The organism is Micromonospora sp. CNZ280 (assembly GCF_011759515.1).
The window spans coordinates 2,260,775-2,317,800 of sequence record NZ_JAAOYP010000001.1; the positions used below are offsets into that span (position 1 = coordinate 2,260,775).

At 73.3% G+C, this 57,026-nt stretch carries 50 protein-coding genes, 1 tRNA gene and 2 pseudogenes (2 of these 53 running past the window's edge); 27 read left to right on the plus strand and 26 right to left on the minus strand.

Annotation, left to right across the window (positions count from 1 at the left end):
- Window positions 1–2,480, plus strand: the 3' portion of a protein-coding gene (locus tag FHX32_RS10790) for a S8 family serine peptidase (RefSeq protein WP_167180668.1). It extends 856 nt beyond the left edge of the window; the window shows 2,480 of its 3,336 coding nt (coding positions 857–3,336); its start codon lies off the left edge, out of view; the stop codon is at window positions 2,478–2,480.
- A gap of 41 nt (window positions 2,481–2,521) precedes the next feature.
- Here the strand turns inward: FHX32_RS10790 and FHX32_RS10795 are convergent, their stop codons facing one another.
- The 3 genes from FHX32_RS10795 to FHX32_RS10805 form a co-directional block, all read right to left on the minus strand.
- Complete coding sequence (locus tag FHX32_RS10795) at window positions 2,522–5,383, minus strand: BTAD domain-containing putative transcriptional regulator (RefSeq protein ID WP_167180670.1); 2,862 nt, start codon at window positions 5,381–5,383, stop codon at window positions 2,522–2,524.
- 133 nt (window positions 5,384–5,516) lie between these two features.
- Window positions 5,517–6,041, minus strand: a complete 525-nt coding sequence (locus FHX32_RS10800) for a sigma-70 family RNA polymerase sigma factor (RefSeq protein WP_208418042.1) — start codon at window positions 6,039–6,041, stop codon at window positions 5,517–5,519.
- A 114-nt stretch (window positions 6,042–6,155) separates the two neighbouring features.
- A complete protein-coding gene (locus FHX32_RS10805) occupies window positions 6,156–8,969 on the minus strand; it encodes a BTAD domain-containing putative transcriptional regulator (RefSeq protein ID WP_167180672.1) in 2,814 nt (937 codons plus the stop codon).
- Between the two features lie 319 nt (window positions 8,970–9,288).
- On the opposite strand from FHX32_RS10805, the gene FHX32_RS10810 reads away from it, so the two are divergent.
- Window positions 9,289–9,780, plus strand: a complete 492-nt coding sequence (locus FHX32_RS10810; RefSeq protein ID WP_167180674.1) for a GNAT family N-acetyltransferase — start codon at window positions 9,289–9,291, stop codon at window positions 9,778–9,780.
- Between the two features lie 14 nt (window positions 9,781–9,794).
- Here FHX32_RS10810 and FHX32_RS10815 read toward each other — a convergent pair whose 3' ends face one another.
- Window positions 9,795–10,259, minus strand: a complete 465-nt coding sequence (locus FHX32_RS10815) for a hypothetical protein (protein WP_088998054.1) — start codon at window positions 10,257–10,259, stop codon at window positions 9,795–9,797.
- Window positions 10,260–10,458: 199 nt separating this feature from the next.
- Here FHX32_RS10815 and FHX32_RS10820 point away from each other — a divergent pair, with 199 nt between their 5' ends.
- The gene (locus FHX32_RS10820; protein ID WP_167180676.1) at window positions 10,459–11,622 is read left to right on the plus strand and encodes a low temperature requirement protein A; all 1,164 of its coding nucleotides are present in this window, start codon (window positions 10,459–10,461) and stop codon (window positions 11,620–11,622) included.
- Between the two features lie 96 nt (window positions 11,623–11,718).
- Here FHX32_RS10820 and FHX32_RS10825 read toward each other — a convergent pair whose 3' ends face one another.
- Window positions 11,719–12,297 (minus strand): TetR/AcrR family transcriptional regulator, encoded by a 579-nt coding sequence (locus tag FHX32_RS10825; protein WP_167180678.1) that lies wholly within the window; start codon window positions 12,295–12,297, stop codon window positions 11,719–11,721.
- A gap of 137 nt (window positions 12,298–12,434) precedes the next feature.
- Here FHX32_RS10825 and FHX32_RS10830 point away from each other — a divergent pair, with 137 nt between their 5' ends.
- Together FHX32_RS10830 and FHX32_RS10835 are read left to right on the plus strand one after the other, a co-directional pair.
- The gene (locus FHX32_RS10830; RefSeq protein WP_167180680.1) at window positions 12,435–14,012 is read left to right on the plus strand and encodes a carboxylesterase family protein; all 1,578 of its coding nucleotides are present in this window, start codon (window positions 12,435–12,437) and stop codon (window positions 14,010–14,012) included.
- Between the two features lie 139 nt (window positions 14,013–14,151).
- Window positions 14,152–14,976 (plus strand): DinB family protein, encoded by an 825-nt coding sequence (locus FHX32_RS10835; RefSeq protein WP_167180682.1) that lies wholly within the window; start codon window positions 14,152–14,154, stop codon window positions 14,974–14,976.
- Window positions 14,977–14,988: 12 nt separating this feature from the next.
- Here the strand turns inward: FHX32_RS10835 and FHX32_RS10840 are convergent, their stop codons facing one another.
- On the minus strand, window positions 14,989–15,276 hold the full coding sequence (locus tag FHX32_RS10840; protein WP_167180683.1) for a DUF1905 domain-containing protein: 288 nt from the start codon (window positions 15,274–15,276) through the stop codon (window positions 14,989–14,991).
- A 135-nt stretch (window positions 15,277–15,411) separates the two neighbouring features.
- Here FHX32_RS10840 and FHX32_RS10845 point away from each other — a divergent pair, with 135 nt between their 5' ends.
- Window positions 15,412–16,245: an SCO4651 family lipoprotein gene (locus tag FHX32_RS10845; RefSeq protein WP_167180686.1), complete on the plus strand. Its 834-nt coding sequence runs from the start codon at window positions 15,412–15,414 to the stop codon at window positions 16,243–16,245.
- A 94-nt stretch (window positions 16,246–16,339) separates the two neighbouring features.
- Here the strand turns inward: FHX32_RS10845 and FHX32_RS10850 are convergent, their stop codons facing one another.
- Window positions 16,340–17,086 (minus strand): class I SAM-dependent methyltransferase, encoded by a 747-nt coding sequence (locus tag FHX32_RS10850; RefSeq protein WP_167180688.1) that lies wholly within the window; start codon window positions 17,084–17,086, stop codon window positions 16,340–16,342.
- 201 nt (window positions 17,087–17,287) lie between these two features.
- Between FHX32_RS10850 and FHX32_RS10855 the strand changes: the two genes are divergently transcribed.
- Complete coding sequence (locus FHX32_RS10855) at window positions 17,288–17,689, plus strand: DoxX family protein (RefSeq protein WP_167180690.1); 402 nt, start codon at window positions 17,288–17,290, stop codon at window positions 17,687–17,689.
- Window positions 17,690–17,889: 200 nt separating this feature from the next.
- Here FHX32_RS10855 and FHX32_RS10860 read toward each other — a convergent pair whose 3' ends face one another.
- Window positions 17,890–18,204: a hypothetical protein gene (locus FHX32_RS10860; RefSeq protein WP_167180691.1), complete on the minus strand. Its 315-nt coding sequence runs from the start codon at window positions 18,202–18,204 to the stop codon at window positions 17,890–17,892.
- Window positions 18,205–18,391: 187 nt separating this feature from the next.
- Entirely contained in the window at window positions 18,392–19,099 is a 708-nt protein-coding gene (locus FHX32_RS10865; protein WP_167180693.1) for a hypothetical protein, read from the minus strand.
- Window positions 19,100–19,474: 375 nt separating this feature from the next.
- Here FHX32_RS10865 and FHX32_RS10870 point away from each other — a divergent pair, with 375 nt between their 5' ends.
- Window positions 19,475–19,909, plus strand: a complete 435-nt coding sequence (locus tag FHX32_RS10870; RefSeq protein WP_167180695.1) for an ester cyclase — start codon at window positions 19,475–19,477, stop codon at window positions 19,907–19,909.
- A 15-nt stretch (window positions 19,910–19,924) separates the two neighbouring features.
- Window positions 19,925–20,190, plus strand: a pseudogene (locus FHX32_RS34985) (GNAT family N-acetyltransferase); the annotation flags it as partial.
- A 30-nt stretch (window positions 20,191–20,220) separates the two neighbouring features.
- On the opposite strand, the gene FHX32_RS10875 reads toward FHX32_RS34985, so the two are convergent.
- Window positions 20,221–21,210 (minus strand): winged helix-turn-helix domain-containing protein, encoded by a 990-nt coding sequence (locus FHX32_RS10875; protein ID WP_167180697.1) that lies wholly within the window; start codon window positions 21,208–21,210, stop codon window positions 20,221–20,223.
- A gap of 57 nt (window positions 21,211–21,267) precedes the next feature.
- Between FHX32_RS10875 and FHX32_RS10880 the strand changes: the two genes are divergently transcribed.
- Window positions 21,268–22,050, plus strand: a complete 783-nt coding sequence (locus FHX32_RS10880) for an SDR family NAD(P)-dependent oxidoreductase (protein ID WP_486480997.1) — start codon at window positions 21,268–21,270, stop codon at window positions 22,048–22,050.
- 302 nt (window positions 22,051–22,352) lie between these two features.
- Entirely contained in the window at window positions 22,353–23,216 is an 864-nt protein-coding gene (locus FHX32_RS10885; protein ID WP_486480998.1) for an aminoglycoside phosphotransferase family protein, read from the plus strand.
- A gap of 143 nt (window positions 23,217–23,359) precedes the next feature.
- Here the strand turns inward: FHX32_RS10885 and FHX32_RS10890 are convergent.
- A tRNA-Lys gene (locus tag FHX32_RS10890) sits at window positions 23,360–23,431 on the minus strand.
- A gap of 159 nt (window positions 23,432–23,590) precedes the next feature.
- Between FHX32_RS10890 and FHX32_RS10895 the strand changes: the two genes are divergently transcribed.
- Together FHX32_RS10895 and FHX32_RS10900 are read left to right on the plus strand one after the other, a co-directional pair.
- The gene (locus tag FHX32_RS10895) at window positions 23,591–23,893 is read left to right on the plus strand and encodes a hypothetical protein (RefSeq protein WP_167180701.1); all 303 of its coding nucleotides are present in this window, start codon (window positions 23,591–23,593) and stop codon (window positions 23,891–23,893) included.
- Between the two features lie 249 nt (window positions 23,894–24,142).
- Window positions 24,143–25,225, plus strand: coding sequence for an NAD-dependent epimerase/dehydratase family protein (locus FHX32_RS10900; RefSeq protein WP_167180703.1), 1,083 nt, complete (start codon window positions 24,143–24,145; stop codon window positions 25,223–25,225).
- A 93-nt stretch (window positions 25,226–25,318) separates the two neighbouring features.
- Here FHX32_RS10900 and FHX32_RS10905 read toward each other — a convergent pair whose 3' ends face one another.
- From FHX32_RS10905 to FHX32_RS10920, 4 genes are all read right to left on the minus strand, one after another.
- Entirely contained in the window at window positions 25,319–26,500 is a 1,182-nt protein-coding gene (locus FHX32_RS10905) for a hypothetical protein (RefSeq protein WP_167180705.1), read from the minus strand.
- A 62-nt stretch (window positions 26,501–26,562) separates the two neighbouring features.
- Complete coding sequence (locus FHX32_RS10910) at window positions 26,563–27,312, minus strand: ZIP family metal transporter (RefSeq protein WP_167180707.1); 750 nt, start codon at window positions 27,310–27,312, stop codon at window positions 26,563–26,565.
- 107 nt (window positions 27,313–27,419) lie between these two features.
- Window positions 27,420–28,613, minus strand: a complete 1,194-nt coding sequence (locus tag FHX32_RS10915) for a GNAT family N-acetyltransferase (RefSeq protein ID WP_167180709.1) — start codon at window positions 28,611–28,613, stop codon at window positions 27,420–27,422.
- 63 nt (window positions 28,614–28,676) lie between these two features.
- Window positions 28,677–29,396 (minus strand): protein phosphatase 2C domain-containing protein, encoded by a 720-nt coding sequence (locus FHX32_RS10920; RefSeq protein ID WP_167180711.1) that lies wholly within the window; start codon window positions 29,394–29,396, stop codon window positions 28,677–28,679.
- 62 nt (window positions 29,397–29,458) lie between these two features.
- Between FHX32_RS10920 and FHX32_RS10925 the strand changes: the two genes are divergently transcribed.
- On the plus strand, window positions 29,459–30,484 hold the full coding sequence (locus FHX32_RS10925) for a LuxR C-terminal-related transcriptional regulator (protein WP_167180713.1): 1,026 nt from the start codon (window positions 29,459–29,461) through the stop codon (window positions 30,482–30,484).
- Window positions 30,485–30,532: 48 nt separating this feature from the next.
- Here FHX32_RS10925 and FHX32_RS10930 read toward each other — a convergent pair whose 3' ends face one another.
- Window positions 30,533–31,054 carry an XRE family transcriptional regulator gene (locus FHX32_RS10930; protein WP_167180715.1) on the minus strand — a complete coding sequence of 174 codons (522 nt, stop codon included), beginning with the start codon at window positions 31,052–31,054 and terminating at the stop codon, window positions 30,533–30,535.
- Between the two features lie 245 nt (window positions 31,055–31,299).
- Between FHX32_RS10930 and FHX32_RS10935 the strand changes: the two genes are divergently transcribed.
- Entirely contained in the window at window positions 31,300–32,544 is a 1,245-nt protein-coding gene (locus tag FHX32_RS10935) for a benzoate/H(+) symporter BenE family transporter (RefSeq protein WP_167180717.1), read from the plus strand.
- A gap of 107 nt (window positions 32,545–32,651) precedes the next feature.
- Here the strand turns inward: FHX32_RS10935 and FHX32_RS10940 are convergent, their stop codons facing one another.
- The 4 genes from FHX32_RS10940 to FHX32_RS10955 all read right to left on the minus strand — a co-directional run bounded on the left by FHX32_RS10940 (window position 32,652) and on the right by FHX32_RS10955 (window position 34,697).
- Window positions 32,652–33,026, minus strand: coding sequence for a hypothetical protein (locus tag FHX32_RS10940; RefSeq protein ID WP_167180719.1), 375 nt, complete (start codon window positions 33,024–33,026; stop codon window positions 32,652–32,654).
- Window positions 33,027–33,170: 144 nt separating this feature from the next.
- Window positions 33,171–33,419 (minus strand): hypothetical protein, encoded by a 249-nt coding sequence (locus tag FHX32_RS10945; RefSeq protein WP_167180721.1) that lies wholly within the window; start codon window positions 33,417–33,419, stop codon window positions 33,171–33,173.
- Between the two features lie 81 nt (window positions 33,420–33,500).
- Window positions 33,501–33,974, minus strand: a complete 474-nt coding sequence (mscL, locus tag FHX32_RS10950) for a large conductance mechanosensitive channel protein MscL (protein WP_167180722.1) — start codon at window positions 33,972–33,974, stop codon at window positions 33,501–33,503.
- A gap of 39 nt (window positions 33,975–34,013) precedes the next feature.
- Window positions 34,014–34,697 (minus strand): FCD domain-containing protein, encoded by a 684-nt coding sequence (locus tag FHX32_RS10955; RefSeq protein WP_167180724.1) that lies wholly within the window; start codon window positions 34,695–34,697, stop codon window positions 34,014–34,016.
- 50 nt (window positions 34,698–34,747) lie between these two features.
- On the opposite strand from FHX32_RS10955, the gene FHX32_RS10960 reads away from it, so the two are divergent.
- Entirely contained in the window at window positions 34,748–36,097 is a 1,350-nt protein-coding gene (locus FHX32_RS10960) for an MFS transporter (protein ID WP_167180726.1), read from the plus strand.
- Window positions 36,098–36,107: 10 nt separating this feature from the next.
- On the opposite strand, the gene FHX32_RS10965 is transcribed toward FHX32_RS10960, so the two are convergent.
- On the minus strand, window positions 36,108–36,464 hold the full coding sequence (locus FHX32_RS10965) for an STAS domain-containing protein (RefSeq protein WP_088642031.1): 357 nt from the start codon (window positions 36,462–36,464) through the stop codon (window positions 36,108–36,110).
- Window positions 36,465–36,578: 114 nt separating this feature from the next.
- Between FHX32_RS10965 and FHX32_RS10970 the strand changes: the two are divergent.
- A pseudogene (locus FHX32_RS10970) lies at window positions 36,579–36,764 on the plus strand (SpoIIE family protein phosphatase); the annotation flags it as partial.
- 146 nt (window positions 36,765–36,910) lie between these two features.
- Here the strand turns inward: FHX32_RS10970 and FHX32_RS10975 are convergent.
- On the minus strand, window positions 36,911–37,732 hold the full coding sequence (locus tag FHX32_RS10975) for a helix-turn-helix domain-containing protein (protein WP_167180728.1): 822 nt from the start codon (window positions 37,730–37,732) through the stop codon (window positions 36,911–36,913).
- Window positions 37,733–37,763: 31 nt separating this feature from the next.
- Here FHX32_RS10975 and FHX32_RS10980 point away from each other — a divergent pair, with 31 nt between their 5' ends.
- The 6 genes from FHX32_RS10980 (at window position 37,764) to FHX32_RS11005 (ending at window position 43,837) form a co-directional block, all read left to right on the plus strand.
- A complete protein-coding gene (locus tag FHX32_RS10980) occupies window positions 37,764–38,336 on the plus strand; it encodes a TIGR03086 family metal-binding protein (RefSeq protein ID WP_167180730.1) in 573 nt (190 codons plus the stop codon).
- A gap of 79 nt (window positions 38,337–38,415) precedes the next feature.
- Entirely contained in the window at window positions 38,416–38,952 is a 537-nt protein-coding gene (locus FHX32_RS10985; protein WP_167180732.1) for a PadR family transcriptional regulator, read from the plus strand.
- Window positions 38,949–39,647: an ABC transporter ATP-binding protein gene (locus tag FHX32_RS10990; RefSeq protein ID WP_167180734.1), complete on the plus strand. Its 699-nt coding sequence runs from the start codon at window positions 38,949–38,951 to the stop codon at window positions 39,645–39,647. Before FHX32_RS10985 ends, FHX32_RS10990 begins: the two co-directional genes overlap by 4 nt.
- Window positions 39,644–41,170, plus strand: coding sequence for an FtsX-like permease family protein (locus tag FHX32_RS10995; protein ID WP_167180736.1), 1,527 nt, complete (start codon window positions 39,644–39,646; stop codon window positions 41,168–41,170). Before FHX32_RS10990 ends, FHX32_RS10995 begins: the two co-directional genes overlap by 4 nt.
- Before the next feature lie 115 nt (window positions 41,171–41,285).
- Entirely contained in the window at window positions 41,286–41,702 is a 417-nt protein-coding gene (locus tag FHX32_RS11000) for a hypothetical protein (protein ID WP_167180738.1), read from the plus strand.
- A gap of 2 nt (window positions 41,703–41,704) precedes the next feature.
- Window positions 41,705–43,837: a bifunctional polysaccharide deacetylase/glycosyltransferase family 2 protein gene (locus tag FHX32_RS11005; protein ID WP_167180740.1), complete on the plus strand. Its 2,133-nt coding sequence runs from the start codon at window positions 41,705–41,707 to the stop codon at window positions 43,835–43,837.
- Window positions 43,838–43,979: 142 nt separating this feature from the next.
- On the opposite strand, the gene FHX32_RS11010 is transcribed toward FHX32_RS11005, so the two are convergent.
- Window positions 43,980–44,174 carry a hypothetical protein gene (locus FHX32_RS11010; RefSeq protein WP_167180741.1) on the minus strand — a complete coding sequence of 65 codons (195 nt, stop codon included), beginning with the start codon at window positions 44,172–44,174 and terminating at the stop codon, window positions 43,980–43,982.
- A gap of 10 nt (window positions 44,175–44,184) precedes the next feature.
- Window positions 44,185–46,278, minus strand: coding sequence for a S9 family peptidase (locus tag FHX32_RS11015; RefSeq protein WP_167182559.1), 2,094 nt, complete (start codon window positions 46,276–46,278; stop codon window positions 44,185–44,187).
- Between the two features lie 144 nt (window positions 46,279–46,422).
- Between FHX32_RS11015 and FHX32_RS11020 the strand changes: the two genes are divergently transcribed.
- Complete coding sequence (locus tag FHX32_RS11020; RefSeq protein WP_167180743.1) at window positions 46,423–47,772, plus strand: FAD-binding oxidoreductase; 1,350 nt, start codon at window positions 46,423–46,425, stop codon at window positions 47,770–47,772.
- Window positions 47,773–47,910: 138 nt separating this feature from the next.
- Here the strand turns inward: FHX32_RS11020 and FHX32_RS11025 are convergent, their stop codons facing one another.
- Entirely contained in the window at window positions 47,911–49,995 is a 2,085-nt protein-coding gene (locus FHX32_RS11025) for a SpoIIE family protein phosphatase (protein WP_167180746.1), read from the minus strand.
- A 363-nt stretch (window positions 49,996–50,358) separates the two neighbouring features.
- Between FHX32_RS11025 and FHX32_RS11030 the strand changes: the two genes are divergently transcribed.
- Complete coding sequence (locus FHX32_RS11030) at window positions 50,359–54,726, plus strand: HAMP domain-containing protein (protein WP_167180748.1); 4,368 nt, start codon at window positions 50,359–50,361, stop codon at window positions 54,724–54,726.
- On the plus strand, window positions 54,723–55,277 hold the full coding sequence (locus FHX32_RS11035; protein ID WP_167180750.1) for a response regulator: 555 nt from the start codon (window positions 54,723–54,725) through the stop codon (window positions 55,275–55,277). Before FHX32_RS11030 ends, FHX32_RS11035 begins: the two co-directional genes overlap by 4 nt.
- A 120-nt stretch (window positions 55,278–55,397) precedes the next feature.
- Here FHX32_RS11035 and FHX32_RS11040 read toward each other — a convergent pair whose 3' ends face one another.
- Complete coding sequence (locus FHX32_RS11040; protein WP_167180751.1) at window positions 55,398–55,733, minus strand: STAS domain-containing protein; 336 nt, start codon at window positions 55,731–55,733, stop codon at window positions 55,398–55,400.
- Between the two features lie 188 nt (window positions 55,734–55,921).
- On the opposite strand from FHX32_RS11040, the gene hemL reads away from it, so the two are divergent.
- Window positions 55,922–57,026: the 5' portion of a glutamate-1-semialdehyde 2,1-aminomutase gene (hemL, locus tag FHX32_RS11045; RefSeq protein WP_167180753.1), read on the plus strand. The gene runs 233 nt beyond the window's last position; only the first 1,105 of its 1,338 coding nucleotides appear in the window; its start codon is at window positions 55,922–55,924; its stop codon lies off the right edge, out of view.

Sequence of the window (57,026 nt, forward strand, 5' to 3'; positions counted from 1 at the left end):
GCCTCTACAGCGCCAAGGTCTGCATGGAGGAGGGGTGCCCGGAGTCGGCGATCCTGGCCGGCATGACCTGGGTGGCGGAGCAGGGCGTCAAGGTCGCCAACATGAGCCTCGGCGGCCCGGACAGCCCGGGAACCGATCCGATCGAGGCGGCTGTGGCCGACCTCACCCGTCGCTACGGCGTCCTCTTCGTCGTCGCCGCGGGCAACAGCGGCGAGGGCGGCGCGTCCACGGTGAACTCGCCCGGCAGCGTGGCCGAGGCGCTGACCGTGGGCGCCGTGACCAAGGCGGGCGAGCTCGCCTGGTTCTCGAGCCGGGGTCCGCGCGTGGGTGACGCCGGCATCAAGCCGGACGTCACCGCGCCCGGCGTCGGGATCGTCGCCGCCCGCAGCTCGATCTCCGGCTACGAGCCGGACGCCGGGAACCCGCAGTACACCAGCCTCAACGGCACCTCGATGGCGACTCCGCACGTGGCCGGTGCGGCGGCGATTCTGGCCCAGCAACACCCGGACTGGACGCCTGAACGGATCAAGTCCACGCTGATGGCCGCCGCGCAGCCGAACGCCGACATCGGCGTCTACGAGCAGGGTGCGGGCTTCCTCGACGTCGCCCGGGCCACCCGGCAGACCGTCACGGCGAGCCCGGTCAGCGTCGCCTTCGAGCGGACCACCGCTGCGCAGCAGCGCACCATCACGTACGCGAACAGCGGCTCGTCCGCCCTCACCCTGGCCGTCTCGGTCGACGCCAAGGACGCCGACGGCGCCCCGGCGCCGTCCGGCCTGTTCAGCCTCAGCGCCTCCGCGGTGACGGTTCCAGCCGGCGGCACGGCCACCGTGACCGTCAACGTGCAGGCCCGCGCCGACCTGCCCGACCGCTACTTCGGCGGTGCGGTGACCGCCACCGGCGGCGGCGTGCAGGTGCAGACCCCGGTCGCGCTCGACCTCGCCCATCACCGGCTGACCCTCAAGCTCGTCGGGCCGGACGGCGGAGCGCCCACGCCCGAGCAGAGCTGGGTGAGCGTCCTGACCGACCTGGACCGGCAGACCCTCCTGGTGCTCGGCGACCCGGCGACCACCACATACCGGGTCCGCGCGGGCCGCTACGTGGTCCAGACCTACCTGGTGAGTGGCGACCCGTTCCTCCCGCATGTCACGTCGCTGGTGCGCCCGAGCCTCGACCTGACCACGGACGAGGCGCTCACCATGGACGCCCGCCTGGCGAAGCCGATCGCGGTGTCGGTGCCGAATCCGAAGGCCACCGAGATCTTCCCCGAGTTCGGCTGGACGATCCGGACCGAGCAGCCGCAGATCTGGGGCAGCAACGACCCGTACGGCGCGCTGATGTACACCTCCCTCGACCGCCTGAGAAGCGCGCAGATCGGGGCCGGCAGGACGCCCGGCTTCGTCTCCTACGTCCACGGGATGTGGGGCCAGCGGGCCCAGGACGGCAGCCTGCACAACAGCCCGTACGTCTACCGGGTCTACCTGTACGAGCCGGAGAAGATGATGACCGGGCTGACCCGCAAGCTGCGCGCGGGCGACTTCGCCACGGTCCGCTCCCGGATCAGCGCGGACGTGGCCGGCATGCCGGTGGCGCGGACCGCGGTCGCGCACGCGCCCGGCAACTCACCGGTCTATCGGGAGGGGCGCAACGTCCCGCCGAGCTTCACCTACGACGTGCCCAGCACCATCACCGAGTACTACAACCAGGACAAAAAGGCGGTGTGGCAGTCGACCTCGGCCCAGATCGGATACACGTACTACCAGTCGGCGTGGACCAGCTTCCGGCCCGGGCGCACGTACACGGTGAAGTGGGCCAACGCGGTGGCCGGGCCGGTCTTCCCGGAGCCGAACTTCGGCCAGCAGTTCGCCACCCGCTACTGGGGCGACCTGATCGGCGGGCCGGGGCCGCTGCACGGCGACGGCAGCGGACACATGGGCTTCCGGCACACCGTCGGCGGCAGCGTGCAGGTGGACCTCTACCGCAACGGGGTGAAGATCGGCGACGCGAGCGAGGCGCCCTGGGTGTGGAACGTGCCGGCGGAGACGGGTGACTACCGGCTGGCCGCGACCTTCCGCAGCGACCCGGCGTTCACCCTGTCGACAGTGGTCGACGCCGAGTGGACCTTCAAGTCCGGGCACGTGGCCGACGGCGAACTGGTGAAGCTGCCGATGACGGCGATCCGGTTCACCCCGGAGCTGGACATCGACAACCGGGCGCCGGCCGGCCGGCTGTTCGCGATCCCGGTCTCGCTCGACCGGCAGGTCGGGGCGGCGCCGGGCCGGACCAGGACCTTGTCCGTCGAGGCGTCCTTCGATGACGGCAAGACCTGGCAGCAGCTGACCGTACGGCGGTCCGGCGAGAAGGCGGTCGCCTGGGTGCGCAACCCGGCCGGCACCGGCTTCGTCTCCCTGCGGGCCGCCGCGACGGACACCAGCGGTAACACGGTCAAGCAGACCATCATCCGCGCCTACCGATACTGACGGTGGGCCCGGACGCGGCGCAGAGCGGCGTCGCGTCCGGGTCACCCGTGCCAGAGCAGCCGGACGCGGATTTCCCGGGCCATCGGCGAGTCCGTCCCGTCGAGCTCGGCGAGGGCCTCGCTCCACGCCTGCCCGGCCAGGGCCGGATCGCCGTTGGCGGAGTGGAAGTCGCCGATCGAGACCAGCACCTCGGCGATGTGGTGGGTGGCCTGGGCGCCACGAAAGGTGTCGATCGCCTGCTGCCAGATCGCCATCGCGTGCGGCAGGTCGTCGATCATCGAGTACGTGTGTGCCAGCCAGGCCTGGGTGGTGCCCATTCCGTGCAGGTCGCCGAGGGCCTCGAACTGCCGCCGTGCCTCGACGAACATGCCGAGCGCCTCGGCGTGCCGGCCGAGCCAGCCCTGTGCCCGCGCGATGGCCAGCAGGGAGTTGGTGTCGCCCCGCACATCGCCCGCGGCACGGAAGAGCACCCGCGCGGCCTCGGCATGCCGGATCGCCTCGTGGTAGCGCCGCTGGGCCAGCCGGATCTCGGCGATGTTGTTCTCCACGTGGCCCTGCTCAGCGCGTCGGCCGAGCCGGTCGAAGAGCGCCCGGGCGTGCTGCAGGTGTGACAGCCCGCGGTCCAACTCGGCCAGGAAGTAGCAGGCACCGGCGAGGCTGCGGTGCAGCAGGGCCTGGGCGGCGGGATCGTCCCCGGTCACGGCGAGGGCGGTGCTCACCGCCGCCGCCCACTGCTTGAACTGCGCGGTGTCCTGGAAGAAGTTCTGCAGGGCCAACGCGATCCGCCAGGCCGTGTGCGGCCGGCCGCGTTCCCCGGCCCGCGCGACGATCTCGGTCAGCACCCGCTGCTCGACGGCGAACCAGTCCATCGCGTCGGCCCGACCGGTGAAGCCGCGCCCGGTCACCCCGCGCTCGGCCGGCTCCGGCTCGGGCAGCGGCACCTGCGGCTGCAAGGGCAGATGCGCCGCGTACGCACTGAGCTGGTAATAGTCGTAGACCCGCTCGATGGCGGCGTCCCGCTCGGCCGCATCGTCGTGCTCCTCCCCGAGCTCTGCGGCATAGGCGCGCAGCAGATCGTGCATCCGCCACCGGCCGGCGCTTGGCTGGACCAGCAGCTGCGCCCCGAGCTCGGCGAGCAGACCGCGGGCCGAGCGCGGCGGGATGCCGCCCAGGGCGGCCGCCGCTTCCGTGCTCAGCTCCCCGGTTGGGTGCAGGGGCAACAACCGGAAGAGCCGAGCGGCCTCGGGAGTCAGCGCCCGGTAGGACCAGGAGAAGATCGCCTCCAGATCGGCGTGTGCGTCCCCGAAGCCGGACAGCCGGCCGTCGGCCTCGGCCAGCTCACCGGCGACCGCGGGCAGGCAGAGCCCGGGCCGGCCGACGCTGCGGGTGGCGACCAGCGCCAGGGCCAGCGGCAGCCGGCCGCAGCGCGTGATGATCTCGTCGACGACCGGGTCGGTGGCCGCCGCCTCGCCGAGCCAGCGGGTGAGCAGCTCGCGGGCCTCGGCATCGGTCAGCAGGTCGAGGTGCAGTGGGTGGGCGCCCGCCGGGCCGGCGACGCCGGTGATCCGGCGGCGGCTGGTGGCGATGACGAGACTGCCGCCGGTGCCCGGAAGCAGGTGCCGGATGTGGTCCCAGTCGCGGCAGTTGTCGAGCAGGATGAGCATCCGGCGCTCGGCCAGGATGCTGCGGTAGAGGCCGGCCTGGGCGTGCAGCTCGGCCGGGATGGCGGCCGGCGCGACCCCGAGGGACCACAGGAAGCCGCGCAGCGCCTCCGCCGGTGTCATGACCGAGTCGCCGGAGTCGAAACCACGCAGGTCCGCGTGCAACTGCCCATCGGGATACCGGGCGGCCAGCTGGTGGGCCAGATGCACCGCGAGGGTGCTCTTCCCGACGCCGGGCATTCCGTCGATGACCAGCGCGGTGGGCCGTGGGTCTCCGGCCAGCAGCTCCTTCGCCGCGGCCACGACGCCGCGGCGGCCGGTGAAGTAGGGGTGGTCGGCCGGCAACTGCGCCGGCGGTTCGACCCGGGCCGGCTGGGACAACGTCAGCTCGGCTGGCGGCCATGATTCGGCCTCCGCGCCGCTGAGCGGCGCTCCGGGCCGGACGAGGGCCGGTCGGACGCCGCGCCGCGACCTGGCGCCGTCGGCCGGGGCGACGTGGTCGAGCAGGCTGTCCCGGGCCGCGCGCAGGTCGGCGCCGGGCTGGATGCCGAGCTCGTCGGCGAGCCGGTGCTCGACGTCGGCATAGGCCGCGAGGGCCTCGGCCCGCCGGCCGTCCGCGGCGAGTGCGAGCAGCAGTCGCGCCTGCAGCGCCTCGTCCAGCGGCTCCTGTTCGGCGGCCAGCCGGATCGCGGGCAGCACCGCGTGGACGCGTCCGGCCCGCAGGGCGGCGTCGGTCGCCGCCCGGACGGCCGCGTACCGCTCGCCGTCGACCGCGACGAACTCCGGGTGGGCCCGGCCGCCGGTCTGCAGACCAGCGGCGCACCGGTCGCGCCACAGCGCCAGCGCCTCCCGGTATAGCTCGATGGCCGGCTCGCCGGAGCTGCCCTCGGCCTGGGCGACGAGGCGCCGGAAACGCAGCAGGTCGAGCGACTCTCTGTCGATCCGCAGCCGGTATTCGGCGCCGTCGCGGATCAGTACCGAGCCCGCCGCACGCGTCGGCAGGCCCGGCTCGAAGCGCCGCCGGAGCATCCCGACGTGCCGGTGCACCACGTTGACCGCGCTGGGTGGGGGGTCGGACTCCCAGAGCAGGTCGACGAGCTCGGCGACGCTGACCGCGTCGCCGGCCCGGGCGAGCAGCAACGCCAGGATCAGCCGTTGCTGCCGGGTGCCCAGGTCGATCTCGGACTGGCCGCGCCAAACCCGCACCGGGCCGAGAACGGCGAACGAGAGCGGGCTGGTCATGCTGATGCGATCCGTACAGAGCTGGTTGCCACGATCGCCACAGCATGGCAGGGCCGGCCGCGAGCCGGGCCCGCGCTGCGGCTGTGAGCTTCGACTCAGCGCCCCAATCGGCGGCCGGCAGTGTCGTCCCTGCTCAGGCGGCCTCGAGGCCGGTGCGCAGCGCGCGCAGCGCGTAGTGGGTCCGGGACTTCACCGTGCCGATCGGCACTCCCAGGCGGCCCGCGACCTCTTCCGCGGACCGCCCGACCAGGTAGACCTCGGAGAGCAGGTTGCGTTGCGCCGGGCTCAGCCGGCCGAGCGCGTGCCGGATGGCGTGCGAGGCCAGGGCACTGCCGGTGGTGTCGTCACCGGCGGGGATCCAGGTCATGTCGACGAGGTGGACCTCGGCCGGGCGGCCCCGCAGCAGCCGGATGCCGTCGATGACGAGCCGCCGGGCGACGGTGCAGAGCCACCGGCGGGCGGCGTCGGGCTCGGCCGGCACCGAGTCGAGATGCCGCCAGGCCCGCAACATCGTTTCCTGGAGCAGATCCTCGGCGGTCTGCCGCTGGTCGCGGGTCAGCACGAGCAGGAGACGCAGTACGGCACGGGCGTGGTCCGCGTGCAGCGCGGTCATCCGCTCGGCCCGGCCGGCCGGTGATCCGTCGAGTGCCCGCAGCACGATGCCTCCCCCACAGCCAGCAGCAACGGTGGATGAGGCACGAGCCTAGGGATGGCGGATGCGAATGGACTGACGCGAAAGTGCCGATCGAGTGCCGTCGCCGGTCGCGACCGGTCACGGACGTGACGTGACCGCCGCGAGCAGGCCGGCCAGCCGGCGGCCGGTCCGGGTCTGCGCGTATGGGATCAGGGCCAGCGCCTCCTGCCACGCCCGCACCGCGGCGTCCTGGTCGCCGGCGGCAGCGAGGGTGTCGCCGAGCAGCGCCAGCACCTCCGCGGCCGGCGCCGACGCCGAGGCCTCCTGGTAGGCGACGGCCGCTTCGCGCCAGCAGTCGACCGCCTTGCCGGGCTCCCGGCGGGCGGAGTGCACCTGGCCGAGTACCTCCCACGTTTCGGCGATGCCCAGCCGGTACTGCGCACCGCGCGACAGCGCCATCGCCTGCTCGGCGCAGCGCACGGCCTCTTCCTCCCGGCCCAGTTCGGCGTAGCTCGCGGCCATGATCACCAGGGCGTCCGCGAGCAGTTTGTCGTCTCCGGCCGTCCATGGCCCCAGCGCCGCGGAAAGCGCCCGGACGACCTCCTCGTGTCGCCCCTGGGCGGCCAGGATCATCGCCCGGTTGATCTCGGCCCGGGTCATCTCGTCGTGCAGGCCGAGCCGGGCGAGCAGCTCGAGCGCCCGGTCGAGATGCCCGACCGCGGTCTCGTGCTCGCGCCGGAAGTAGGCTGCCCCGGCCAGGCTGCGGTGCATCCGGGCCTGCCCGACCAGGTCGCCGCCCGCACGGGCGGCCTCGAGGGCAACCTCGCCGGTCGTCGTCCAGTCGACCCACCGGCCGCTGCGGTCGAAGAAGTGCTGCATGCCCAGGGCGAGCTGCCAGGCGTCGGTGTGCCGGCCCTGCCGGGCGGCCCGGCCGACCAGCGCGATCAGGACCTGCCGCTCAGCGGTGAACCAGCGCATCGCGTCGCCGTGGCCGGTGAAGCGCAGCGGGGTCTCGCCCGGCCCCGGTTCGATCATCGGGTGGTACTCGGAGGCCAGCAGCCGCCGGTGCGCCTGGTAGCAGGTGGCCCGGTAGAACTCCAGGCAGCGCAGTTCCGCGGCGGCGCGTTCGGCTGGGCCGTCGATCTCCTCGCCGAGTTCCGTGGCATAGGCCAGCAGCAGGTCGTGGGTGCGGTAGCGGCCGGGCAGGTCCTCGCCGATCAGGTGCGCGCGGCTCAGTTCGCCGATCAGCGCCCGGCCGGTCTGCAGCGGGACGCCGGCCAGGCCCGCCGCGCCGGCGATCGAGATGTCGGGGCCGGGGTGGGTCGGCAGCAGCCGGAAGAGCCGGGCGGCCGGGGCGGAGAGTGCCTGGTAGGACCAGGAGAAGGCGGCGCGCAGTCCGGTCCGCGGGTCGTCGCCGTCGAAGCCGTCCAGGCTTCCGGGCGCCTGGGCCAGCTCGGCGGCGATCTGCGCCGGTGGCGTACCCGGCTGACTCGCCGCGCGGGCGGCCACCACGGTCAGCGCGAGCGGCAGCCGCCCGCAACTGGTGATGATGGCGTCGATCGCGGCCGGGTCCGCCGCGACGCGGACGGCGCCGAGCGGCCGAAGGAGCGCCGCGCGGGCCTCGTCGACGCTCGGCAGGCCGACCGGCAACGGGTGGGCGCCGGCCGTGGTCAGCAGGGTGCTGAGCCGGCTGCGGCTGGTGACGATCACCAGACAGCCGGGGCTGCCCGGTAGCAGGTGCCGGATCTGCTCGGCGTCCCGGCAGTTGTCGAGCACGATCAGCACGCGCCGGCCGGCCAGGCTGCTGCGGTACATGCCGGCCTGGGCGTGCAGCTCGGCGGGAATGCCCTCCTGCGGCACCCCGAGCGAGCCGAGGAAGCCGCGCAGCGCCTCGGCCGGGCACATCGCCGGCTCCCGCCCGTCGTATCCGCGCAGGTCGACATAGAGCTGCCCGTCCGGATAGCCGGCGGCGAACCGGTGGGCGAGGTGGACGGCGAGGGCGGTCTTGCCGATTCCGGGCATGCCGTCGATCGCAAGCACCTTCGGCCCGCCCGGGCGCGCGACCGCCGCGCGGGCCTCGGCGATGAGGTCGTCGCGGCCGGTGAAGAAGGGCAGGTCCGGCGGCAGCTGCGCGGGCCGGGGGAGGGGCGCCGGCGACCCGGCACGTGTCGGCTGGGTGCGCTGGTGCAGCAGCCGGTCGTACGCCTCCCGCAACTCCTCGCCCGGATCGATGCCCAGCTCGTCGGCGAGCCGGCGACGCACCACCCGGTACGTCTGGACGGCCTCCGCCTGGCGGCCGTCGGCGGCGAGCGCCAGCAGCAGCCGGCTCTGCAGCGACTCGTCGAGCGGGTGCTGCTCGGCGGCCTGCCGCAACGGCGCCAGCACCGCGCTCAGCCGGCCGCAGCGCTCGGCGGCGTCGGCGGCCTCGCGCACGGCCTGGGCGCGTTCGGCCTCCACGGCGATGAACGCGGGATGCAGGCGGGAGGCCGGTTCCAGGCCCGCAGCGCACCGGCCGCGCCACAGCCGCAGCCCGTCGAGGGAATGCCGCAGCGCCGACTCCGGGTTGCCGTCCTGCAGGCGCCGGCCTGCCAGCCGGCTCAGCGACCGGAACTTCAGCAGGTCAAGAGACTCTTCGTCGGCGCGCAGCCGATAGCCGGAGAGGTCCCGGAGAATGTGCCGGCCCGCCGACCGGGTGGGCAGGCCGGGTTCGAACAGCCGCCGGAGCACCCCGACGTGCCGGTGCACGACGTTCGCGGCGCTTGCCGGAGCCTCCTCGTCCCAGAGCAGCTCGACCAGGTCGGCCAGGGAGACCGGTGAACCGGCCCGGGCCATCAGTAACGCGAGCACCAGGCGCTGCTGGCGGGCGCCCAGATGCAGCTCGGTGCCGGCGCGGACGACCCGGATCGAGCCGAGCACCGAGAAGCCGATCGTCTCGCCTGCCTCCGCCCGCACACCGGCAACGGTAACCGCCGGTCCCCGACTCGGCCCCGAAACCCCGTCACCCCCCGGCCGCCGCCCCGCCCACCGCTGACCTCCGGCCTCGCGTTCCGCGCCGCGCGCTCTCCCCGCGCCCCACGCCGCAAGATCGTGCTGTAACCAGGATGTAGTGGCATCGATGTAGCTGGGAGGCCACTGCATCCATGTTCGAGCGCGATCTTCCCGTGCCGCACGATCTCCGCGCGGCGGGCGATCTCCCCGCGTCGCACCTTCTCGCCGGGAGCCGGGGTGGAAGTCGGGGGCGTGCCGGGCGGGTGACCGGTAGGGTGGCGCGGTGGCTGATCTTGAGCGATTGGCGGAGCGGCACGCCGAGGCGGTGTTGCGGTTCGAGCGGAAGAACCGGGAGTGGTTCGCGCGTTCGGTGCCGGACCGCGGCGACGACTACTTCACCCAGTTCGTCGCGCGGCACGCGGCGCTGCTCGCCGAGCAGGCCACCGGACGGTGCCACTTCCACGTCCTGGTCGACGACGACGGGGCGGTGATCGGCCGGTTCAACCTGGTCGACGTCGCCGATGGCGAGGCCGAGCTGGGCTACCGGGTGGCCGAGCGGGTCGCCGGCCGGGGCGTGGCGACCGACGGCGTCCGCCGGGTCTGCGCGCTGGCCCGCCACGAGTACGGCCTGCGCCGGCTGGTCGCCGACACCACGCTGGACAACGCCGGCTCACGGGCGGTGCTCCGGCGCACCGGATTCATCCCGGCGGGCGAGGTGCTGCTCGGCGGCCGCCCCGGGCTGCGTCACGTCCGCGAGCTGACCGCTGCCGACTGACCGGCGGGGACCCGTCAGCCGGCGGCGAGACCGCCGGACATCCGCTGCTTGACCTCCTCCAGCGCCTCGAAGGCGTACGCCCAGTTGTGGCACTTGAAGCTGCGCAGCCCCTCGATGGGGGTGCGGCAGTCGGAGCAGTTCACCCCGGCGATCGCGGCCGGGATCTCGGTGTTGACGTACTTGCGGTCACCGAGGATCACCGTCGCGATCATCATCGGGTCGTGCACCCCGGTCAACGCCGATGAGACGATGTCGTACCAGCTGATCCGGCGGCCGCACTTCGGGCAGTCCGGGTGGTCGCCGCTGACCCAGAGCGGCGCGCCGATGCTGCGCAACGGCATGCCCAGCAGCTTCTCGATCCGCCGGACGTCCGACTCGGGCGTGGTCCACCGGTGCTCGCCGGGCAGCGAGGCCGGCGAGTCGTACACGGCGCGGAACAGATCCGGATCGACCTGCACGGTCTCCCGCTGACTGGTCACGGCGTCCTCCTCGACGGTCGGTGCCCCCACCGTCGTCCGGGTGATCGACGGGTGCAGCCGGATCAACGACAGGACCCGCCACCGGTCGTCGCGAGTGTCGCCGCACCCGAGCGGCTGCGGGCCGGACCCTGCACTCCGCCGATCAGCATCCAGGAAGAATGGTACGAATTGGGCGGGTCGTCCGCCCGGGAGGAGTGCGATGGAGAGCAGGTCCGAGCGGCTGCTCCGGCGACGCGAGGATCCCGTCCGCACCTCGTTCCTGGAACTCCTCTTCGACCTGTCATTCGTCCTCGCGCTCAGCCAACTGTCCGACCTCCTGCTGGCGGACCTGAGCGTCATCGGTGCGCTGCGGACGCTGCTGCTGCTGGCGCCGATCTTCTGGGTCTGGCTGAGCGTCACCTCGTCGACCGACTGGTACGACCCCGGCACCGGCGCGGTGCGGCTCCTGCTGGGCGGCGCGGCGTTGGGCAGCCTGCTGATGGGGGTGGCCGTCGTCGAGGCCGTGGATGGCCGCGCCCTCATGTTCGCCGGGGCGTACGTCGCTGTCCATCTCGGTCGAGGGCTGATCGTCGGCACCGCGCTGCGGCGCCATCCGCTGCGTCGGCGAATCCTGCGGGTCCTCACCTGGTACGGCGCCACCAGCGTGCTCTGGCTTGCCGGGGCGGTCGTGCCGGCGGTGCGGGTGCCGTTCTGGCTGGTCGCGTTGGCGGTGGACCTCGTCGGGCCGATGCTCGGCTGGCCCACTGCCCGGCTCGGTCGGACCCGGCCGGACGAACTGCGCCTCAGCGGCCAGCATCTCGCCGAGCGCTTTCAGCAGATCTTCATCATCTCGCTGGGTGAGCTGATCCTGTCCGCCGGGCTGTCGTACGCCCACGCCGGTCCGAGTCCCAGCCGGACCGCGACGTTCGTGCTGGCGTTCGCCGGCGCCGTGCTGATCGGTCTGCTCTACATGACCCCCGCGGGGGTCGCTCTCGCCCCGGCTATCGACCGATCCGCCCCGCCCCGACTGGCAGTGACCGTGGGATACCTGCACATCGTGATGATCGCCGGGGTGGTGGCCACCGCGGTCGGTACCGAGTTGGCCATCGCCCACCCCACCGAACCGGCCGGAACGGGCGCGGTGGTGGTCACCGTCGCCGGCCCGACGCTCTTCCTGGCCGGGCGGATGTCGCTCTCCACGGCCATCGATCGCCGATTCTCCTGGCCGCAGTTGGCCGCTCTGCTCGCGATGCCCGCCGTGGCGGTGGTGACGCTCGACCTTCCGCTGCTGGTGCTCGCCGCGGCCACCACCTCGGTGCTGTTCCTGGCGGCCGCCCTCGAACACACCGGCTTCTTCGCGCCACGGCCGACGGGGCCGGCCTGATCGCCCGACCGCGTCCCGGTGGGTGCGACCCCACGCCGCCCCGGCGCCGGGGACGCCGGGAGCGGCCCGACGCCCGGCCGCCGGGAACGGCCGGTCTCAGCCGAGGATCTTCGCCAGGGCGCGCAGCCCCGCGACGACGTCGGCCCCGGTGGGGGCGTTGTCGGGGTCGGCGAGCGCCTGCATGACCACGCCGGACATCAGCGCGAGCTGCACCGTGCCGAGGGTGCGGACGCTGCGCTCCGGCACCTCCGTCTCGGGCACGCTGGCCAGGATGGCGGCCATCCCGCTGCGCCCCTGCCGCATCCCGTCGGCGAGTTGCGGCAGCAGGTCCGGCTGCCGCTGGGCCTGCATGAACAGCTCGATCGAGGTGAGCCAGAGCTTCGGGTGTGCCCGGGCCTGCGCGAGCAGCTCGTCCCACATCCGCTCGTACGCCTGCTCCGGGCCGAGGTCCGGCGCGTCGGCGGGGACCAGGGCCCGCCCGGCCAGGTCGCCCCACTCGTCGAGGAGCGAGAAGAGCGCCTGGAACAGCAGGTTCTCCCGCGAGCCGAAGTGGTAGCCGATCGCGGCCATGCTCACGCCCGCCGTGGTGGCGATGTCGCGCACGCTCGTGCGGTCGAAGCCCTTTTCCAGCAGGCAGGTCCTGGCCCCGGCGAGCAGGGCTTCGCGATTCCCCATGGTCGGCAGGGTAGCAGCACCTTGGGCGAACGATTCAGGCACCCGCCTTAGGCGACCGCCTTGCGCGATCGCCCAAACATGCCCTACGGTTCTCGGCACGACCACTCCGGTCCTTTCCCACCGACAGGAGAACCGCCATGCAGACCCCGCCCCGCCGCCGGAAGCGGGCCCTCGCGGGCCTGGCGCTCGCCATGCTGACCGCGCTGACGGCCGGAGCGGCCGCGCCGGCGGTCGCCGGACGCGGCGACCCCGCCGTCGTCGGCACCGACCAGGGCGCGGTCCGAGGCACCGTCACCGCCGGCCTGCGGTCCTTCCAGGGCATCCCGTACGCGGTGCCGCCGCAGCGTTGGACCTCACCGGCGCCCGCTCCGAACTGGACCGGAGTGCGCGACGCCACCCGCCCGGGCCCGGCCTGCGCCCAGCCGGTCGGCCTGCCCATCGGCGTGCCCGGCGAGGCCGAGGACTGCCTCCACCTGAACGTCACGACGCCCGGCCGGAAGGGCGACGACCTGCCGGTCATCGTGTGGATCCACGGCGGCAGCCTGATGTTCGGCACCGGCGACATGTACCGGCCGGACCGGTTCGCCGCCGATGCCGTGGTGGTCTCGATGAACTACCGGCTCGGCGTCATGTCGTTCCTCACCCACCCGGCGCTCGACGCCGGCTCCGCGTACGGCTCGGGCAGCCTGGCGCTGGAGGACCAGCAGGCCGCGCTGCGCTGGGTGCGGGCGAACATCGACGCGTTCGGCGGCGACCCGGGCAACGTCACGATCATGGGCCAGTCCGGCGGCGGGTACACCGTCTGCGACCACCTCGCCTCACCGATGTCGGCGGGCCTGTTCCAGCGGGCGATCATCCAGAGCGCGCCCTGCGCGGCGGGCGGCTCGCGCACCCGGGCGGAGGCGGAGGCGGACAGCGCCGGCGTGATCGAGACCGTCGGCTGCGCGAGCGCCGCGGACGTGGCCGCGTGCCTGCGGTCGGCCGAGATCACGGTGGCCGACCTGCTGGCGGCGTACGGCCCGTGGGGCGAGCCGCGGCCGGTGTCTGGTACGCCGCTGCTGCCGCTGAGCCCGGCCGAGGCGTTGCGCACCGGCCGGTTCAACCGGGTCCCCGTCCTGATCGGGGTGAACCACGACGAGGAGAACGGCAGGTACGGCGGCCTGGAGGTCAACCCGGGCGGCAGTCCCATCCCGGCCGAGGCGTACGGGTCGACGGTCCGCGAGCAGTACGGCGCCGACGCCGACGCCATCCTGGCCCGGTACCCGCTGTCGGCGTACGACAACTCGGCGGGTCTGGCCCTGTCGACCATCGGGACCGACCGGAACTGGGCGAAGCCCACCTACGACACCGCGAAGCTGCTGTCGACGTGGACGCCGACGTACATGTTCGAGTTCGCCGAGCAGGAGACGCCCTGGTTCGTCGGCTACGACACGCCGAGCTTCCCGTGGCGGGCCCAGCACATGGCCGAGTTGGCGTACCTGTTCGACCTGGACCTGTTCCTGGCGCGGACCCGGCAGCAGGACCGGCTCGCCGACCGGATGATCGGCGCCTGGACGCGGTTCGCCGCGGACGGCGACCCCGACGGCGGGCGTGACCGCGGCTGGCAGCGGTTCACCGAGCGTCGCCCGCACGTGCAGTCGCTCACCGCGGGCCGCTGGAAGCCTACCGAGTTCGTCCGTGACCACGAGTACGCGTTCTGGTCGCGGCTGAGCTGACCGGCCGAGAAGTGGTCCCGGTGCGCGAGCACCGGGACCACGCCCGCGTCCGAACTCGGCACCCACGTCGCGGCGATGTGGTCGTACGAGCCGGCGGCACGCCCCAGCGGTTGTCGTACCCCGCGGACAGAATGGCGCGATGGCGGCAGAGCACACCGACACCGACGCGTTCCGGGGCGCGACGTTCCGGCACGCCGACCTGGCCGGGGCTGCGTTCCGCAACGTCGACCTGACCGGCGCGGCGTTCCACAGCGTCGACCTGACCGGCGCGACTTTCCGCGACTGCGACCTGAGCGGGGTCAGGACCGTCGCCTCGGCGGTCGCCGACCTCCAGGTCTCCCGGCACGGCGGGAGCGGCCGGGTGGTGGTGGACGGCGTCGACGTCACCGCGTACGTGGCGGACGAACTGGACCGGCGGCACCCGGAGCGGGTGCGGCTGCGCGCGGTGCGCACCGCCGACGACGTCCGCGCGATGTGGGACACCCTCGAACGCCTCTGGGTGGACACCCTCGCCCGGGCCGAGCGGCTGCCCGAGGCCGCGCGCCACGAGTGGGTCGACGACGAGTGGTCCTTCGTCGAGACGCTGCGTCACCTGGTCTTCGCCACCGACGTGTGGGTGAGTCGGCTGATCCGCGACGAGGCGACGCCGTACCACCGGCTCGGCCTGCCCCCCACGGACACCTCGCCGGCCAGCGCCGCTGAACTCGGCATCGACCTCGCCGCCCGCCCCTCGTACGCCGAGGTGGTGGCGGTCTTCGCCGACCGTCGGCGGCAGGTGCGCGAGGTCGTCGCGGCGGTGACCGACGCGGAGCTGGCCGAGGTCCGCACCGCGGCGCTGACGCCGGCGTGGGGGGTGGAGTCGCATCCGGTCGGTGAGTGCCTCCGGGTGGTGCTGGAGGAACACTGCGAACATCGCCGCTTCGCGGTACGGGACCTCACGCTGATCGAGTCGCGCTCGGCGTAGCGCTCGCGGGTTTCAAGCGTCGACGGTCAGCCGGACCGTCACCGTGTCGCCCACCTCGAGCTCCTCGGCCTTCCGTACACCCGCCTTCACCGGCACGACGTAGCGCCCGTCCTTGGGCCAGAGGGAGGTCTTCCAGTCGGTCGCCCCGATCCGGGCGGTCACCGGGATCATGCCCCAGCCGTAGCTGACCAGCGTGGCGGTCGCTTCCAGCGCGGCGCACTGCTCGTCGGGGACGGTGACGAAGTGCCACGGCGCCGGCCCGCGCCAGAACCAGATCTCCCCGCTGAACTCCAGGTCCACCGCCGCAGGATACGAGTCGGAGACAATCTGCCGCGGACGACGGGGAGCGATCCGTCGAAATTGACCGGTTGGGTTAGCGTGTCCTCGGTCTACTGGGGAGAGCCCCAGAATCCTTCGGGGGAAAGAAGCTGTCACGTGTCCTTGTGGAAGAAGACCACTGTAGTTGCGGTCTCCGCGCTCACGGCGCTCGCCGTGTCCGCCTGCGGCTCGGAGTCGGGCTCGTCCGACGCGCCGAAGCAGCCGAGCGTGCTGGAGCTGCTGGCGACCGATCTCAAGGGATCGCTGCAGAAGACGATCGACGCTACCGGCAAGAGCGACTCCGTGACCGTGAAGATGGAGGGCACGGCCGGCGGCGAGAAGGTCTCCATGCAGGGCGTCATGGACCTGGGCGACCCGGTCAAGGCCGAGATGACGACGGCGGGCCCGGACGGCACCCCGACCACCGTCCGCATGATCGGTGGGGTGTTCTACGTCGAGATCCCGGAGGAGGACCGCGGGAGCACCGGCGGGAAGCGCTGGATGAAGCTGGACCTGGCCGCCGCGGGCGCCCAGTCGGGGATGGACTTCAGCAAGCAGTTCGAGGACATCGACCCGACCAAGCAGGTCAAGACGCTGCTCGCCACCGAGGGCACCACCGTCGTCGGTGAGGAGACGGTGAACGGGGCGCGCACCGTGCACTACACCGTCACCGCGCCGGTGGCGGCCTACCTCGGGCAGGTCGACGCCGGGATGCGGGCGGGTGTCGAGAAGGAGTTCGCCAAGCAGGGCGTCAAGGAGATCAAGCTCGATCTCTGGGTCGACGAGCAGTACCAGCCGCGCCGGGTGCACATGGTCATGGGCAAGATGGGCGACATGACCGTCGACTACACCGACTACGGCAAGCCGGTGAACATCGAGACGCCGCCGCCGGCGGAGACCACCGACTTCGCCGAGATGCTGGAGGGCCTGAAGGACCTGGCCACCAGCTGACCGGAGCGGGATGCTGCCCGGCCGGCGTGCCTACTCGCCGGCCGGGCAGTGTCGTCTCCGCGCCGTCCGGAGCGTCGAGTCGGGCCAGCGCCCGTCAGACGGCGTCCGGGGGTTTGCGCCAGACTGACACGTGGCTCTCACTGTCGGAGGTGAAGGACGCCCCGGTCCAGTCGGCCACCCGCTGCTCCAGCGACATGCCGGCCAGCCGCGCCATGAGGTCGCACTCCGCCGGCCAGATGTAGCGGAAGTTGCTGTAGCCGTAGCGGAGGCTCCCGTCGTCCAGCCGCCGATAGTGGTGCGAGGTCCCGCGCTGGGTGACCATGTCGTACGTGTCGAAGCCGACGTGCCGGTCGGTCACCTCGAACGGCACCGCCGTCTGCCCCGGCGGAAACCGCCGGATGCCCGGAACCCACAGCTCGACGACGAAGCGGCCGCCGGGTGCCAGGTGCCGGGCGGCGTTGCGGAAGCACTCCACCTGCTCGTCCTGGGTGCACAGATTGCCGATGCTGTTCCACACGACGTACACCAGCGAGAACCGACCGGGAACCCGGGTGGTGGCCATGTCACCGACGACGACCGGCACCTGCTCCGCGGGCACCTTGCGCCGCAGCCGCTCGGCCATCGGCGCCGACAACTCGATCCCGGTCACCGGAATGCCGCGGGCAGCGAGCGGGACCGCCACCCGGCCGGTGCCGATCGCGAACTCCAGCGCGGGGCCGGATCCGGCCAGCCGGGCGAGGAAGTCCACCGCCGGGTCGAGCACCTCCGGTGCGAACATCTCGGCCGAAAGGTCGTCGTACCGCTCCGCGGTGTCCTCGTCCCACAGGTCGCTGCTCGTCATGAACCCGAGCCTGCTCGCACCCCTTTGCGCACGCCACCCAATAACGAGGAGCCAGTTCGGCCGACCCGGGAGGCGTGAGCCGCCGCTGCTCCGTGCCAGCTTGCCAGTTTCGGCCTGCCGATGTCCGGTTCGGGTCGCCGGCCTCGACGTCTCCGGTGACGGGCACCACCGAGGTGCCGGCACGAGGAGAGGACAGGGGCCGTGTCACGGAAGAACGCACTCCCGAGAACCCGCCGAGCCGCCACGATCACCGCCTGGGTGCTGCAGATCCTGCTCGGCTTCGCCATCGCCGGGGCCGGGCTGCTCAAGCTCACCGGCGACCCCGCCATGGTCGAGGTGTTCGACGACATCGGTGCCGGCCAGTGGCTGCGCTTCCTGGTCGGCGCACTCGAAGTGGCGGGCGGGGTGGGTCTGGTGGTCCCACGGGTGCGAGCCCTGGCCGCACTCTGCCTGCTGGGCTTGCTCCTCGGGGCAGCCGTCACCAACGTGGCCGTGCTCGACACCAGTCCGCTCAACGCTCTCGCCTTCGCGGCCCTGGCGCTGGCCATCCTGCTGCTGCGTCGACACGAGCTGCCGACCAGGGCAAGCGTTGAGACCATCTGACGTGTGCGCGACGAGAACTGCTGCTCCCGCTTATCGATCTGCCTGGACTCGCCACCGTCGAGCGGGTCGCCCGTCACAGCCCTGCGCCTGGCGGAGGCTGTCGAGTTCGCTCATCGCTTCGCATTCGTAGCGCCGGCACCATAGGCCCGGCGGCACCGCGGGACGCTCCTGGCTCCGCCGATCGGGGTGGGGTGCGGGGCTCAGGCAAGTCCGTAGAGCCGGTTGAGGTCGAGTAGGTGGTGACCGAGGACCGAGGAGGCACGTAGGTCGAGCACGAGGACCAGGAACACGTTGGATGTCTCGCAGTCGACCAGGACGTGTTGGTGTGCGCCGTCTGGCGACTGCCAGACGTAGGTTACGCGGCCTTCGGAGAAGTCGTGCCCGTTGAAGTCGTCTTCGGGGATGGAGTCGAAGTAGGGCCAGAAGTCGAAGGGGGGCTCCTGGTCCGGGCCCACTCTCACGGGGTGGGGTCCCATCGTTGCCTTGTACTCGTCCTCGGTCAGTAGCGGTGCCACCAGGCAAGGATGCCTGGTCAGAGGTAGCGACGCGAGCAGGTGGAAGGTTCACGTGCGTACCGCTTGAGGCATCGCACGATCCCGGTCTTGGTCATGCCCTCTGCCGTTCCGTCCCTGAGTCTCAGCGGCTAACCGCTCCGGCTCGCTCGTCGTGCCAGAGCTGGCCCGCCTGGCCCGAACGGTGGCGTCAATAGTCGAGGAGAAGGGGCTGACGGTGCTCGATCGCGGTCTCGGCCAGCTCGAGCATCACCGCGAGGCCGAACCGGGCGAGGTCCTCCACCGTCGGGTCGTCGGTGAACAGCCCTCGCCGCAGCTCGGCCGGGTCGTACCCGGTGAGGAGGCCGGTGCGTTCGGCCAGCAGGTGCAGCTCCGCGGCCAGCCGGTCGACCGAACCCATCAGGGTCGGCTGACCCGTCGGCCGGGACGCCTCGATCACGAGCGGATCCGCGGCGAGCGGCAACCACCACTCCACCCCGGACAGCAGGGTGAGGTAGCGCTCGGGCTGCGCTGAGGCCGCCTGGTACGCGGGAGCGTCGGCGAACTCACGCGGGCTGTCCGGCTTGTCCCAGGGGCTCGGCTGCAGGTCCGGACGCTCGTCGTACGCGGCGAGCAGCAGCACGGCGCCGAATCCGTCCCAGTCGGGCTTGTCGGTCCAGTACGGCTGGGTCGTGCCCTCCGGCCAGTCCACCGGGCCGCCGAGCGCCTCGCCGAGCCACTGCTGCCACTCCCGCACGGCGGTCTGCACCACCTCGGGGTCGGTTTCCTGGTCCTCATCCTCCTGCGCCCGGATGACCCGCACGGTGAATCCGTCCTGTGCGCCGATCTGCTGTGTGATGGTCAGCCAGTCGTTCAGGTGGTAGCGGGTCAGTGGTCCGACATAGAGATCAAGGCCCATGGGAAGGCATTCTCGCCTACGACGCGCACGACGTGTCGAACTGGGTTGAGGCCGCCCCTGCCGGCTGCTGGCGTCCGCGCCGATGGCCGCGACCTCGTCGACGGTCTGCGCCGGAAAGGCGTTGTGGAGTAGCAGGTCTGTTCCGACCGGATCTGCTGATCGAGGTCGAGGCAGTCGCAGCGATCGCCGACCGCTAGACCTCACGCCAGCGACCGACCGTGGCAACAGCGGCATCGGACGGGGCGGAGGTCAGCCCGGCCAGGGCATGGTCGAGGTGACGGCGCCGGGTCGCTCGGGCTCACTTGCCCCCGGGGGTGAGTGAGCCCACCCGCCGGCAGGCTTCCCGTACCGGCTCCCAGCTGCCATGGTCACCTCATGATCGACAGTGAGGTGACGCGTCGCGTCGTCGGTGACTTCCTCCGGTACGTCCGCTCCGGTCACGAGCCCCAGCGGGCTGCGGAGTTCATGGCACCGACGGTGCGAGCCCACCAGGTGCAGTCCGAGGACTTGGCAACGGTTGAACGGACTCCGGACGACTACGCTGAGCACGTCCGGGAGATGACCGCCAGCTGGGGCGCGTTCGACCTCACGATCGAAGAGTTTCTGGTCGACGGCGCGCGAGCGCATGTCCGGCTGGCCCAGGTGGGGCACCACCTCGGGCCGGTGGAGGGCATTGCGCCGACCGGTCGGATCGTTCGGCAGATCAACTCGGTCGTCTATCACGTCGAGGACGGGCTGATCACGGAGTACTGGATCCAGATCGATCGAGCCGGGCTGCTGGCCCAACTCAGGGACGGTGTGACAATCTGATCATGATTGGCCGCTGTCGAGGTCAGCCGCCTGTTCCTAGCGCCGGCGGCCCGCGGGCACAAGGTTGGAATCCAGCTCCTGACCCACGCCCGCCATCGGGCCACCGAACACCGACTTCCGCTCGTCCTGGAGATCGTCGATCACGAGCGGTAAGCCTCCGCCATCGCCCTATACGAGCGCAGCGGCTGGCGGCACACCGACACGACCACCGCCACCTGGGCCGACGCGGAAGCCGGCCCGTCCGGGTGCGCCGGTACACCCTCACCGACGATCCGCCCTAGCCGGGGTGCCTCTACGCCGGGCTGCGAGGATCACTGCTCCGTCGACTGGCCGACCACCTGATCGCCAAGTGGGCTGCGCCGGTACAGCACGTGCCGTCCGTCGCGGGCGCGAGTGATCAGGCCTGTCGCGTGGAGGACCTGTAGGTGCTGTGACACGGCGCTGGGTGTGACTGTGAGCCGGCGGGCGATCTCCACGGTCGGTAGCGGTTCGGCAAGGAGTTGGAGCAGTCGCGCTTTGGGCGCGCCGAGGAGCGATGTGACGGCGGTCGCGTCGGCGGTCGGTACCGGCGCCCAGAGCGTTGCCACTCCACGGCAGGGGTATGCCAGCATTGGTGGCTCGTCCGGGCTGACTGGCGGGGCGGGCCTGTGGGAGAAGATGGATGGCACCAGAAGCAGTCCTCGGCCGGCTGCCGCGACGTGGTGCCTGCCGATCAGCTTGTCGATGTGCAGGACGCCGTCCTGCCAGCGCAGATTCGGGTGCATGTCGGCGAAGAGCAGGCGTGCGCCGCCTACGGCCAGTTGTCGGGCGCGGTAGGTCGTGTCCGCTTCCAGGACGAGTCGCATCTGCGGCCACGTCGGCTTGATCGCTGCTTGCCAATAGCGGTGCAGGCGGTCGCAGATGGCGTCGCGGAGTGCGAGCACCGGTCCATCCTCGTTCGCGGTGATGTCCTGAAAGGCGGTCGGTAGCCCGCCACGTGGGTACACGGCCAGCACGTCGCGGCGTACGACGTCCGGAGGTGTTCGGCGTACGGCGGCAAGTTCGTCCTCGAAGGCCGCGGCGAAGCTCGCCGGCCGGGGCGTGAGGAAGTCCGGAACGCAGCGGTCTGGCCCGACCAGGGACATCAGCACGTCGGCACCGGGCGCATCGAGTCTGCCGAGAACCGACCTGCGCCAGGGCAGGTGCAGCGCGTACAGGCCAGGCTCGCGTAACACCCTGAGACTGAGCACGGTCTCGTGGATCGGTGAGATCGCGAAGCGGGTGTCCGCGAGGTCTTCGACGCCGAGCATGAAGCGGATCATTTAGCTGGATGCTACATCGCTTGGCGATCGCCGCCGGGGTGCCGTGGACTTTCCGCCATGACACAGATCAACATGACCGACCAGACCATTCGGCGTACGGCGATCGTCACGGGCGCGGCACGCGGCATCGGCGCCGGGGTGGCCAGGCGTTTGGCGCGCGATGGCCTCGCTGTCGCCGTGGTCGACCTGGTCGAGGAAGACTGCGCCGGCACCGTGGCTGCCATCAACCGCGACGGCGGAACAGCGGCGGCGTTCGCCGCCGACGTCAACGACGAGTCGGCCGTGACCGACGCTGTCGCTCGGATCGCCGCCGACTTGGGACCACCGACGGTGCTGGTCAACAACGCCGGCATCGGCGGCCCCAACGCCGGCGTCGAGGAGACGAGCACCCAGCAGTGGGACGCGGTCACCGGGGTCAGCCTGCGCGGAGCGTTCTTCCTCGCCCGGGCCGTGACCCCCTACATGACGGCGGCCGGCTGGGGCCGGATCGTCAACATGTCCAGCATCTCCGCGCTCGGCGACTCCGGCCGCGTCGACTATGCCGCCGCGAAGGCCGGTCTGATCGGCTTCACCAAATCGCTCGCGCTGCGCCTCGGGCAGCACGGCGTGACGGCGAACGCCATCGGGCCGGGCTTCGTGGTCAGTGACATGACCAGGGTCGCGGCCCAGCGGCGGGGCCGCAGCTTCGAGGAGCACCAGCGGATCGTGGCGCAGACCATCCCGGTACGTCGGGTCGGCCAGCCCGAGGACATCGCGCACACCGCGTCGTACCTGGTCAGCCCCGAGGCCGGGTTCGTCTCCGGCCAGGTCATCTACGTCGCCGGCGGGCCGGTGGACTGACGTGATCGACGCTTTCGGACAGGCGGTTCGCAAATGAGCGCAGGCTGCTGGTGCTCCTCGCCCTCACCTGCGGGGTCGCCGTCGGAAACAGCTACCTCCCCCGGACGATCAGCCCGCTGGTCGCCGCCAGCGCTCTTGCCCGCCATCTGGCGTCAAGCCCTGCCACCGGCCACCCTCGAGCCACAGTCGCCGCCCAGAACACCTGACCAAGGATGATCGTCGTGCCAGCCGCTACCCACCGCCTACCCCTATCGCCGGATGTGCCGATGCACGATGGCCAGCTCACAGTCTCACTCAACGCGGTGCGTGAGCTGGTAGACGCGCAGTTCCCCGAGTGGCGGAGCCTGCCTGTCAGGCGCGTCGCTTCGCGGGGAACGGTCAACGCCATCTTCCGTATCGGGGAACGGTTCACGGCCCGGTTCCCCCTTCAGCCTCGTGAGGTCGACGCGGCGCAAGGCTGGCTGGAACGCGAAGCAGAAGCGGCCCGAGAACTGATGGGTCGTACGCGATTTCCCACCCCCGAGCCGGTCGCCATCGGTGCACCCGGCGCCGGCTACCCGCTTCCATGGTCGGTGCAGACGTGGGTACCCGGTGTCGTAGCCACCGACCAGGACCCGGGTGACTCGATCGCGTTCGCGCACGATCTGGCCGAGTTCGTCAGTGGCGTGCGAACCATCGACGCACGGGGACGCACGTTTACCGGCCAGGGTCGCGGTGGCGAGCTATCAGCGCACGACGGGTGGATGGAGACCTGTTTCAGGCACAGCGAGACGCTGCTGGACGTCCCGCTGCTCCGCCGGATCTGGGAGGTCATGAGGGAACTGCCGCGGGGCGAGGCCCCGGATGGGATGAACCATGGTGATCTCATTCCGGGAAACGTCCTCGTCTCCGACGGGCGGCTGGCCGGGGTTCTCGACGTGGGCGGACTGGGGCCCGCCGACCCTGCCCTTGACCTCATAAGTGCCTGGCACCTGCTGGAACGCGAGCCACGTCAGGCATTTCGGCAGCAACTCGGCTGCGACGATCTCGAATGGGAGCGCGGCAAAGCGTGGGCCTTCCAGCAGGCAATGGGGGTGGTTTGGTACTACCACCAGACCAACGCCGCCATGAGTCGGATGGGCCGACGCACTCTCGCGCGCATCATCGCCGACCTGCCATCAGCCTGAGCCGGCACGCCGCGCGCATCGTCGCAGCCAGCAGATAGCGCCGCGTCAGCGCGCGCCGGATAGCCGCAAGTAACACGCAGACAGAGCACGGAACCTCGCCGGGTCCGTATCCACCGAGCGGCGGCGTACCGCACGTCATGGAGTGGGCCGCCAGGGACTCGAACCCTGAACCTATGGATTAAAAGTCCACAGCTCTGCCATTGAGCTAGCGGCCCGCGCGCTCAGGTTACCGGACTTCCAGTCGATGCGACTCTCGCCGGTCGCGCCGCTGCCGGCCGCGGCGGGCGCCCGGCAGCGGGTCGCGGTAACCGGACGCCGCTCGACTTCTCCGGCAGTGACCGCATAGGGGAAGGACGGGCGGGAACCGTACCGGCATGAGGATGAGCAGCATCCCGGCCGTGGCGGCTTCCAGCGAGGAGGTCGGCCCGGACGGCGTACGGGAGCCGGGTGGCGAGGTGCACGCCTGGCTGCCGGGGCAGAACCAGACCGTCTGCGGGCTGCCGTTGAGCCGTACCCGGCTGCGCCGCTTCCCGCACGTGCGGTTCGACTACTCCGGCACCGACCAGCTCACCGAGGCCGACCCGGTCGGCTGGGTCTGCCCGCGCTGCCTGGCCGCCACCGCCGGCCGCCGTCGGGACGAGAAGCAGGCCTGGGTCCGCCACGCTCCCCGCCCCTGACAACAGTTCCGCCCAGCCCGGCAGTGGCGCGGGACCCCCCGAATCCGGGCTCCGGGCCGCCGACGGCCTGAGGGCCCGGGCAGCCCTGCGGTGCGAGATTCCCGAGGCCGCCCGCAGCGTGAGATCCACCAGAGCCGCAACTCCGCGCGACCTCCTGGGCGCGGACGGGCCGGGAGAGCGGGCGGACGCAGGCCGGGCCGGTGGCGAAGACGGGCGGTTGATGGGCGGCTGACCGGGTACGGGTCGGGCATGCGGATCGTGGTGGTGGGGGCGACCGGCAACGCGGGTACCGCCCTGTTGCGGCGGCTGCGCCGGGAGCGCGGAGTGGAACTGGCCGGGGTGGTCCGCCGGCTGCCCGGCCCGGACGCCGGTGAGCCGTACGACCAGGTGGAGTGGCACTCCTGCGACATCGGCCAGCCGGGCGCCGCCGGCCAGCTCGCCGAGGTCTTCACCGGGGCGGACGCGGTGGTGCACCTGGCCTGGCAGATCCAGCCCAGCCACGACCAGGGGGTGCTGCGCCGGACCAACGTCGAGGGCAGCCGGGCGGTGCTCGACGCGGTGGCCCGGGCCAACGTTCCGGCCCTGGTGTACGCCTCGTCGGTCGGCGTCTACGCGCCCGGCCCGAAGGACCACCCGGTGAGCGAGCGCTGGCCGGCGACCGGGGTGCCCGCGTCGTCGTACAGCCGGCACAAGGCCGAGGTCGAGGCGCTGCTCGACCGGTTGGAGCGGGAGCACCCGGCGGTGCGGGTGGTGCGGATGCGGCCCGGGTTGAACTTCCAGCGGGAGGCCGCCACCGAGATCAGCCGCTACTTCCTCGGCCCGTTCGCGCCGGTCCGGCTGCTGAAGTACGGCCGGATCCCGCTGGTGCCGACCCACCGCCGGCTGCGGATGCAGGCGGTGCACACCGACGACGTCGCCGACGCGTACGCCCGGGCTCTGCTGGGTGATGCGCGCGGGCCCTTCAACCTGGCCGCGGACCCGGTGCTGACCCCGGAACTGGTGGCCCGGCACTTCCACGGCTGGACGGTGCCGGTGGCCGCCCCGGTGCTGCGCGTCGCCGCCGCGCTGACCTGGCGGGCGCGGCTGCAACCGATCGACGCCGGCTGGGTGGAGCTGGCGTTGAACGCGCCGCTGATGTCCAGCGAGCGGGCCGAGCGGGAACTGGGCTGGGAGCCCCGGACCGACGCGCTCGCCGCCCTGAAGGAACTCTTCGCCGGCATGGCCGCCCGCGCGCACACCCCCAGCCCGCCCATGTCCGCCGCCCGCGACCTCCCCGGCCGGCCCGCGGCCCTCCTCCGCGCCCGCCCCGCCGGCCACAAGAACCCCTACTGACCCACCCAACAGACCGGTTCCCGCCGTTGATCATGAAGTTGGTGGCACTCGTGTCGCGGCACCAACTTCATGATCAACGAGGGTCGCCACCGGTCAGGTGAGGCGGGAGGACGTCACGGTGGGTGGGCGGGCGCCCAGGAAGAAGATGCCGGGGTAGTTGGGGGTCTCGAAGCCGTCGCTGGGGTTGCGGCGGAGGGTGGAGCCTTCGATCTTCAGGGTGCCGGTGCGATTGTTGCTGACGAAGAAGATGGCGCCGCCGCCCTCCTTCGCCCGGTTGCCCTCGATGATCGTGCCGGCGATCCGGACGGTGAACTCGTCCCCGTCGCAGTAGATCGCGCCGCCGCTGCCGCCGCCCGGGGTGCCGGCCCGGGCCGGGTTGGCGCCGTTGCCGAGCGCCTGGTTGCGGGTGAACACGCTGTTCAGCACCACCCAGGAGACGCCGATGCTGCTCAGCGCCCCGCCGTTCGAGCAGGAGCCGCCGTCGAAGGTGCTCTGCACCACGTACACCGGCTTGTTCTCGTGCTGGCTGAGCACCCGGACGGCCGCGCCACCCAGGTCCGGGCCGGTACGGTCGCAGCGGTTGCGGACGAAGCGGGAGTTGACCACCTTGAACCGGCCGCCCCGGACGAAGATCGCCCCACCGCCGCCGCCCTCGGCCCGGTCCCCGGTGGAGTTGCCGTCGGCGAAGGTCAGGTTCTGCACGGTGAGCTGCGGGTGGTCCTGGTTCTGGCAGTGCGAGGTGGTCCAGCCCTGCGCGCTGTCGCAGGTGTTCATGTAGAGGATCCGCCGCCGGCCCTGACCGCTGAGGGTGACCTTGCCGCCGCCGTCCAGCACCACCTTCGGCCCGTTGGCGTTGCGTACCTTGGCGGTGGCCTTCATCGCGATGGTCACCGGGTCGGGCCCGCAGTCGAAGGTGATGATCCCGCCGGCCGCCACCGCCTTGACCACCGCCTCGGAGGTGCAGCTCGCCGCCGTGCCGGTGCCGATCCGGCGGGTCGGCTTCGAGGTGTCCACCGCCCGCGCCTCGGCCGGCACGCCGGCGCGTCCGTTCGGGTTGCCGGCCTTCGGCACGGCACCGGTCGAGGGCTTCGGGCTGGCGCTCGACCCCGGGCCGCCGAGACCCACCCGGGCCGCCGAAGCGGCGTCCGGGCCGGGGCTGGGCGCGTCAGCCGACGCCGACGGCTCGGCCCGGGGCACGTCGGACGATCCGCAGGCCGGCAGGCCCGCCGCGGCGACGGTCAGCGCGAGCGGGACGAGCAGCGACTTCAGGCGCACCCCGTGATGCTAGGAGCCCGCCGGCCGTCCGGACCGACCCGGCGCGACGGTTTAACCCGGAGCTAAGGATGGGCGACCGCGAAGGCGATCAGGAACCCGACGACCGTGATCAGGCCGGCGAGCAGGTGCGCGTTCTCGAACGCCTCCGGCACCATGGTGTCGATGATCATGGCGAGGATGCCGCCCGCCGCGAGCGCGGTGATCGCCGCCAGCGCCGCCGGTGAGGCGTCGCCGAGCAGGACGTAGCCGGCGACTGCGGACAGCCCGGTGGCCAGCGCGATCAGCGTCCAGAGCGTGAAGACCCAGCGCCGGCTCCGGCCGGCGTGCCGCATGCCGGCCGCGCTGGACAGCGCCTCCGGCACGTTGCTGAGGAAGACCGCGCCCACCGTGACCAGGCTGACCGTCTTGCCGCCGAGCAGGCTGGCCCCGATCACCACCGACTCCGGTACGCCGTCCAGCAGCGCGCCGACCGCTATCGCGTTGCCCGAGCCGGGTCGTTCGGCCTCGGTGGGCTGCCGCCGGCCGGAGCGCTTGCGGTGCTGCCCGCCGCGCCGCGCCAGCACCACATTGGCCAGTGTGAAGACCACCGCCCCGGCCGCCGCGCCGAGCGTGGTCGGCAGCACCCCGCCGTGCTCGTACGCCGTGATGATCAGTTCGAAGGAGACGGCCGAGAGCAGCGTGCCGGCACCGAACGCCATGATCGAGGCGATGATCCGCTGCGGCACCCGGGCGTACCAGCCCGCCGCCGCCCCGATCAGCAGGGCGGAGCCGGCCAGCAGCCCCCACCCACCCGCCTCCAACGATTCCGGCACGGGCCGGAGGCTACCCCGATCGGGCGCTGTCGCACGCCAGGAGCGCGGCTACGTCCCGGAAGTGGCGAACCACCCAGCGGCCGAGCGCTGTCCGCACACCCGCGCGGTCAGAAGTCGGCGAAGAGGTACGGCAGCTGGCGCGGGAAGAGTCGGCGCAGCTCGGCCCCGGCGTCCGCCGGCACGTCGCCCAGCCCGCGCAGGTGCACCTCGGCCGGGTCGAGCACCCCGTACGCGAGGGCGGAGAGCCCGGCGGCGGTCAGCGTGGCCTTGGGCGGGGTGCCGGTGGCCGGGCCGGTGACCAGCTCCAGCGAGCCGGTCGTGCCGTCCAGCAGGTACGCCCCGGCCAGCCAGCGGTCGCCGGTCAGCTCGACGCGTACCCGGCCCGGCCCGGCGGGCAGGCCGGCCAGCGCGTCCACCGACAGCAGCCGGGCCATCGGGGCGGCCGAGTCCGGCCGGGTCACCCGCGCCTCGACCTGCACCGCCAGGTCGGTCAGCCACAGCTCGGGCAGCTCGTCGGCGGGGAGCCGGACGGTCACCTTCGCCACCTGGTCGACGTGCCGGGCGAAGAACTGCAACAGCAGCGCGCGGGCGTACGGGTCGGTGGCGAGCAGGTCCTCGGCGACCAGGGTGCCGCCGTGGTCGTCGATCCGGTAGGTCACCGCGCCGGTGACCGTTCCGCCGCTGCGCGCGGTGAGCAGCCAGTGCTCGTCGCGGTCGCGCAGCCCGACGTCCCGGTAGTCCGGGAAGATCGCGAAGCCGTGCCGCTCGCGCAGGCAGCGCTCGGTGAACTCGCGCCAGGTCGGGTAGCCGGCACCGATCCGTTCCCAACCCACCTCGCCGGGCAGGTCGGCGGCGACCAGCTCGCCGAGGTCCGCCGGGGAGAAGGTGGCGGTGCGCGGCATCGGCAGCCCGACGTAGCCGAACCGGGCGTAGAACGAGGGCCGGAACGGGTAGAGCGAGCTGAGCTGGTGCCCCTCGTCGCGCATCTCGTCGAGGAGCTGGTTCAGCAGGGTCCGCACGTGCCCCTTGCGGCGGGCCAGCGGGTGACTGGCCACCCCGGCGACGCCGGCCATCGGCAGCACCACGCCGCGCAGGTTCTGCCGCATCGGGATGGCCGAGGCGGCGGCCAGGGTGCTGCCGTCCTCCTCCACCACCAGCGTCCGGTTGCCCTCGTTGTAGGGCAGGTAGCGGCGGAACTCCTCGGCCCGGGCCGCGCTGCGCGGCGACGCCTCGAAGGCGTACGCGCCGAGCACGAAGCTGGTGGTCAGTCGTTCCTCGGAAGTCACCCGGCGGACCATCATCTGATCATCCCAACCCGACCGGCCCGCCGGCGCAACCGGAATCCGCCCGGCCGCCGCAGGGGTTCAGGCAGTGGTGACGTCGGAGACCACGACCGTGACGTTGTCCGGGGCGCCGGCCTGGTGGGCGAGCTTGACCAGCTGCTCGCCGCACTGCTGGCGGTCGGCGTACAGGGTGAGCGCGGCGGCGATCTCCGGATCGGCCACGTAGTCGGAGAGGCCGTCACTGCACAGCAGCAGGCGGTCGCCGGCCACCACCGTGATCACGCCGATCGCGGGCGGGGTGTCGGCGCCCTGCACGGCCCGGGTCACCAGCGACCGCTGCGGGTGGTGCCGGGCCTGCTCGGGCGAGAGCGCGCCCTGGTCGACCAGCGCCTGCACGAACGTGTCGTCCCGGGTGAGCTGGCTCAGCTCCCCGTCGCGCAGCAGGTAGCAGCGGGAGTCGCCGACCTGGGCGAGCACCAGCGCGTCCCCGGCGAGCAGGCCGGCGGTCAGCGTCGTACCCATCCCCTCGCGCGCCGGGTCGACGGTGATGGCGGCGTGGATGCGCTGGTTTGCGGTGCTCACCACGGCGCGCAGCGCGTCCGCGGCCTCGTCGGGCGTCGACGGTGGCGTCAGCTCGTCCAGGATCCGGATGACGATCTCGCTCGCCACCTCGCCCGCCGGCAGGCCGCCCATACCGTCCGCCACCGCGACCAGGCGGTCACCGGCGAGGGCGGAGTCCTCGTTGTTGGTCCGGACCAGGCCGATGTCGTTCCGGATGGCCGAGCGGAGGATCAGCGTCATAGGACAAGCTTGCCAAGAACACCCTGCCGCCGTCTCTACGCACTACTGCGTAGGGTTGGGGAATGATGCCGGTGTCCATGGTCGGGCGCGCCGGTGAGCTGGCCGAGCTCGACCGGGCCTGGTCCACCGTGGTCACCGGGCGGCGTACCGCGCCGACCGTCGCGGTGATCAGCGGCGACGCCGGGGTGGGCAAGAGCCTGCTGGTCGCCGCCGCCGTGGACAGCTTCACCCCGCGGCCGGCGGTGCTGCTCTCCGGCGCGGCCCGGGTGCACGACCCGGCGCCGTACGACTGGCTGGCCGCGGTGCTCAGCGGCCGGGACACCAGCGCACTCGACCTGCCCCCGGACGCGCTCGCCTGGCTGGCCCAGCAGCCCACCGCGCCGCGCGAGCGGTACGCCCCGGGCGCCCTGCTCCGGCTCGCCGTGCGGACCGTCCGGCTGCTGGTCGGCGCCGGCCCGGCCGTGCTGGTGGTGGAGGACCTGCACGCGCTCGACCCGGCCAGCCTGAACCTGCTCGGCGAGCTGGCCACCGCCGCCGAACTGCCGGCGCTGCTGCTGGTGGCCACCCGGCCCGCCGCGGACGCGGTCGCGCCGGACCTCGCGGCCCGCGCGTTGGCCCGGCTCTGCGGGGTGCCGGGCGCGGTGCGCCAGCGCCTCGGTCCGCTGCGCCCGGCCGAGGTCGCCGAGGTGCTGACCCAGGTGTACGACGGCACGCGCCCACCTGCCGCCGTGGTGCGCGCGGTCTGCGCCCGCACCGGCGGCAACCCGGACGCGCTGACCGAGCTGCTCGCCGCGCACGCCGGTCAGGAGCCGGCGGAGCTGCTCCGGTCACCGGCGGCGCCGGCGTCCCGGGCACCGGTGGAGTTCCCGGCCGGCGGGGAGGTGGAGCTGACCTCGCGGGAGTTGGAGGTGCTCGGCTGCCTGGTCGCCGGGATGTCCAACAAGCAGGTGGCGCGGGAGCTGGGCATCTCGGTGCGGACGGTCACCGTGCACGTGTCCAACCTGCTGCGCAAGACCGGGGCGGCGTCGCGTACCGAGGCGGCGATCTGGGCGGTGCGGCACCGGCTGCCCGCCCCGGTCGACGGCTGACCGCGCCGCGGGCGGGCCCGGCCACGGTGCGGGGCGTGCGGCCCCGGGTCAGCGGCGCGGGTAGCGGAGCAGCAGGCTGGCCGCCACCTCCTCGTCGCCGACGGCGGCGTACAGGTGCGGCACGTCAGACGTCCAGCGCAGGTGCCCGCCGGCCGACGCGGTGAGCGGCGCGTCCACCGGGCCGGCGCGCAGCACGCCGGCGAAGACCGTGACGTGCTCGGTGACGCCGGGCTGGTGCGCGGGGGAGAGTTGGCCGGGGCCGGGGGCGACCCGCATCCGGTACAACTCGTAGGTGGCATCGGCGTCGTCGAAGACCTCCAGCAGGGTGGCGCTGACCGCCGCCCCGCGTACGGTCGGCGTCGCGGCCGGTCCGCAGAGCACAGCGGTCAGCGGTACGCCGAGCTGCGCGGTTACCGCGTAGAGCGTCTCCAGGGTGGGGTTGCGGGTGCCGTTCTCCAGCCCGGAGAGGGTCGCCTTGCCCACCCCGGCCAGCCGGGCCAGCGCGGAGAGCGAGATCCCGCGTTCCTCGCGGAGCGCGCGGACCCGCCGGCCGACCTCGGCGGCACCCAAGTCGGCGCCCTGGTCTGCACCGGCACCAACCCCCGGGCCGGCACCCGGGTCGGCGCTGGGGCCGGCATCCGGGCCAGCGCCCTGGTCGGCACCCGAGCCGGCGCCCGGGTCGGCGCCGGGGTCGGGGGTCGTTCGGCGGGTTGGTGAGGGCTGCGGCACCCCGCTATGGTGCTACACGATTGGTGTTCCGTTTACGGAACGGTGGCGTACGGGCATCCGGCGGAGCGCCGGGGTGGGAGGCGGGGATGGCCGGGCAGACCCAACCGGTGCTGGCCGGGGTGGTGACCGCGCTGGTCGGCTTCGCCAGTTCGTTCACCGTGGTGCTGGCCGGCCTGCGGGCGGTCGGCGCCACCGACGCGCAGGCCGCCTCGGGGCTGCTCGCGCTCTGCCTCGCGTCCGGTCTCTGCGCCGCCTGGCTCGGGCTGCGGCACCGGCTGCCGATGAGCATCGCCTGGTCCACCCCGGGTGCGGCGCTGCTGGTGGCCACGGGCCCGATGCCGGGGGGCTGGCCGGTCGCGGTCGGGGCGTTCCTGGTCTGCGGCGGGCTGATCGTGGCCGCCGGGCTGTTCCCGGTGCTCGGCCGGGCCGTCGCGGCGATCCCGCAACCGGTGGCCGGGGCGATGCTGGCCGGCGTGCTGCTGCCGCTCTGCACCGCGCCGGTCCGCGCGCTGGTCGAGGTGCCCCGGCTGGCCGTTCCGGTGGTGGCGGCCTGGCTGCTGCTGCACCGCTTCGCGCGGCGTTGGGCGGTGCCCGGGGCGCTGGTGGTGGCGGTGGTGGCGATCGCGCTGACCACGCCGGCCGCCGGCCTCGGCGACGTCGGGCTGCGGCCGGTGGTCGAGTTGACCGCCCCGGCCTGGGACGTCGCCGCGCTGGTCGGGCTGGCGCTGCCGCTGTTCCTGGTCACCATGGCCGCGCAGAACGTGCCCGGGACGGCGGTGCTGGTCGGCTACGGCTACCGGCCGCCGCTCGGCTCGGCGTTGCGGGTCACCGGGCTGGCCAGCGCCGTCGCCGCGCCCGTCGGCGGGCACGCGGTCAACCTGGCCGCGATCACCGCCGCGCTGGCCGCGGGCCCGGACGCCCACCCGGATCCGGACCGCCGCTGGATCGCCTCGGTGACCGCCGGGGCCGGGCTGGCCCTGCTCGGCCTGGGTGCCGGGGCGGCCACCGCGCTGGTCGCGCTCTCCCCGCCGGTGCTGATCGAGGCGGTCGCCGGCCTGGCGCTGCTCGGCGCGCTGGCCACCGCGCTCACCTCGGCGCTCGCCGAGCCGGCGGCGCGCGAGGCGGCGGTGGTCACCTTCGTCGTCACCGCCTCCGGGGTGACCCTGCTCGGCGTGGGCGGCGCGTTCTGGGGCCTGGTCGCCGGCGGACTGATGCTCCTCCTCTTCCACCGCCGCCGCACCCCACCCCCAACCCCCACCAAACCCCCCACCCCGCAGCCCCCCGCCCCGACGCCAGCCGCGCCGGCCGCGCCGGCAACCGAGATCGTCTGACGCTCAGCAGGTGCCAGCACCCCTTCCGGCCCTGCCCAGCAGCAGACGATCTTCGAGGCCCGGTGAGCCACGGGAGGCGGCGAGTGGACGTGAGAGGCGGGGTGCGGTCACTCCTCCTGGGGTAGGTCGGTGGCGGGGACGGTGAGGCGGACGCGGTCGTCGGCGATCGCGGCGATCTGGTCGGCCAGCACGTAGACCGCGCCGGTGCGAACCAGGTCGGTGGAGACCTTCAGGTAGCCGCTGTGCAGCAGCCGGGCCGCCAGGTCGGCCGGCACGTCCGGCTCCTCGACCGCTGTCGACTCGATCAGCTCGTCCAGGCTGCTGCCCGGGTCGGCGGTCGGCGCCTGCACGGTCACCGCGTTCGGGTCACCCCGCTGGACCAGGTCCACGGTGCCGACCTCGGTGCCGGCGGCGTCGATCACCCGCATTCCGGTGGTGACCCTGGAGATGGTCGGCTGCTGCCCGGTGCCCTGCTGGTTCATTGTGGCGCGGTTCCCGGGCCGGCGCGCCGCTAAACGCCGCCCGGTCAGGCCCCGCCGACGCCGCCCCGGCAACGCCCCGCCGACGCCGCCCCGGCAACGCCCCGCCGAGGCTCCCTCGGTCACGCTCCGCCGAGGCCGCTCCGGTCAGGCCCCCGTCGACCAGCCGCCGGGCGGTCGGGGGGAGAGTTCGCGCCAGGCGTCCGCCCCGTCGAGCAGCGCCCGGACCGTCTCCTCGGCCTCGTCGGCACTGTCGTACTCGTAGAACTGGGAGATCCCCTCGGCGCCGCCGGCGCGCTGCTCGACATACCAGCGGTCGGCGTCCACCCGGAGGAAGACGTCCCGCCGGGCCAGCCGCCCCCATTTCCCGTTCCACCAGTGCTTTCGCTGCTCCATGGCGGGACTCTATCGAACACACGTACGAGAATGTGTGGCCCCCACGGGAATCCCATGGGGGCCGATGTGCGGATGCCGGATTCAGCGCGCGGTGGGCGGTTCCGGTCGCCGGCCGAGCACGTCGTCGAGCGCGCCGCGCTGCTGACCCGGGGTGGCGTGCCCGGCGGCGACCAGGGCGTCGCGGATCTCGGTGAGCAGCTTGACCTCCTCGCTGGGCGCGGCCGGCGGCGGCTCCTCGCCCCGCTTGCGCCGCTCGGCCAGCTTGTTCATCGGGTAGACCACCAGGAAGTACAGCGCCGCCGCGGTGAGCAGGAAGGTGATCAGCGCGTTCACGAAGCTGATCCAGTCGAAGTCGACCCCGCGGATCGTCCACGCGGCTCCCTCGAGCCCGTTGCTCTTGCCGGTGAGCAGCAACACGAAAAGCGCGATCAACGGCTTGAGGAACGCGTTGGTCAGCGATGTAACGACCGCCGTGAACGCGGCGCCGATGACGACGCCGACCGCCAGGTCGACGACGTTTCCGCGCATGATGAAGTCTTTGAAGCCCTTGAGCATCCGTACTCCCGAGGTGTCCGGTCTTCCGTCCGGGACAACCTATGCCCCGGGCGGGGGCTCCAGGAAAGCGCCGGCCTCGATGGCCGCCCGCGCCGGGTCGCCGGCCCGGATCGCCTCGACCAGCCGGGAGTGGTCGACGTAGCGCTCCGGCTCCAGGGCGCCGCCCATCGCCTGGGCGACCGTGCTGCGCAGCGCGGTGCCGACCGAGGCGTACAACTCGGCGAGCATGCCGTTGTGCGCGGCGGCGACCACCGCGGTGTGCAGCGCGGCGTCGGCCTCCACGAACTCGTCGACCCGGCCGCCGCGCCAGGCCGCCTCGCGGGCCGCGAGCGCGCCGTCGAGCGCGGCCAGGTCCTCGGGCGTACGCCGCAGCGCGGCCAGCCGGGCCGCCTCCACCTCGAAGGCGCGCCGCACCTCGACGACCTCGGCCATCCGGTCGTCGGTGAGCCGGCGGGCCACCACCGGGGCCAGCTCGTCGGTCGACACCACGTACGTCCCGGAGCCCTGCCGGCACTCCAGCACCCCGGCGTGCACCAGGGCGCGGACCGCCTCGCGGACCGTGTTGCGCCCCACCCCGAGCGCCGCGACGAGCTGCGGCTCGGTGGGGATCCGACCGCCCACCGGCCACTCGCCGCCGAGGATCCGCGCGCGGAGCTGCTCGATGGTCTGCCGGACCCGGTGGCCGCGGGGCGGGACGGTGACGGAATCAACCGCGGGTGGCACTGGTTACAACTCCTGCCCGAAATTCATCCCATGATTGTAGGTTCAGACGCATGACCCCGCCAACCACCGCCGCCGTCGACGCCGGAGCCCCGCCGCGTTCCGGTCGGAAGACGATCGCCGGGCCGGTTGACCTGCCCACCCCGGCCAGCGCGTCGGCGGATGCGGCAGCTCCCGCCGCCGGACCGTCCGGCGCCACCCCCGGGTCGGTCGGCCCGGTCGCCGGTGGCCTGCTCGTGCTCGTCGGCATGCTGCTCGTCGCGCTCAACCTGCGGGCCGCCATCACCAGCCTCGGCGCCCTGCTCGACGAGGTGCGCGACGGCCTGGCCCTCTCCGGTGCGCTGGCCGGGCTCGTGACCACCCTGCCCGCGGTGGCCTTCGCCGTCTTCGGGGCACTCACCCCTCGACTGGTCCGCCGGCACTCCCCGGCCCGGGTGCTCGTGGTGGCGATGACGATCCTCGCCGCCGGCCAGCTGGTCCGCGTCGGCACGGACTCCGCGCTGGTCTTCATCGCCGGCAGCGCCCTCGCGCTGGCCGGGATCGCGGTGGCGAACGTCCTGCTCCCGCTCCTGGTCAAGCAGTACTTCCCGCACCGCATCGGGCTGGTCACCGGGGCGTACTCGATGACGCTGACGGTGGGGGCGGCGGTGGCCGCCGCGGCGGCGGTGCCGGTGGCGCACGTGTTCGGCACCTGGCGGGCCGGGCTCGCCGTCTGGGCCGGGCTGGCCCTGGCGGCCCTGCTCCCGTGGGTGCCGCTGGCGCTGCGGGCGCGGGCCGCCCGGCGGGCGGCGACCCCGGCGGCGGTGGTGCCCCGGTCGAGCCGGATCCGGCCGGGACGGACCCGGCTCGGCTGGGCGATGGCGGTCTACTTCGGCACGCAGTCGCTGGGCGCGTACGCGATCATGGGCTGGCTGGCCCAGCTCTTCCGCGACGCCGGCTACCGCCCCCAGGACGCCGGCCTGCTGCTCGCCGGGGTGACGGCGCTGGGCGTGCCGATCGCGCTGCTCATGCCGACCCTGGCCGGCCGGCTGCGCGCGCTGCACCCGCTGGTGCTGACGCTCTCCGCCGCGATGGCTCTCGCCTACGTCGGGATGGCCGTCGCGCCGCACGACGGGGCGCTGCTCTGGGTGGTGCTGCTCGCGATCGGGCAGAGCGCCTTCCCGATGATCCTGGCGACCATCGGGCTGCGCGCCCGGACCACCGAGGGGACGGTCGCGCTCTCCGCGTTCAGTCAGAGCGTCGGCTACCTCGTCGCGGCCCTGGGCCCACTGCTGGTGGGCATCCTCTACGAGGCGACCGGCGGCTGGACCGCGCCGATCGGGTTCCTGCTGGTCGCGCTCGCGGTGCAGACGGGCGCGGGCATGGTGATCGCCCGTCCCCGGCACATCGAGGACGAGGCGTGAGTTGGAACGCTCAGGAGGAGGCCGGGGTCGGGTCGCCGGCGACGGCCTGCTCGACCGTGGGGTAGGTGTGCAGCACCTCGACCAGGCCGCTGACCTCCAGGATGCGCAGCACACCCCGCTGCGGGGCGGCCAGCCGCACCACGCCGCCGGCCTCGTCGCAGCTGTTCTTGGCGCGGACGAAGACCGACAGCCCGGTGGAGTCGCAGAAGGAGACCTCCGCCAGGTCGAACACCAGGCGGCTGCGGCCCTTGTCGAGCAGGTCGGTGATCTGGTCCTGCAGCTGCGGAGCGGTCGCCATGTCCAGCTCGCCCGCGACCGACACGACGACCACGTCGCCGCGCTGTTCCGTGTGCACCGTCAAGGACATACGCCAGACCTCCTGTTATCGGTGGAACGTTATCCCACCGGGCAAGGAGTGGCAGAACGGGAGCCGGTACCGGTGCCGCCGGTCATATCGTTGCCGTGCGGCAAGTAGCTGAGAGTGTTCTACACCGACGGGCTGATCGAGCGCCGGGAGGCCACCATCGACGACGGGCTGGCCGCGCTGGCCGCCGGCGCCGCCGAGGTCGAGGACGACCTGGACCGGTTCTGCCAGCGGCTGCTGGTCCAGCTGGCCCCGCCGGAGATCCAGGACGACGTCGCCGTGGTGGCGCTGCGCCGCCGCTGACCCCGGCCCGCACCGCCGCGTCTCCGCGATCTTGCACTTGTGGCCCCCGGAACGCACCTTCTGCCCCGGTTTGCCGGGGTGGAAAATGCAAGATCGGTGAGGTCAGGCGGCGGATTGGGAGCCGAGGGTAGGCGGGGGCGGGCCGGTCAGCTGACCGAGCGGGCGTAGGCGGCGGGGGAGACGCCGGTGACGGCGGTGAACTCACGCACCAGGTGGGCCTGGTCGCTGTAGCCGAGGTCGGCGGCGAGGCCCGCCCAGTCGAGCGGGCCGCCGGCCGCCTGCTCGATGGCCTCCTGGAGCCGGTAGCGCCGGATCACCCACTTCGGGCTGATCCCGACGTGGTCCAGGAAGAGCCGTTGCAGCCGCCGGGTGGAGACGGCGTGCCGGGCGGCGAAGTCGTCCACCCGCACCAGGCTCCGGTCGGTGCGGATCTCCTCGACCAGCGAGATCACCTCGTCGGTGACCGGGCCCGGCTCGGGCGCCCAGCCGGTGAGCAGGTCGTCCAGGGCGCGGCAGCGCTCGGCGTCCGTACCGGCGCAGCGGCCGGGGCCGTCCGGCCCGCCGGCCGCGGCGGGTGGCCAACGGTCGGCGAGGTCGGCGAACGGCCAGCGCCGGCCGGTGAGTTCGGCGACCGGTCGGCGCCAGAAGGGGTGAAAACCGCCGGGCCGGAACTGCACGCCGCTGACCCGCCCGGTGCCACGCAACGTGATCGAGAAGAGTTCCAACCCGACCCCGGCCACCTCACCCCGCTCGGGCCCGGCCCCGTCCCGCTGGAAGACCAGGTTGACCGCGGGGTGCGGCACCACGTGCTGCACGAAGGGTTCGGTCAGCTCCCAGTCGACGAACCAGTAGTGCTCGACCCACGGGCGGAGCGCGACGGCGGGCAGGTGCCGGCGGAAGCGGACCTCCCGGAGCAACCGGGCCGGGTCCAGGATGCCCCGGCTGTCCCGTCGCGGCTGCTGTCGCATTTCTTCAAGACCGCCCTCATACGCTGGCCCTATGACTACCCAGACTAGTGATCTGCTGGCCGCGGCCGCGCCGCGGACCGTCGCGGTGGTCCGCGCCATCGCCGACGACCAGTTGCACCTGCCCACCCCGTGCAGCGACTACCCGGTGCGCGACCTGCTCAACCATCTCTACCAGGTGGTGGTCAACTTCCAGGAGCTCGCCGCGAAGCGGAGCGTGCAGTGGGCGGACAAGCCCGACCATCTCACCGAGGGCTGGCGGGACCGGTTCGAGGTGGAAACCCGCCGGCTGGTCGACGCCTGGTCCGACCCGGCCAGCCTGGAGGGCGTCTCGCCCGGGATGGGCATGCCGCAGACCGTGGTCGGCGGCATGGTGCTGCTGGACCTCACCGTGCACGGCTGGGATCTCGCCGCGGCCACCGGCCAGTCGTACCGGCCGGCGCCGGAGGTGGTGCCGGCGCTGCACGAGCTGGTCGAGCAGTTGGCCCCGCAGGCCCGGCGGATGGGCGTCTTCGCCGAGCCGGTGCCGACCGACGCCGGCCTGCCCGACGTCGACCGGCTGCTCGGCCTGACCGGCCGGGATCCCGCCTGGACCGCCTCGGCCTGACCGCCATCCGAAGCCCGCGCGGCACCCGCCGCGCGGGCTTCGTTGACAACCGCTATTCGCTCAGTGAATAGTGGCGGACGTGTCCACTCCGCACGTCCTGCTCGGGCTGCTCGCCACCGGCACCAAGCACGGCTACGAGCTCAAGCGCGCGCACGACGAGCGGTTGCCCCGAACCCGTCCGTTGGCCTTCGGGCAGGTCTACGCCACGCTGGGCCGGCTGCAACGTGACGGGCTGGTGGCAGCGGCCGGGCAGGAGCGCCAGGGCGGCCCGGAGCGCACCGCGTACGAGCTGACCGAGCAGGGGCGCGCCGCACTCGACCGGTGGCTCGGCGCGGTCGAGCCGCCGATGCCGTACGTCACCAGCACGCTCTTCGCCAAGGTCGTGGTGGCCCTGCTGGTGGCCGACGTCGACCGGGCCCGGGCCTGTCTGGTCGCCCAGCGCGGGGCGCACACCGAACGGCTGCGGGAGCTGACCGCGGTCAAGACGTCGCCGTCGGCCACCCTCGACGACGTCGTGGCGGCCGACTACGCCATCGCTCATCTCGACGCCGATCTCCGGTGGTTGCGGACCACCCTGGACCGGGTCGCCGACTGGCACCGGGAGGTGCACTCGTGACGCAACTTCAGGCTCGCGGAGTGGTCAAGGCGTACGGGCCGACGCCCGCCCTGCGCGGCGTCACGCTCGACGTCGCCGAGGGGGAGGTCGTCGCGGTCACCGGGCCCAGCGGCTGCGGCAAGTCCACCCTGCTGCACTGCCTCGCCGGGATCCTGCGGCCGGACGCCGGCGAGGTGAGCTGGCGTGGCGAGCGGATCGACACCTGGTCAGAGGCGGCCCGGTCGCGGCTGCGTCGCACCGAGTTCGGGGTGCTGTTCCAGTTCGGTCAGCTCGTCGCCGAGCTGACCGCGGCGGAGAACGTCGCGCTTCCGCTGCTTCTCGCCGGCACGGGGCGGCGAGAAGCGCGGACCGCGGCGCTCACCTGGCTGGACCGGTTCGGAGTGGCCGACCTGGCCGACGCCCGGCCGGGCGAGATGTCCGGCGGCCAGCAGCAGCGTTGCGCCACCGCCCGGGCGCTGGTCACCGAGCCTCGGGTGCTCTTCGCCGACGAGCCGACCGGCGCGCTGGACACGCTCACCGGCGAACAGGTACTCACCCGGCTGGTCCGGCTGGCCCGCCAGCAGGGCACCGCGGTCGTGCTGGTCACCCATGAGCCGCGGATCGCCGCGTACGCCGACCGCGAGGTGGTCCTGCGCGACGGCATGGTGGACCACACCGGGCTGGGGCTCGACGCGCTGGCCGGCGGGCACCGGTGAGGCCGGCGACGCTGCTCCGGCTGGCGCTGGCCGGCACCCGCACCGACACCGCCCGGGTGGTGCTGACCGGGCTCAGCGCCGCGCTGGCCACCGTCGCCGTGCTGGCCGCGCTGACCGTGCTGGCCATCCCGGAGGTGCCGGGCGACCCGTGGGCGCAGGCCGAGCAGTACCGCAACAACCTGCTGCGCGAGCCGGGGCTGCGGGGCGGCACCGCGTTCGCGCTGTTGCTGCTCACCATCCCGGTGCTGGCGCTGGCCGGGCAGTGCGCCCGGCTGGGCGCACCGGCCCGGGACCGTCGGCTGGCCGCGTTCCGGCTGGCCGGCGCCACCCCCGGTCAGGTGACCAGGGTGGCCGTGTCCGAGACCGGGCTGGCCGCCCTGCTCGGCACGCTTGCCGGGCTGGCGGTCCACCTCGGCGGGCGCGAGTTGCTGCACCGCCCGGACGAGCGGGGCCTGCTCGCGCTCCCCACCGACGTGCTGCCACCGGTCGGCGCGCTCGCCGCGGTGGTGCTCGGACTGCCACTGGTCGCGGCGGCGGCCACCGCGCTGCTGCTGCGCCGGGTCACCACCACGCCGTTCGGGGTGGTCCGGCGCACCGGCCGACGGCGCGGCCCGCGGCCGTGGCCCGGTCTCCTCATCGGGTTGGGCCTGGCCGCCGGCGTGGGCACCCTGCCGCTGCTGCGCACGGATCATGACCTGGGTCCCGGGACGGCCCGCTGGCTGGTGCCCACGGTCGTGGTCGGGGGCGCGTTCGCCGCCGTGCTCGGCGTGGTGCTCGGCACCGGCTGGATCTCGTACGCCTCGGGAAGGCTGCTGCACCGGCTCGCCCGCCGGCCGGCGGCGCTGCTGGCGGCCCGCCGGCTGATGGCCGACCCGTGGGCCGGCAGCCGGACCTTCGCCGCCCTGCTCGCCGCGGTGGTCTTCGGGGCGGGCGCCGCGGCGCAGCGCGCCTACTTCGCGCTCAGCGACCGGGTGCAGCGCGAGGAGCACCGGCTGGTCGGCCTCGACGAGGGCGCGAACCCGTTCTACCTGCGCACGATGGACCTGGTCGACCTGGCCGTGGCGGTGGCCGTGACGATCGCCGCAGGCGGCCTGCTGGTCGCCCTGGTCGAGGGCATCGTCGCCCGCCGCCGGGCGTACGCGGCGCTGGTCGCGGGCGGGGTGCCGCGAAGCGTCGTCGGCCGCTCCATCGCCTGGCAGGCGCTGGTGCCGGCCGTCCCGGCGATCCTGGTCGCGATGACCGTCGGGCTGCTGCTCGGCCGAGCCTGGTCCGGCCCGGTCTTCACGGGCACGGTCAGCGGGATGGTCTGCGACGCCGGGCCGGAGCTGTGCGCGGACCCGGCCACCCGGGAGCGGCACGAGCGTCTGGTCGAGCCGGTCCGCCGCCAGCTCATGCCCGACGTACCGCTGGAACAGTTGGCCCTGCTCGGCGCGGGCGCGCTGGCCGCGGTGCTGGTCACCGTCGGTGTCGGCCTGCTCTTCCTACGGACCAGCACAGCGGTGGAGGAGCTGCGGACGACCTGACGCGGTGTAACGCCCGGGGGTGCCGGAGCGCTGTCAGCACCGGAAGGCCCGGTCGCCGGGCCCGCGCCCGGACCGGACCGGACCGAGCGCGAGTGGCAGCGGGAGTGTGCACCAGATGCGGAACCAGCCGGGCGAGCCGACGCCGGTGTTCGTGGACGGCACCGGGCGACGCCGACGGGTCAGCGTCATCGCCGGCAGCGCCATCGGCGTCGGGCTACTGGCCAGCCTGGCGCTGATCCTCGCCGGCCTGTTCCTGGACACCTCGGTGTCGGTGCCCGGCTGGTCCGACGACCGGCGCCCGGCGGGCGTGGACGGCCGCGCCGAGCTCGGGGAGGCCTCCCTGGTCACACCCGGCCCGTCGCCGGTGACCAGCACCTCGGCGCCGGCACCGACCGGTTCGCCGACGCCCGGCGTTCGGCCCACCTCGGCCCCCTCCGCCGCGCACCCCGCCGCCTCCGACCACCCCGGCCAGGGCGACGAGCGGCGCGAGAGCACCGGGAAGCCGTCGAAGTCCCCCGGCAAGCCGAGGTAACGGTGGCGCGACACGTCGCCCGCCGGGACCCGCGGGCGCACTGGATCCTGCTCCTGCTCGGACTGCTGCTGCTGCTCGCCGCGCTCACCCTGAACGGCCTGGTGACCGGGCTGGCGGGCGGTTCCGGCCCGGCGGCGGGCGGTGGCGCGGACGCCGACGCGGCGGCCGGCGTGCCGAAGCAGGTCACCTCCGGCGGCCCGGTGCTGCGACTGGACCGGCCCGAGCCGGTCGACCGCACGCTGCCGGATCGGACCATCGCGCTCACCTTCGACGACGGACCGGACCCGCGCTGGACCCCCCAGGTGCTCGACGTGCTACGCCGGCACCGCGCCCACGCCACCTTCTTCGTCGTCGGCGCCCGGGTCAACGAGCACCCGGAGCTGGTCCGGCGGATCCTCGACGAGGGACACGAGATCGGCTCGCACACCTTCACCCACGCCGACCTCGGCGGCGCCCCGCAGTGGCGGCGGGACCTGGAACTTTCGCTGACCCGCAAGGCGGTCGCCGCGGCCACCGGCCGGGAGGTGACCCTGCTCCGGCCGCCGTTCTCGTCCAGCCCGCAGGCGCTGACCGGGCCGGAGTACGCCGCGCTGCGCGCCGCCGCCGGCAGCGGCCACGTCGCGGTGCTCGCCGACCGGGACACCAAGGACTGGCAACGCCCCGGGGTGCCGGCCATCGTCGAGGCGGCCACCCCGGCGAAGGGGCGGGGCGCGGTGGTGCTGATGCACGACGGCGGCGGCGACCGGGCCCAGACGGTCGCCGCGCTGGACCGGCTGCTGCCCGAGCTGACCCGGCAGGGCTACCGGTTCACCACCGTCTCGGCCGGCATCGACGCGCCGGAGTCGATGCTGCCGGCCGGCGCGGGCAGCCGGTGGAGCGGCACCGCGCTGCGCTGGGCCCAGCTCGGCGCCGGTGGGCTGGCCACGGCGATGAACGTGCTGCTCGGGGTCGCGCTGGTGCTGGGCGTGGCCCGGTTGGCCGTCCAGGTGGTCTGTGCCCAGCGGCACGTGCGGCGGGTCCGCCGGCCGAAGCACCGCCGGCCGCCGGTCACCGTGCCGGTCTCGGTGATCGTGCCGGCGTACAACGAGGCGGCCAACATCGCGGCGACCGTCCGGTCCCTGGTGGCCAGCGCCTATCCGGCGCTGGAGGTGATCGTGGTGGACGACGGCTCCACCGACGGCACCGCGGACATCGTGGAGCGGATGCGGCTGCGCGGGGTGCGGGTGCTGCGGCAGGCCAACGCCGGGAAGCCGGCGGCGCTGAACACCGGGATCCGGGCCGCCCGGGCCGACCTGCTGGTGCTGGTGGACGGCGACACGGTGTTCCAGCCCGACACCGTGTACCGGCTGGTGCAGGGCTTCGCCGACCCGACCGTGGGCGCGATCTCCGGCAACACCAAGGTCGCCAACCGACGCCGGCTGCTCGGCCGGTGGCAGCATCTGGAGTACGTGATCGGCTTCAACCTCGACCGCCGGATGTACGACGTGCTGGAGTGCATGCCGACCATCCCGGGCGCGATCGGCGCGTTCCGCCGGCAGGTGCTGCTCGCCGTCGGCGGGGTGCCCGCGGACACCCTCGCCGAGGACACCGACCTCACCATGCGGGTGCTGCGGGCCGGCTGGCGGGTGGTCTACGAGGAGGCGGCGATCGCCTGGACCGAGGCGCCGTCGTCGCTGCGCCAGCTCTGGCGGCAGCGCTACCGCTGGTGCTACGGCACGATGCAGGCGATGTGGAAGCACCGGCACGCGCTGCGCGAGCGGGGCGCCGGCGGCAAGCTCGGCCGGCGCGGTCTGCCGTACCTGGCGGTGTTCCAGCTCGTGCTGCCGCTGACCGCGCCGGCGGTGGACGTCTTCGCGCTGTACGGCCTGCTCTTCCTGCCCTGGTCGTCGCTCGCCCTGGCCTGGGCCGGACTGCTGCTGCTCCAGGCGCTCACCGCCGGCTACGCGCTGCGGCTGGACCGGGAGCGGCTCGGGCCGCTGTGGAGCCTGCCGTTGCAGCAACTGGTCTACCGCCAGGTGATGTACCTGGTGGTGGTGCAGTCGGTGGTCACCGCGGTGATCGGCAACCGGCTCCGCTGGCAGCGCATGGCCCGCACCGGCGAGGCGGCCGCTCTGATCACCACCAGCCCCACCTGACCCCGCCGCCCGCACGCCCCCGCCCAGCCTCCGCACGTACAGCGAAAGAGTGGCCATTCCGCGGGGAATGGCCACTCTTTCCGTGAACGAGCGCGACGTGAACGAGCGCGACGGGGGCGGGGCGCGAGGGGGTGCGGGGCGGTCAGGGTGGGGGATCGAAGAGGCCGGCGGACCAGGAGATGGCCAGGCCGACCAGAGCCGAGCAGCAGCAGACCAGCAGCGCGGCGGCGACCACGCCGAGGACCAGCCAGGCCGGTCCGCGCCGGGACACCGGCTGCTCCGCCGGCGCCTCCGGGCCGGGCGGCTCCCCGTCCGCCCGGTCGTCGTCGACGGTCATCGCGGGCGCCTCAGGCGCGGCCCAGCCGGTCGAGGATCCAGGCGTTGATGAACGCCTCCTCCTTCCAGGCGTCGTACCGGCCGCTCGGTCCACCGTGGCCGGCGCCCATCTCGGTCTTCAGCAGGTAGTCGCCCTCCGGCGCGGTGGCCCGCAGCCGGGCGATCCACTTGGCCGGCTCGTGGTAGAGCACCCGGGTGTCGTTCAGGCTGGTCACCGCGAGGATCGCCGGGTAGTCCCGGGCCGCCACGTTCTCGTACGGCGTGTAGGACTTCATGTACGCGTACACCTCGGGGTCGTCGAGCGGGTTGCCCCACTCCTCCCACTCGGTGACGGTCAGCGGCAACGACGGGTCGAGGATCGAGGTGAGCGCGTCCACGAACGGCACCTGGGCGACGATGCCGGCGAACGCGTCCGGGGCGATGTTGGCCACCGCGCCCATCAGCAGCCCCCCCGCCGAGGCGCCCCGGGCGACCAGCCGGTCGCTGGCCGTCCAGCCTGCCTTGACCAGGTGCCGGGCGCAGGCCACGAAGTCGGTGAAGGTGTTCTTCTTGGCCAGCAGCTTGCCCTGGTCGTACCAGCGGCGGCCCAACTCGCCGCCGCCCCGGGTGTGCGCCACCGCGAAGACCACCCCGCGGTCGAGCAGGGAGAGCCGGGCCACTGAGAACCACGGGTCCATGCTCGCCTCGTACGAGCCGTAGCCGTACAGCTCGCAGGGCGCGGATCCGTCGCGCGGGGTGCCCTTGCGGCAGACCAGCGAGATCGGCACCCGGGTGCCGTCGTCGGCCAGCGCCCAGTCGCGGTGCTGCTCGTAGTCGGCCGGGTCGTACGGCTGCCCGCCCGGCCCGGGCAGCACCGGCTTCCGCTTGCGCAGCACCATCTGCCGGGTGACCAGGTCGTAGTCGTAGATCGAGTCGGGCGTGACCAGCGAGGTGTAGCGTAGCCGCAGCTGGGTGGTGCGGTACTCCGGGTTGGCGTCCAGTCCGACGCTGTAGATCGGCTCCGGGAAGTCGATGTCGTACCGGTCGCCGCCGCCGACCGGCAGCACCCGCACCCCGGTCAGCCCGTTGCTGCGCAGCGAGACGACCAGGTGGTCGGCGAACGCGTCCACCGACTCCAGCCGGGTGCCGGGGTGGTGCTCGATCAGCGGCACCCAGTCGCCGGGCGCGTCCGCCGAGGTGTACGCCAGCGCGAAGTCCTCCGCGCCGTCGTTGTGCAGGATCAGGAACCGGTGGCCGTGGTGCTCGACCGAGTACTCCACGCCCTGCCGCCGGGGCGCGACGATCGCCGGCGCGCCGGTGGGGTTGCCGGCCGGGATGACCCGTACCTCACTGGTCACCTTGCTGGCGATGTCGAGCAGGATGAACCGCTCCGAGCGGGTCAGCTCGACCCCGACCCAGAACCGCTCGTCGTCCTCCTGGTGCACCACCACGTCGTCGCCCGCGGCCGAGCCGATCACGTGCCGCCAGACCCGGTGTGGCCGCCACGCGTCGTCGACCGTCACGTAGAACAGCACCGACGCGTCGGCGGACCAGGCGGTGCCGTAGAAGGTGCCCGGGATCTCGTCGGGGAGCAGTTCCCCGGTGGCGAGGTCCTTCACCCGCAGGGTGAACCGCTCGTCCCCGGAGAAGTCCGTCGAGTACGCCAGCCAGCGCCCGTCCGGGCTGACGTCGAAGGCGCCGAGGGCGAAGAAGTCGTGCCCCTCGGCGAGCAGGTTGCCGTCGAGCAGCACCTCCTCGCCGTCCAGCGGGGCGCCGTCGGCACTGACCGGCGGCTCGGTCTCGCCGTCGCGGACCGCCCGGCGGCAGTGCACGCCGTACTGCTGGCCCTCGACCGTGCGGGTGTAGTACCAGTGGCCGCCCTTGCGGGTCGGCACCGACAGGTCGGTCTCCTGGGTGCGCCGGCGGGTCTCCTCGAACAGTTCCGCGCGCAGCCCGGCCAGGTGGGCGGTGCGCGCCTCGGTGTACGCGTTCTCCGCGGTCAGGTAGGCGATCGTCTCCGGATCGTCCTTGCCGGCGAGCCAGGCGTACTCGTCGACGACGGTGTCGCCGTGGTGGGTGCGCTCGGTGGGCACCCGCTTCGCCACGGGCGCGGGCGACGGCTCCAGGTCGTGGCGCGGCGTCAGACGCGGCGAGCTGGAGTTGTCGGAAGTCTCGGTGGTCACGGCGTCACGTTACCGGCCGGCTGCCGTCCGTCGCCCGATTAGGCGACGCGCCGCCCTCGGCTTTCGAACACATGTACGATGACCGGCATGGCGGCTGCAGCGAGTTCCACCGATCGACCAGGAGCCCTCGACATCACCCGGCGGTTGACGGAGATCTGCGGCCCGCCGTTCGCCCGCTTCGCCGGCCCCGCCGACGAGGTCGCCGGCCAGCCGGCCCGCTGGGTCGCCGTGCCCGGCGGCCCGGCCGCTGCGGCCGAGGTGCTCCGGCTGGCCGCCCGGCACGACCTGACCGTGGTGCCCCGGGGTGCCGGCACGAAGATCGACTGGGGTGCCGCGCCTGACCGGGTCGACATCATGCTCGACACCGGGCGGCTCGCCGGGATCGGCCACGAGCCGGTGGGCGCGCCGACGGCCGAGGTCGGTGCGGGCACCCCGCTGCGGGCGGTACAGGCCACGTTGGAGCGCACCGGGCAGCGGCTGGCGCTGGATGCGCCCTCGCCCGGGGCGACCCTCGGCGGGGTGCTCGCCGCCGGCGAGGCCGGGCCGCTGCGGCACCGCCACGGCACCCCCTGCGACCAGCTGGTCGGCCTGCGCTACCTCGACGCCGACGGCGAACTGGTCAGCGCCGGCGGTGGCGCGCCGGGGCTGGAGCTGGCCCGGCTGCTCTGCGGCTCGCAGGGGGCGCTGGGCGTGCTGGTCGCGGCGACGCTGCGGGTGCAGGCCGCCCCGGCGCGCCGGGTCTGGGTCACCCGTCCGGTGTGGACTCCGCTGGAGGTGCACGACCTGGTGCGTACGGTGCTCGCCGCCCGGCTCGACCCGGCCGCCGTCGAGCTGGATCTACCGGCCGGCTCGGGATCCCGGCCGGTGCCGCGCGGCCGGGCCGCGGCGATGGCGCGCCATCCGTCCATGACGGGGCGCGCGTCGACCGGCCCGGCCGCCGCCGGCAGCCTGGCGGTGCTCCTCGAAGGCGGCCCGGCCGACGTGGCCGAGCGGGCCGAGCGCCTGTCGGCGCTCTTCGGCGACGGGTCGGCCACCCAGCAGGCGGCGCCGGGCTGGTGGCGGCGCTACCCGTTCGGCCCGGGCGACACCGCCCTGCGCATCGAGGTGCCGATCACCGACCTGCACGCCGCCGTCTACGCGCTGCGCGACGCGGCCGGCGCCCCGGTGCCGGTCCGCGGCTCGGCCGGGCTGGGCGTGGTGCACGCCGCCCTGCCCGGGGCGCTGCCCGCCGACCGGGTCGCCGCGATCCTCGCCGCGGTGCGCGGGGTGCTGCTCGCCCGCAAGGGCCGGTGCCTGGTGGTCGCCGCGCCGGGGCCGGTGCGACGGGCGGTCGACCTGTGGGGCGAGCTGGCCGGGCTGGCCCGGCTGCGCGAGGCCAAGGCACACCTCGACCCGCACCGCCGGCTCGCCCCCGGCCGGCTGCCCGGCGGCTGGTGACCGCCGAGCTCAGTCCAGCCACCACCGGGTCAGCTCGGTACCGGCCGGCGAGAAGCGCAGCACGGTCACCGCGGTCGCGCCGCCGGTCACCGCCGGCAGCAGCCACCAGGTGCGGCGGGGCCCGTCCACCGGCGCCGGTCAGCCGGCGTCGTTGCGGAGCACCAGGATGGCGATGTCGTCGCGGGGCGCCTCGCCGGAGAACCCGATCGCGGTGGACCGCAGCCGGGCCGCCACCACGTCCGCGGAGTAACCGGCCAGCGGGGCGGCGGCGTCCCGGAGCCGGTCGGTGCCGAAGAGTTCCCGGCCGCGCCGGCGCTCGGTCACCCCGTCGGTGTAGAAGACCAGCGCGTCGCCCGGGTCGAGGGAGAGCTCCGCCGTCGGCGAGGCGATCGAGTCGAGCAGCCCGAGCGCGGTGCCGCCGGTGCCGACGAAGGTCGCGCCACCGCCGGCACCCAGCAGCACCGGCCGGTCGTGGCCGGCGAGGTGCAGCGAGACGTCGAGCTGGTCGCGCTCGCCGGGGCCGACGGCCGCCAGAGCCAGCGTGCAGTAGCGCCCGCTGCCCCGCTCGACCAGCGTCTCGTTCAGCCGGGACAGCACCTCGGGCAGCGGTTTGCCGTCCCCGACCAGCACCCGGATCACGTCCCGGACCAGGCCGGTGACGGCGGCCGCCTGCACCCCCTTGCCGGAGACGTCCCCGACCACCACCAGCCAGCGCCCGTCGGGCAGCGGCAGCACGTCGTAGAAGTCGCCGCCGACGTCGGCGTCGTTGCCGGTCGGGACGTACTCGGCGGCGAAGCCGATGCCCTCGACCACCGGCAGCACCGGCGGCAGCAGCGACTGCTGGAGGGTCTGCGCCACCCGGCGGCGCTCGGCGTGGATCCGGGCGTTCTCGATGGCCAGCGCGGCGCGGCGGGCCACGTCCTCCAGCACGGCGACCTCGTCCGGGTCGTGCCGGTGTCGCTGCGGCCGGCCCACCGCCAGGGTGCCGAGCCGCTGCCCGCGGGCGATCAGTGGCACCGCGAAGCCCTCCATCGGGGTGCCGAGCGGCGTCTGCGTGCCGTTGCGGGACGCCTCGCGCAGCCGGGCCTGGATCGAGTCCGGGCCGGTCTCCCGGAGCACCGCGTGCAGCTGCGGCAGCATCGCCTCGTCGGCGTGGCTGGCCGCCGCCAGCCGCAGCCGGCCCCACTCGTCGGTGGTGTGCACCGCGCACCACTGGCCGAGCCGGGGCACCACCAGCTGCGGGATCAGCGCCATGGTCAACTCGACGTCCAGGGACTGGGCGAGCAGCTCGCTGGCCTCGGCGAGGAAGGTCAGCCAGGCCTGCCGCCGGACGTCCGCCCGGCGCAGCCGGTCGTTTTCCAGGTGCAGCGAGAGCCGCTCGGCCATCAGCGCGGCCAGCGGCCGGGCGTACGCCGAGGGCGCCGCGTCCAGCTCCAGCTCGCCGGCGTACGGCCGGTGCACGGTCAACGGGACCCGGACCAGCTCGTGGTCGGCCCGGGGCTGGCGGCCGTACCGGGCCAGCACCTGGGGGCCCTGCCCGTCGCCCCGGTCCAGCCGGACCACGCCGCCGGTGGCGCCGACCATCTCGGCGACCCGGGTGAGCAGGCTGGTCGCGAAGTCGGGCAGCGGGTCCTCGGCGTACGGGTCGGGGGTGGTCTGCATCAGCGCGCTCATCGCGCCGGCGCTCGGCGCGGAGCTTTCCCCGGCGCCGGTCCCGCCCCCGCCGTTGCCCGGCGACGCCGCAGCCTCCGCCCCCGGGGCCGCCCGCTCCTCGCCCGGCGCGTCGGGCCGGTCCAGCCGGAACCAGACGCCCTTCCCGCTGGGCAGGTACGTGGTGCCCCACCGGCTGGCGAAGTGGTCGACCAGCAGCAGGCCCCGGCCGCGCTCGGCGACCTCGGTGATCTCGGTGGCGTCGTTGCGGACGCCCACGGTCAGCTCGTCGACCGGCCCGGAGGCGAAGTCCGACACCATCACGGTCAGCCCGGTACGGTCCGCGACGACCTCGATGTCCAGTTCGGTGCCGGCGTGCTCGACCGCGTTGGTGGAGAGTTCGGTGGTCAGCAGCAGCGCCTCGTTGAGCAGTTGGTCGAGGTGCGCCTCGGCGAGCACCGACCGGACGACGGCCCGCGCGGCGGCGGGCGTACGTCGGTCGGCGGGCAGCCGGACCCGCCGGACATGCTCGTCCGGGCCCCCGGTCGCCGTGGGCCCTGCCTCCGCTGCCACCCTCGTATCCTCCACCGCCACCCGCCCGGTGCCAAGCCGATCTCCCGCCGGCCGGTTCCGCCGGCCGGGCCGCGGGCGATCCTTCGGGGAGCCGGCGCGTTCCGGACGGTCAGGCTCGATCCTGACCAGAGCGGGCGCCCGGGGCGGTGCGGGCGCGGGCCGGGCGGGACGGCGGCGAGCCCTCCGGGCTGGGGTCACGAGCGGTCCCGGTCGGGCTGGCGCGGCGGGCCGGGCCGGGCGCCGGACGTCGGTCTGCGCGTGCCGAGCGGCCGCGCGACGTGGCACTGGCCGAGCTCGCAGGCACAATGATGGGATGCCAACGTGCCGGCACGCACCGGTGGCCCCCGACGTGAGCGAGGAATGATGACCACGGCGAAACAGTCGGTAGCCGCGGACCAGACCGCGCCCGACCACGAGGCGGTCCTCGTCGAGCTGACCGAGGCACTGCGGCGGGTGCGCCGCGGCGACCTGAAGGTCCGGCTGCCCAGGCGGGCGGGCCGGGCGGGTGAGGTGGCGGACGCCTTCAACGAGGTGGTCTCCCTCCAGGAGCGGCAGTACCTGGACCTGCGCCGGATCAGCCGGATCGTCGGCCGGGACGGCCGGCTCACCGAACGCCTGGACGACGAGGGGCTGGACGGCTCGTGGGCGGAGGGGCAGCGGGCGATCAACTCGCTGATCGACGACCTGGGCCGGCCGACCACCGAGATCGCCCGGGTGATCGTGGCGGTCGCCGACGGCGATCTCTCCCAGCACATGGCGCTGGAGATCGACGGCCGGCCGCTGCGCGGTGAGTACCTGCGCATCGGGCGCACCGTGAACACGATGGTGGACCAGCTTTCGTCGTTCGCCGACGAGGTGACCCGGGTGGCCCGCGAGGTGGGCACCGAGGGCAAGCTGGGCGGCCAGGCCGACGTCCGCGGCGTCGCCGGCACCTGGAAGGACCTCACCGACTCGGTGAACACCATGGCGTCGAACCTCACCGGCCAGGTGCGGTCGATCTCCCAGGTGGCGACGGCGGTGGCCAAGGGTGACCTGTCGCAGAAGATCACCGTTGGGGCGAGCGGCGAGGTGGCCGAGCTGGCCGACACCATGAACTACCTCACCGACACCCTGCGGCTCTTCGCCGAGCAGGTGACCCGGGTGGCCCGCGAGGTGGGCACCGAGGGCAAGCTGGGCGGCCAGGCGGACGTGCCGAACGTCGCCGGTACCTGGAAGGACCTCACCGACAGCGTCAACTCGATGGCGTCGAACCTGACCAGTCAGGTGCGCAACATCGCCCAGGTCTCCACCGCGGTGGCCCGGGGTGACCTGTCGCAAAAGATCACCGTGGCCGCCCAGGGCGAGATCCTGGAGCTCAAGGACACCATGAACACGATGGTGGACCAGCTGTCGTCGTTCGCGGACGAGGTGACCCGGGTGGCCCGCGAGGTGGGCACCGAGGGCAAGCTCGGCGGTCAGGCGCAGGTGCGCGGGGTCTCCGGCACCTGGCGCGACCTGACCGAGAACGTCAACCAGCTCGCCGGCAACCTGACCAGCCAGGTGCGCAACATCTCCCAGGTCTCCACGGCGGTGGCGAAGGGCGACCTGTCGCAGAAGATCACGGTCGACGCGCAGGGCGAGATCCTGGAGCTGAAGAACACCGTCAACACGATGGTGGACCAGCTGTCGTCGTTCGCGGACGAGGTGACCCGGGTGGCCCGCGAGGTGGGCACCGAGGGCAAGCTGGGTGGTCAGGCCCAGGTCAAGGGCGTCAGCGGTACGTGGCGGGACCTGACCGACAACGTGAACTCGATGGCGTCGAACCTGACCAGTCAGGTGCGCAACATCGCCTCGGTCACCACGGCGGTGGCCAAGGGTGACCTGTCGCAGAAGATCACCGTGGACGCCCGGGGCGAGATCCTGGAGCTGAAGTCGACGGTCAACACGATGGTGGACCAGCTCTCGTCGTTCGCGGACGAGGTGACCCGGGTGGCCCGCGAGGTGGGCACCGAGGGCAAGCTCGGCGGTCAGGCGCAGGTGCGCGGCGTGGCCGGCACCTGGCGGGACCTGACCGACAACGTGAACTCGATGGCGTCGAACCTGACCGCCCAGGTGCGCAACATCGCCCAGGTCTCCACGGCGGTGGCGAAGGGCGACCTGTCGCAGAAGATCACGGTCGACGCGCAGGGCGAGATCCTGGAGCTGAAGTCGACGGTCAACACGATGGTGGACCAGCTCTCGTCGTTCGCGGACGAGGTGACCCGGGTGGCCCGCGAGGTGGGCACCGAGGGCAAGCTGGGTGGTCAGGCCCAGGTCAAGGGCGTCAGCGGTACGTGGCGGGACCTGACCGACAACGTGAACTCGATGGCGTCGAACCTGACCAGTCAGGTGCGCAACATCGCCTCGGTCACCACGGCGGTGGCCAAGGGCGACCTGTCGCAGAAGATCACCGTGGACGCCCAGGGCGAGATCCTGGAGCTGAAGAACACCGTCAACACGATGGTCGACCAGCTCTCCTCGTTCGCGGACGAGGTGACCCGGGTGGCCCGCGAGGTGGGCACCGAGGGCAAGCTCGGCGGTCAGGCGCAGGTGAAGGGGGTCTCCGGCACCTGGCGGGACCTCACCGAGAACGTCAACCAGCTCGCCTCGACGCTCACCACCCAGCTGCGCGCGATCGCCCAGGTCTCCACCTCGGTGACCCGGGGCGACCTGACCCAGCGGATCGCGGTCAAGGCGCAGGGCGAGGTCGCCGAGCTCAAGGACAACATCAACCAGATGATCGTCACCCTCCGGGAGACGACCAAGAAGAACGCCGAGCAGGGCTGGCTCGACTCGAACCTGGCCCGGATCGGCGGCCTGCTCCAGGGCCAGCGCGACCTCGGCGAGGTCTGCCGCATGATCATGATGGAGGTGACCCCGCTGGTCGACGCGCAGCTCGGCGCGTTCTTCCTGGCGGACAACTCCGAGGGCGTGATGCGGCTGCGGCTGACCGCCTCGTACGGATACGTGGCGCGCGGGCACGACGTGACCTTCGGGCCGGGTGAGGGGCTGGTCGGCCAGGCCGCGCTCTCCCGCCGGACCATCCGGGTCGGCGGCTCGCCGGACGGGCGGCTCACCCTGCGCTCCGGGCTGGCCGACACGCCGCCGGCCGACCTGGTCGTGCTGCCGGTGCTCTTCGAGGGCGAACTGCTCGGTGTGATCGAGTTCGCCGGCGTGACCCCGTTCTCGGAGCTGCACCTGTCGTTCCTGGAGCGGCTGGTGCTCACCATCGGCATCGCGGTGAACACCATCCAGGCGAACCGGCGTACCGAGGAGCTGCTGGCCCAGTCCCAGCGGCTGGCGCTCGAACTCCAGGAGCAGTCGGCGGAGCTGCAGCGCACCAACGCCGAACTGGAGGAGAAGGCCACCCTGCTCTCCGAGCAGAAGGGCAACATCGAGACCAAGAACCGGGAGATAGAGCTGGCCCGGCTGGGCCTGGAGGAGAAGGCGCAGCAGCTCACCCGGGCGTCGGCGTACAAGTCGGAGTTCCTGGCCAACATGAGCCACGAGCTGCGGACGCCGCTGAACTCGCTGCTGCTGTTGGCCCGGCTGCTGGTGGAGAACTCGGAGCAGAACCTCACCCCGAAGCAGATCGAGTTCGCGCGGACCATCCACAGCGCCGGCTCGGACCTGCTCTCGCTGATCGACGACATCCTCGACCTGTCCAAGATCGAGGCGGGCCGGATGGACGTCGAGCCGACCGAGGTCCGGTTCGAGGAGATCCGCGCGTACGTCGAGCAGGCGTTCGCGCCGCAGGCTGAGGAGAAGGGCCTGGACTTCCAGGTGCGGGTCAGCAAGGACCTGCCGCCGTCGGTGGTCACCGACGCCCAGCGGTTGCAGCAGATCCTGCGCAACCTGCTCTCCAACGCGGTCAAGTTCACCGACAACGGGGCGGTGACGCTGCGGATCGCGCCGGCGCCCGAGAACGCCGTCTTCGACGTGCCGGCGCTGATCAACGCGCGGCAGGTCATCGCGTTCACGGTGGTCGACACCGGGATCGGCATCTCCGACGACAAGCTGTCGCTGATCTTCGAGGCGTTCCAGCAGGCCGACGGCACCACCAGCCGCCGCTACGGCGGCACCGGGCTGGGCCTGTCGATCAGCCGTGACCTGGCCCGGCTGCTCGGCGGTGCGATCAGCGTGACCTCGGCGCCCGGGCAGGGCTCGACCTTCACCCTCTTCGTGCCGGACGTGCTGGCGCCGGACGCGGTGGTCGCCCCGCTGCCGCCGTCGCCGTCCCGCGCCGGGCTGCCGTCCTCGCTTCTCATGCCGCCGGTCGAGCTGACCGAACCGGCGCCCGGACCGACCACCCGGCGGCTCGAGGGGGCCACCGTGCTGATCGTGGACGACGACGTCCGGAACGTGTTCGCGCTGACCAGCGCGTTGGAACTGCACGGCATGACCGTGTTGTACTCGGACAACGGGGCGGACGGCGTCCGCCTGCTGGCGGAGCACCCGGAGGTGGACATCGTCCTGATGGACGCGATGATGCCGGACCAGGACGGTTACGAGACGACCCGCCAGATCCGGCGCAACCACCGCTTCGCCGACCTGCCGATCGTCTTCCTGACCGCGAAGGCGATGCCCGGGGACCGGGAGTCCGCCCTGGAGGCCGGCGGCAGCGACTACATCACCAAACCCGTCGACCTGGACGAGCTGATCGAGCTCATGGCGTCCTGGATCAGCGGCGACCGGACCGAGGAGAGCTCGTGACCCAGATGGCGAAGGCGCTGCTGGTCGATGACCGGCGGGAGAACCTGATGGCGCTGGAGGCGATCCTCCAGGGGCTGCCGGTCCAGTCGGTCGCCGTGGAGAGCGGCGAGGCGGCACTGAAGCAGCTGCTGGTGGACGACTTCGCGGTGATCCTGCTGGACGCCCAGATGCCCGACATGGACGGCTTCGAGACGGCCAGCCACATCAAGCGCCGGGAGCGTACCCGGCACGTGCCGATCATCTTCCTCACCGCCGCCGACCGGGACGCCCAACTGGCCCTGCGCGGGTACGCGGTCGGCGCCGTCGACTACCTCACCAAGCCGTTCGACCCGTGGGTGCTGCGCGCCAAGGTGTCGGTCTTCGTGGAGCTGTGGGTGAAGACCCGGCAGCTGGCCGCCCAGTCCGACCTGGTGCGCGAGCGGGACGCGCAGTGGCGGATGCTCACCGACGCCGTGGACGAGGCGACCGCCCTGCTGCGCGCCGACGACCCGGACGCCCACCACCGCGCCGTGGAGATCCTCGAACAAGCCCGCTGGGGCAACACCCCCTGACCCACCCAACCGACCCCTGACCGCCCGGCGTTGATCATGAAGTTAATTGCCGCATTTCGGACGAGAGGCGGCAACAACTTCATGATCGACCCGGGAGCCCGGGCGGGGTGGGGGAGCGGGTTAGCGGGTGGTCTGGTCGTTGCGGATCATCAGGGCGGAGCGCAGGCCGGTGATGTCCAGGACGCGGAGCAGGAAGTCGCCCACGTGGGTGAGGACGAGCAGGCTCTGCGCGTGACTGGCCTTGCGGCTGAGCACCACCAGGGTGCCCAGGCCCTGTGAGTCGCAGAAGGTCACTCCGCCGAGGTCGAGCACGATGCGCGGGGGCGGTTCGGTGAGCACCTCATTGACGACGGTCGACAGCTGGGCGGCCGTGAGCATGTCGATCTCACCGGCGAGGCGCAGCACTGCTTCGTCACCCGTCCGGTGTACCGTGATGGACAGTTCGGCACGATCCACCCGGTCAGCCTATCGCGATCTCGACCGCCCGGCCTGTCGAGGCGGGCCGACCGGGCCGGATCCGGGTGCCCGATCGCCGGCCGGGCGCGCGGCGGGCCGCCGGTCGTGAGCGCGACCGGGTGAGACTGGTAACCCCCGTGCGGGGTGGCTGCCGATTCGCCGTCCGGCGCTGACACAATGGCCGCATCGTGACCGATATGTTTCCCGCCGGATCCGGCCGCTACCCGGCCGACGCGCCGGCCTCCGAGGCCCTGTTCGACCGCGCCCGCGCCCTCGTGCCGGGCGGGGTGAACTCGCCGGTGCGCGCGTTCCGCGCCGTCGGCGGCACCCCGCGCTTCATGGTCCGGGGGGAGGGTCCCTGGCTCTACGACGCCGACGACCGGCGCTACGTCGACCTGGTCTGCTCCTGGGGGCCGCTGATCCTCGGCCACGCCCACCCGGAGGTGGTCGCCGCCGTGCAGGCCGCCGCCGCCCGGGGCACCAGCTTCGGCACCCCGACGCCGGGTGAGGTCGAGCTGGCCGCCGAGATCGTCGACCGCACCCCGGTCGAGCAGGTCCGGCTGGTCAACTCCGGCACCGAGGCGACCATGTCGGCGATCCGGCTGGCCCGTGGCTTCACCGGCCGCTCCAAGATCGTGAAGTTCGCCGGCTGCTACCACGGGCACGTGGACGCGCTGCTCGCCGCCGCCGGCTCCGGCGTGGCCACCCTCGGGCTGCCCGACTCGCCCGGCGTCACCGGCGCCGCGGCGAGCGAGACCATCGTGCTGCCGTACAACGACGTCCGGGCGGTGGAGGAGGCGTTCGCCGCCGAGGGCCAGCACATCGCCGCGGTCATCACCGAGGCCGCCGCGGGCAACATGGGCGTGGTCGCCCCGCGTGACGGCTTCAACCAGGAACTGGCCCGGATCGCGCACGCGCACGGCGCGCTGCTCATCGTCGACGAGGTGATGACCGGGTTCCGGGTTTCCCGCTCCGGCTGGCACGGCCTCGACGCCAGCGACGCCGACCTGTGGACGTATGGCAAGGTCATGGGGGGTGGGCTGCCCGCCGCGGCGTTCGGCGGCCGGGCGGAGGTGATGGCCCGGCTCGCTCCGGCCGGCCCGGTCTACCAGGCCGGCACGCTCTCCGGTAACCCCCTGGCCTGCGCCGCCGGCCTGGCCACGCTGCGGCTGGCCGACGAGGCGGTCTACCGCAAGCTCGACGAGACGGCCGCCGTCGTGGGAAAGCTGGCGTCCGACGCGCTGGCCGCCGCCGGGGTCCCGCACCGGCTGTCGTACGCGGGCAGCATGTTCT

Bases quoted from the DNA above. Each gene is read 5' to 3' on its own strand.
- FHX32_RS10975 (WP_167180728.1), bottom strand. From the start codon at position 37,732: ATGCGACAGCAGCCGCGACGGGACAGCCGGGGCATCCTGGACCCGGCC.
- FHX32_RS10895 (WP_167180701.1), top strand. From the start codon at position 23,591: ATGAGGATGAGCAGCATCCCGGCCGTGGCGGCTTCCAGCGAGGAGGTC.
- FHX32_RS10925 (WP_167180713.1), top strand. From the start codon at position 29,459: ATGATGCCGGTGTCCATGGTCGGGCGCGCCGGTGAGCTGGCCGAGCTC.
- FHX32_RS10980 (WP_167180730.1), top strand. From the start codon at position 37,764: ATGACTACCCAGACTAGTGATCTGCTGGCCGCGGCCGCGCCGCGGACC.
- FHX32_RS10835 (WP_167180682.1), top strand. From the start codon at position 14,152: ATGGCGGCAGAGCACACCGACACCGACGCGTTCCGGGGCGCGACGTTC.
- FHX32_RS10865 (WP_167180693.1), bottom strand. From the start codon at position 19,099: ATGGGCCTTGATCTCTATGTCGGACCACTGACCCGCTACCACCTGAAC.
- FHX32_RS10820 (WP_167180676.1), top strand. From the start codon at position 10,459: ATGGAGAGCAGGTCCGAGCGGCTGCTCCGGCGACGCGAGGATCCCGTC.
- FHX32_RS10825 (WP_167180678.1), bottom strand. From the start codon at position 12,297: ATGGGGAATCGCGAAGCCCTGCTCGCCGGGGCCAGGACCTGCCTGCTG.
- FHX32_RS10935 (WP_167180717.1), top strand. From the start codon at position 31,300: ATGGCCGGGCAGACCCAACCGGTGCTGGCCGGGGTGGTGACCGCGCTG.
- FHX32_RS11000 (WP_167180738.1), top strand. From the start codon at position 41,286: ATGCGGAACCAGCCGGGCGAGCCGACGCCGGTGTTCGTGGACGGCACC.
- FHX32_RS10945 (WP_167180721.1), bottom strand. From the start codon at position 33,419: ATGGAGCAGCGAAAGCACTGGTGGAACGGGAAATGGGGGCGGCTGGCC.
- FHX32_RS11010 (WP_167180741.1), bottom strand. From the start codon at position 44,174: ATGACCGTCGACGACGACCGGGCGGACGGGGAGCCGCCCGGCCCGGAG.
- FHX32_RS10795 (WP_167180670.1), bottom strand. From the start codon at position 5,383: ATGACCAGCCCGCTCTCGTTCGCCGTTCTCGGCCCGGTGCGGGTTTGG.
- FHX32_RS10965 (WP_088642031.1), bottom strand. From the start codon at position 36,464: ATGTCCTTGACGGTGCACACGGAACAGCGCGGCGACGTGGTCGTCGTG.
- FHX32_RS10875 (WP_167180697.1), bottom strand. From the start codon at position 21,210: ATGATCCGCTTCATGCTCGGCGTCGAAGACCTCGCGGACACCCGCTTC.
- FHX32_RS10900 (WP_167180703.1), top strand. From the start codon at position 24,143: ATGCGGATCGTGGTGGTGGGGGCGACCGGCAACGCGGGTACCGCCCTG.
- FHX32_RS10880 (WP_486480997.1), top strand. From the start codon at position 21,268: ATGACACAGATCAACATGACCGACCAGACCATTCGGCGTACGGCGATC.
- FHX32_RS10940 (WP_167180719.1), bottom strand. From the start codon at position 33,026: ATGAACCAGCAGGGCACCGGGCAGCAGCCGACCATCTCCAGGGTCACC.
- mscL (WP_167180722.1), bottom strand. From the start codon at position 33,974: ATGCTCAAGGGCTTCAAAGACTTCATCATGCGCGGAAACGTCGTCGAC.
- FHX32_RS10920 (WP_167180711.1), bottom strand. From the start codon at position 29,396: ATGACGCTGATCCTCCGCTCGGCCATCCGGAACGACATCGGCCTGGTC.
- FHX32_RS11030 (WP_167180748.1), top strand. From the start codon at position 50,359: ATGACCACGGCGAAACAGTCGGTAGCCGCGGACCAGACCGCGCCCGAC.
- FHX32_RS10870 (WP_167180695.1), top strand. From the start codon at position 19,475: ATGATCGACAGTGAGGTGACGCGTCGCGTCGTCGGTGACTTCCTCCGG.
- FHX32_RS10960 (WP_167180726.1), top strand. From the start codon at position 34,748: ATGACCCCGCCAACCACCGCCGCCGTCGACGCCGGAGCCCCGCCGCGT.
- FHX32_RS11020 (WP_167180743.1), top strand. From the start codon at position 46,423: ATGGCGGCTGCAGCGAGTTCCACCGATCGACCAGGAGCCCTCGACATC.
- FHX32_RS10850 (WP_167180688.1), bottom strand. From the start codon at position 17,086: ATGACGAGCAGCGACCTGTGGGACGAGGACACCGCGGAGCGGTACGAC.
- FHX32_RS10830 (WP_167180680.1), top strand. From the start codon at position 12,435: ATGCAGACCCCGCCCCGCCGCCGGAAGCGGGCCCTCGCGGGCCTGGCG.
- FHX32_RS10915 (WP_167180709.1), bottom strand. From the start codon at position 28,613: ATGATGGTCCGCCGGGTGACTTCCGAGGAACGACTGACCACCAGCTTC.